35 protein-coding genes and 1 pseudogene are annotated in these 41,671 nt (G+C 72.7%); 19 read left to right on the top strand and 17 right to left on the bottom strand.

Features of this window, described 5'->3' with window-relative positions:
- Positions 1-249: adenosylhomocysteinase (locus ACFWYM_RS41965; RefSeq protein ID WP_384850066.1), on the top strand; the 249-nt coding region annotated here is incomplete at its 5' end.
- 20 nt (positions 250-269) lie between these two features.
- On the opposite strand, the gene ACFWYM_RS41970 is transcribed toward ACFWYM_RS41965, so the two are convergent.
- From ACFWYM_RS41970 to ACFWYM_RS42010, 9 genes are all read right to left on the bottom strand, one after another.
- Positions 270-1,802: an FAD-dependent oxidoreductase gene (locus ACFWYM_RS41970; RefSeq protein ID WP_384850069.1), complete on the bottom strand. Its 1,533-nt coding sequence runs from the start codon at positions 1,800-1,802 to the stop codon at positions 270-272.
- Positions 1,803-1,895: 93 nt separating this feature from the next.
- The gene (locus tag ACFWYM_RS41975) at positions 1,896-3,212 is read right to left on the bottom strand and encodes an MFS transporter (protein WP_384850072.1); all 1,317 of its coding nucleotides are present in this window, start codon (positions 3,210-3,212) and stop codon (positions 1,896-1,898) included.
- A complete protein-coding gene (locus tag ACFWYM_RS41980) occupies positions 3,205-4,389 on the bottom strand; it encodes an acetyl-CoA carboxylase biotin carboxylase subunit family protein (protein WP_384850075.1) in 1,185 nt (394 codons plus the stop codon). The genes ACFWYM_RS41975 and ACFWYM_RS41980 overlap by 8 nt, the downstream gene beginning before the upstream one ends.
- Entirely contained in the window at positions 4,386-5,609 is a 1,224-nt protein-coding gene (locus ACFWYM_RS41985) for a hypothetical protein (RefSeq protein ID WP_384850078.1), read from the bottom strand. Before ACFWYM_RS41985 ends, ACFWYM_RS41980 begins: the two co-directional genes overlap by 4 nt.
- Before the next feature lie 89 nt (positions 5,610-5,698).
- Complete coding sequence (locus ACFWYM_RS41990; protein WP_384850081.1) at positions 5,699-6,490, bottom strand: SDR family NAD(P)-dependent oxidoreductase; 792 nt, start codon at positions 6,488-6,490, stop codon at positions 5,699-5,701.
- Positions 6,491-6,542: 52 nt separating this feature from the next.
- A complete protein-coding gene (locus tag ACFWYM_RS41995; protein ID WP_384850084.1) occupies positions 6,543-7,535 on the bottom strand; it encodes an aldo/keto reductase in 993 nt (330 codons plus the stop codon).
- Complete coding sequence (locus ACFWYM_RS42000; protein ID WP_384850086.1) at positions 7,517-8,812, bottom strand: FAD-binding protein; 1,296 nt, start codon at positions 8,810-8,812, stop codon at positions 7,517-7,519. Before ACFWYM_RS42000 ends, ACFWYM_RS41995 begins: the two co-directional genes overlap by 19 nt.
- Positions 8,809-9,858, bottom strand: coding sequence for a polysaccharide deacetylase family protein (locus tag ACFWYM_RS42005; protein WP_384850089.1), 1,050 nt, complete (start codon positions 9,856-9,858; stop codon positions 8,809-8,811). The genes ACFWYM_RS42000 and ACFWYM_RS42005 overlap by 4 nt, the downstream gene beginning before the upstream one ends.
- Positions 9,859-9,869: 11 nt before the next feature.
- The gene (locus tag ACFWYM_RS42010; protein ID WP_384850092.1) at positions 9,870-10,679 is read right to left on the bottom strand and encodes a phytanoyl-CoA dioxygenase family protein; all 810 of its coding nucleotides are present in this window, start codon (positions 10,677-10,679) and stop codon (positions 9,870-9,872) included.
- A 443-nt stretch (positions 10,680-11,122) separates the two neighbouring features.
- Between ACFWYM_RS42010 and ACFWYM_RS42015 the strand changes: the two genes are divergently transcribed.
- The 4 genes from ACFWYM_RS42015 (at position 11,123) to ACFWYM_RS42030 (ending at position 15,368) form a co-directional block, all read left to right on the top strand.
- The gene (locus ACFWYM_RS42015; protein ID WP_384850164.1) at positions 11,123-11,929 is read left to right on the top strand and encodes a 2-amino-3,7-dideoxy-D-threo-hept-6-ulosonate synthase; all 807 of its coding nucleotides are present in this window, start codon (positions 11,123-11,125) and stop codon (positions 11,927-11,929) included.
- Positions 11,926-13,029: a 3-dehydroquinate synthase II family protein gene (locus ACFWYM_RS42020; RefSeq protein ID WP_384850095.1), complete on the top strand. Its 1,104-nt coding sequence runs from the start codon at positions 11,926-11,928 to the stop codon at positions 13,027-13,029. The genes ACFWYM_RS42015 and ACFWYM_RS42020 overlap by 4 nt, the downstream gene beginning before the upstream one ends.
- A 74-nt stretch (positions 13,030-13,103) precedes the next feature.
- A complete protein-coding gene (locus ACFWYM_RS42025; protein WP_384850098.1) occupies positions 13,104-14,495 on the top strand; it encodes a class I adenylate-forming enzyme family protein in 1,392 nt (463 codons plus the stop codon).
- Between the two features lie 3 nt (positions 14,496-14,498).
- Positions 14,499-15,368, top strand: a complete 870-nt coding sequence (locus tag ACFWYM_RS42030) for a bifunctional transcriptional activator/DNA repair enzyme AdaA (RefSeq protein ID WP_384850101.1) — start codon at positions 14,499-14,501, stop codon at positions 15,366-15,368.
- A gap of 17 nt (positions 15,369-15,385) precedes the next feature.
- Here ACFWYM_RS42030 and ACFWYM_RS42035 read toward each other — a convergent pair whose 3' ends face one another.
- From ACFWYM_RS42035 to ACFWYM_RS42045, 3 genes are read right to left on the bottom strand one after another with little or no spacing between them, the layout of a single operon-like run.
- The gene (locus ACFWYM_RS42035) at positions 15,386-16,669 is read right to left on the bottom strand and encodes an MFS transporter (RefSeq protein WP_384850104.1); all 1,284 of its coding nucleotides are present in this window, start codon (positions 16,667-16,669) and stop codon (positions 15,386-15,388) included.
- Positions 16,670-16,676: 7 nt separating this feature from the next.
- On the bottom strand, positions 16,677-18,266 hold the full coding sequence (locus tag ACFWYM_RS42040; RefSeq protein ID WP_384850107.1) for a 4-hydroxyphenylacetate 3-hydroxylase N-terminal domain-containing protein: 1,590 nt from the start codon (positions 18,264-18,266) through the stop codon (positions 16,677-16,679).
- Positions 18,267-18,297: 31 nt separating this feature from the next.
- Positions 18,298-18,861 (bottom strand): flavin reductase family protein, encoded by a 564-nt coding sequence (locus tag ACFWYM_RS42045; RefSeq protein ID WP_384850110.1) that lies wholly within the window; start codon positions 18,859-18,861, stop codon positions 18,298-18,300.
- Positions 18,862-19,124: 263 nt separating this feature from the next.
- On the opposite strand from ACFWYM_RS42045, the gene ACFWYM_RS42050 reads away from it, so the two are divergent.
- Positions 19,125-19,787 (top strand): class I SAM-dependent methyltransferase, encoded by a 663-nt coding sequence (locus ACFWYM_RS42050; RefSeq protein ID WP_384850113.1) that lies wholly within the window; start codon positions 19,125-19,127, stop codon positions 19,785-19,787.
- A gap of 73 nt (positions 19,788-19,860) precedes the next feature.
- Here the strand turns inward: ACFWYM_RS42050 and ACFWYM_RS42055 are convergent, their stop codons facing one another.
- Positions 19,861-21,552, bottom strand: coding sequence for an FAD-binding oxidoreductase (locus tag ACFWYM_RS42055; RefSeq protein WP_384850116.1), 1,692 nt, complete (start codon positions 21,550-21,552; stop codon positions 19,861-19,863).
- 378 nt (positions 21,553-21,930) lie between these two features.
- Here ACFWYM_RS42055 and ACFWYM_RS42060 point away from each other — a divergent pair, with 378 nt between their 5' ends.
- From ACFWYM_RS42060 to ACFWYM_RS42070, 3 genes and pseudogenes are all read left to right on the top strand, one after another.
- Positions 21,931-22,557 carry a cupin domain-containing protein gene (locus ACFWYM_RS42060; RefSeq protein WP_384850119.1) on the top strand — a complete coding sequence of 209 codons (627 nt, stop codon included), beginning with the start codon at positions 21,931-21,933 and terminating at the stop codon, positions 22,555-22,557.
- A 156-nt stretch (positions 22,558-22,713) separates the two neighbouring features.
- Positions 22,714-23,520 (top strand): SDR family NAD(P)-dependent oxidoreductase, encoded by an 807-nt coding sequence (locus ACFWYM_RS42065; protein ID WP_384850122.1) that lies wholly within the window; start codon positions 22,714-22,716, stop codon positions 23,518-23,520.
- 715 nt (positions 23,521-24,235) lie between these two features.
- Positions 24,236-25,399: pseudogene (locus ACFWYM_RS42070) on the top strand (MFS transporter); the annotation flags it as partial.
- A 176-nt stretch (positions 25,400-25,575) separates the two neighbouring features.
- Here the strand turns inward: ACFWYM_RS42070 and ACFWYM_RS42075 are convergent.
- The gene (locus ACFWYM_RS42075) at positions 25,576-26,451 is read right to left on the bottom strand and encodes a BTAD domain-containing putative transcriptional regulator (protein ID WP_384850125.1); all 876 of its coding nucleotides are present in this window, start codon (positions 26,449-26,451) and stop codon (positions 25,576-25,578) included.
- Positions 26,452-26,645: 194 nt separating this feature from the next.
- Entirely contained in the window at positions 26,646-28,304 is a 1,659-nt protein-coding gene (locus ACFWYM_RS42080) for an FAD-dependent monooxygenase (protein WP_384850128.1), read from the bottom strand.
- Between the two features lie 218 nt (positions 28,305-28,522).
- Here ACFWYM_RS42080 and ACFWYM_RS42085 point away from each other — a divergent pair, with 218 nt between their 5' ends.
- The 9 genes from ACFWYM_RS42085 (at position 28,523) to ACFWYM_RS42125 (ending at position 38,718) form a co-directional block, all read left to right on the top strand.
- A complete protein-coding gene (locus ACFWYM_RS42085) occupies positions 28,523-30,247 on the top strand; it encodes a class I adenylate-forming enzyme family protein (RefSeq protein ID WP_384850131.1) in 1,725 nt (574 codons plus the stop codon).
- Positions 30,248-30,250: 3 nt separating this feature from the next.
- Positions 30,251-31,264 carry a methyltransferase gene (locus ACFWYM_RS42090; RefSeq protein WP_384850133.1) on the top strand — a complete coding sequence of 338 codons (1,014 nt, stop codon included), beginning with the start codon at positions 30,251-30,253 and terminating at the stop codon, positions 31,262-31,264.
- 47 nt (positions 31,265-31,311) lie between these two features.
- Entirely contained in the window at positions 31,312-33,282 is a 1,971-nt protein-coding gene (locus tag ACFWYM_RS42095; protein WP_384850136.1) for an FAD/NAD(P)-binding protein, read from the top strand.
- Positions 33,279-34,685: a lyase family protein gene (locus ACFWYM_RS42100; RefSeq protein ID WP_384850139.1), complete on the top strand. Its 1,407-nt coding sequence runs from the start codon at positions 33,279-33,281 to the stop codon at positions 34,683-34,685. Before ACFWYM_RS42095 ends, ACFWYM_RS42100 begins: the two co-directional genes overlap by 4 nt.
- Before the next feature lie 342 nt (positions 34,686-35,027).
- The gene (locus ACFWYM_RS42105) at positions 35,028-35,798 is read left to right on the top strand and encodes a BTAD domain-containing putative transcriptional regulator (RefSeq protein WP_384850167.1); all 771 of its coding nucleotides are present in this window, start codon (positions 35,028-35,030) and stop codon (positions 35,796-35,798) included.
- A 115-nt stretch (positions 35,799-35,913) separates the two neighbouring features.
- On the top strand, positions 35,914-36,504 hold the full coding sequence (locus ACFWYM_RS42110) for an RNA polymerase sigma factor (protein WP_384850142.1): 591 nt from the start codon (positions 35,914-35,916) through the stop codon (positions 36,502-36,504).
- Positions 36,501-37,322, top strand: a complete 822-nt coding sequence (locus ACFWYM_RS42115; protein WP_384850145.1) for an MGMT family protein — start codon at positions 36,501-36,503, stop codon at positions 37,320-37,322. Before ACFWYM_RS42110 ends, ACFWYM_RS42115 begins: the two co-directional genes overlap by 4 nt.
- A gap of 26 nt (positions 37,323-37,348) precedes the next feature.
- The gene (locus tag ACFWYM_RS42120) at positions 37,349-37,891 is read left to right on the top strand and encodes a methylated-DNA--[protein]-cysteine S-methyltransferase (RefSeq protein ID WP_384850148.1); all 543 of its coding nucleotides are present in this window, start codon (positions 37,349-37,351) and stop codon (positions 37,889-37,891) included.
- A 26-nt stretch (positions 37,892-37,917) separates the two neighbouring features.
- The gene (locus ACFWYM_RS42125) at positions 37,918-38,718 is read left to right on the top strand and encodes a 2OG-Fe(II) oxygenase (RefSeq protein ID WP_384850151.1); all 801 of its coding nucleotides are present in this window, start codon (positions 37,918-37,920) and stop codon (positions 38,716-38,718) included.
- A gap of 21 nt (positions 38,719-38,739) precedes the next feature.
- Here ACFWYM_RS42125 and ACFWYM_RS42130 read toward each other — a convergent pair whose 3' ends face one another.
- Entirely contained in the window at positions 38,740-39,774 is a 1,035-nt protein-coding gene (locus tag ACFWYM_RS42130; RefSeq protein ID WP_384850154.1) for an NAD-dependent epimerase/dehydratase family protein, read from the bottom strand.
- Positions 39,771-40,730, bottom strand: a complete 960-nt coding sequence (locus ACFWYM_RS42135; protein ID WP_384850157.1) for a ScbA/BarX family gamma-butyrolactone biosynthesis protein — start codon at positions 40,728-40,730, stop codon at positions 39,771-39,773. The genes ACFWYM_RS42130 and ACFWYM_RS42135 overlap by 4 nt, the downstream gene beginning before the upstream one ends.
- 216 nt (positions 40,731-40,946) lie before the next feature.
- Here ACFWYM_RS42135 and ACFWYM_RS42140 point away from each other — a divergent pair, with 216 nt between their 5' ends.
- Entirely contained in the window at positions 40,947-41,624 is a 678-nt protein-coding gene (locus ACFWYM_RS42140; RefSeq protein WP_384850161.1) for a ScbR family autoregulator-binding transcription factor, read from the top strand.
- The last annotated feature ends 47 nt before the right edge of the window (positions 41,625-41,671 follow it).

The raw sequence follows: 41,671 nt of genomic DNA on the forward strand, positions 1-41,671 counted from the left end.
ACCGGCCACCCCTCGTTCGTGATGTCCAACTCGTTCGCGGACCAGACGCTGGCCCAGATCGAGCTGTTCACCAAGCAGTCCGCGTACCCGACGGGTGTGTATGTGCTGCCCAAGCACCTGGACGAGAAGGTGGCGCGGCTTCACCTGGACGCGCTGGGCGTCAAGCTCACCACGCTCCGTCCCGAGCAGGCCGCCTACATCGGCGTCGAGGTCGAGGGCCCGTACAAGCCCGACCACTACCGCTACTGACCGCCACTGAGCCGCGGACCTCAGGACACCTCGGCGGCGGGCGCCCCGAACCAGCGGGTCAGCGCCCGCCGCAGCGACTCGGTGTCGCCGTCCGTGCCCCGCGCCGACCAGGCGACATAGCCGTCGGGCCGGATCAGCAGGGCGTCGGCGCCCAGGCCCTGGTCCGCCGTGGCGGTGACGGCGTCGACCCGGTCCGCCCACGGCCGTACGACCTCGGCCAGGGCGGGGTTCTCGGCGAGCAGCAGCAGCAACGGGCGGGCGGAGTGCAGCAGTTCGGCGAGGCTGGTCGCCCCGGCGCCGGACTTGAGGGACAGGTCGGGGGCGAAGCGTCCGGCCAGGGCGCCGCTGACCGAGCCCAGGTCGTAGGCCACGTCCGTGCCGCTGATCATCCCGCTGAGCCTGGTGTTGACCTCGTCCATGCGCATGAGTTCGGCGAACAGGTCGCGCAGCGCGTCCATCCGGGGGCTGGGGTCCATCAACGCCACCTGGGCGCGTACGTTGTCGAGGACCGCCGCCGCCACCGGGTGCCGTTCGTCGTGGTAGGTGTCGAGGAGTTCCGGCGGGGCCCAGCCGCGCACCTCGGCGGCGAGCTTCCAGCCCAGGTTGACGGCGTCCTGGAGGCCGAGGTTGACGCCCTGGCCGCCCGCGGGGAAGTGCACGTGCGCCGCGTCGCCCGCGAGCAGCACCCGCCCCGAGCGGTACCGTTCGGCCTGCAGCGCGGCGTCGCTGAAGCGCGTCAGCCAGCTCGGCGACTCCATCGGGACGGGCCGCCCCGCGATGCGCTCGACCTCGGCACGGAACTCCTCCAGGCCGACCGGGGCCTGCCGGTCGGCGTGCGGGCCACGGAAGTCGTACGTGCAGACCCGGCTGTGGCCGAACGGGTTGAGCCACACCAGCGTCCAGCCGCGGGAGTTGCGCTGCCAGCCCTGCGGAGCGGTCCTCGGGTCGAGGAGGCGGACCTCGCCGATGAGGGCGCCGACACCGGCCGGTGTGCCCGTGAAGGGAATGCCGCTCAGCCGGCGCACCGCGCTGCGCGCTCCGTCGGCGCCGACCACCCAGCGGGCGGTCAGGGTGCGCGCATCGCCGTTGCCCGAGCGGACGGTGAGACGGACGTGGTCGGGCTCCTCGCCGAGGCCGACGACCTCGCTGTCGCGCCGCACGGTCGCGCCGAGCCGCTGGGCGTCGTCGCCGAAGACCTCCTGGGCCCACGCCTGCGGGCTGCCGATGATGACGGGCCCCTCGTCGACCACCGCGGCCAGGTCCAGGTCGAACATGCCCGCGAAGTGGAACGGCACGGGGCCGCCGACGGCCCGCGGCGCCGGGCGTCCGGGCTGCACGGCCTCGAGGAGACCGCGCCGGTTGAGGGTCTGGCCGCTGCGGGCGTGCAGGGTGCCGGCCTTGGACTCCCCGGTGGGTGCGGGGAGTTTCTCCAGGACGGTGGTGCGGATGCCGTGCAGGGCGAGTTCCCTGGCCAGCAGCATGCCGACCGGGCCGCCGCCGACCACGGCGACGTCGGTGTCCACAGGGGTGTCGGGCCTGGTGCCGTTGGCCATCGCGGTGCGCTCCCGGAGCTCGGAGTCGGGTACGGGTACGGGGGTGAATCACGCATGAAGGGGAACCCCGCGGCGCGGGATCGGGTTGCGGGCCTATGCCTTGGCCTCGCGGGGAGTGGCGGGCAGCCTGCCGAAGGCCAGGGCGAACAGGACCCAGCCGACGACGGAGGCGAGGGCGAAGAGGAGGATCGAGTTCCACAGGCCGAGCCGTTCGCCGAGCACTCCGCCGAGGAACGCGCCGACCGGGAAGGGCCCATAGGTGAGCATCCGGTACGCCGCGGTCGCCCGGCCCAGGACCGCGGACGGGATCACCGACTGCCGGAACGCGACGACATGGACGTTGTAGACGGTCAGGCCGAACCCGTACACCGCGAACGTCAGTGTCGCGAAGGCGAAGTTCCAGCCGGACCCCGGCCCCGTCGGCAGCAGCAGCGCGGGCGCGAGCGACGACGCGCTGGCGGCGACGACCAGGATCCTCGGGAATCCGAAGTACTGCCCGGCGCGCTGCGCGACCATCGCCCCGCCCAGCGAGGCGACGCTGCCGACGGCGAGGACGAAGCCGACGCCGCCCGCGTCCATCCGCAGCTCCTGCACGGCGTACACCAGGAACAGCGTCATGATCGCCTGCTCGCACATGTTGAACCAGCCCGCGCGGACGCACAGCATGCGCAGGATCCGGTGGCGCCACAGCAGTCCGAAGCTGGTGACGATGTCGCTCAGCCGCGGCCGGTCGGCCGTCGCCGGGTCGCGGGGCGGCTCCCGGTGCCGGATCAGGAACAGCGCCACGAACGCCCCCAGATAGGCCAGGACGTTGAGGAGGATCGCGCACCAGGCGCCGAGCGCCTTGATGAGCAGTCCGCCCGCTCCGGAGCCGCCGATCTGGGCCATGGAGTAGGAGCCCTGCAGTTTGCTGTTGGCGTCCACCAGGTGTCGCTGGGGCACCAGGGACGGGAGGTAGGTCAGATAGGCGACGTCGAAGACCGCGGTCCCGGCGCCGACGGTGAACGCGACCGCGCACAGGGCGGGCACGCTCAGCGCGTCCGTGAGGTACAGCACCGGCACCACGGCGAGCGCGGCGGCACGCAGCAGATTGGCGAGCAGCAGCACCAGCCTGCGGTCGATCAGGTCGATCACAAGCCCGGCGAAGGGGGTCACGCACAGCGCGGGCAGGGACTGCATCGCCGCGACGAGACCGACCTCCGAGGCGCTGGCCCCCAGTGCCCCCAACACCAGCATGGGCAGGGCCAGTTGGGTCACCTGAGCGCCGAGCGCGGCCACCGACTCCCCGGACCACAGCTTGAGGAAGTCGTGGTTGCGCCACAGGCCGCGCTCCGCGTTCCCGCTCGCGCGGGCGCCTTCGTCGTCCCGGGTCTCGGGGGCCGGGCCGGGGCGGATGGCGGGACTAGTCATCGCGGCGGTCCTCCGTCTCGTGGTCCAGGGCGGCGAGGGCCGCCATGACCTCGTCGCGGGTGCCGGCGACGATCGCGTGGCCGAGGCGGTCCTCCGGTCCGCGCGGCGTGCGGAAGACGGTGCCCTCGGCCGCGGAGTAGCGCAGCTCCCGCAGCGCGCCGAGCAGCGGCGGCCGGCTCGCGCTGTCCAGGGTCACCGGGTGCCGGAACGGGGTCTGTCCGTCGCCCACGAAGAAGCGGATGGCCGCGCACTCCGCGGCCGGTGTTCCCGGCCGGGTCCGCTCGCCCACGACCGCCGCGAGTTCCGCGGTGTTCAGGTTCCAGCCGGTGGCCAGCTCGACGAGGCGGGGGATCTGGCCCCCGGCCGGGCGTCCGGCGATCTCCATGAGGACCGGCCCGGTGTCGCTCATGCGGAACTCCGCGTGGCACACTCCCGCTTCCATGCCGAGCGCGTCGAGCGCGCCGACCGTGGCGGCCGAGAGCTGCTCGCGGTCCGCGTCCGTCACCGTCGCGGGCTGTACATGGCCGAGTTCGACACAGTACGGCGGCGTGGTGAGGTGCTTCTCGGTGACGGCGACGATCTGGGTGTCGCCCGGCGCCCAGGTCACCGCCTCGACGCTGAACTCCGGCCCGGCCACGTACCGGTCGACGGCCACGCGCCCGCTCGCCGACAGCGCGGCGGCGGCCCGGAAGGCGTCGGCGAGGCCGTCGGGGGCATCGACGACCTGGACGCCGCCGCTGCCGCCGTAGTCGGTGGGCTTGACCACGAGCGGGTAGTGGCCGTCGCCGAGCCGCTCACACTCCTCGACGGTGCGGGCGACGCCGAGCTGGGGCGTCGGCAGTCCCTCCTCCCGGAGCCTGCCGTGCATGACGCCCTTGTCGCGGAAGTGACCGGCGGGCATGCGCGGGGCGGGGACGCCGAGCTTGCGGGCGACCTCGCGGGCGATGTCGGTGGACAGCTCCTCCCAGCACAGGATGGCGTCCCACTCGAACCCCGCCGAGCTCGCCTCCTCGAGCATCGAGTCGACCGAGAACCGGTCGCCCGCGCGCCACCAGTCGCACAGGTTGACCGGGATGCGGTGCGGCAGGTCGATGACGCCGACGAAGTGGCCCGCGTCGCGCAGGGACTTGAGCCCGAACTCCTTGTGGTCGCCGAGGCCGGCGATCAGCACCTTCACAGCGACACCGCCGCTCCGCCGAAGGCACCGAAGCCCTGTTCCAGCTGCCGGTACGCGGACTCGGGCGAGCAGCGCAGCAGGCCCTCGGCATCGAGCTCCTTGACCCAGCGCCGGCCCGCGTCCAGGTCGTCGACCGTGGTGACCAGCTGCATGCGGTCGGTGTTGATGAAGCACCGGTTGGTGGGCCTGCGCGCGGTCACCTCGGTGACCTCGGCGCCCTCGGGGTGGGCGGGCACCTCGGTGCCGGGGATCTCGGTCGACGGGAGTTCGATCGTCACGGCCCGCGCCTCGACGCGGGGCAGCGGCTCGCCGAGCGCGGCCGCGGTGAACACGGCGTGCGGGTCGGTGCCGGTGCCGGTGCGCCCCATGTCGGAGAGGCCGCCGAGGCGCGGGTTGATCTCCAGGACGACGATGTCGTCGCCGGCCACGGCGAAGTCGATCTGCCACGGGCCGAACGGGGCGAAGTTGTCCTGGATGTCGGTGAGGAACGCGTCGAGCCGCGCGGCGGCCCGCTCGGGCAGCACGTACGGCGAGACCCGCGCCCGCAGCGACGGGTCGAGCCCCGCGTCGAGGGGCCCCATCGACACCACCGGCCAGCGCGTCGACGCACCGTCCGAGGTGATGAGTTCGACGCCGGTCTCGACGCCGCGCTTGAAGGTCTGCACGATCGCGGGGAAGGCGAGGCCCGCGGCGAGCACGGCGTCGAGCTCCTCCGGGGACTCCGCGTAGAACCGGCCGTCGCCCGCCTGCGCCTGGGCCTCCTTGATCACGAGCGGGAACTCCAGCTCACGGGCGGCGTCGGCGACCTCGGCGGCGTCCGCGCAGACCGCGCCCGCGGGGATGGGCCAGCCGCGCTCCGTACCGGTCTCGTGCAGCCGGACCTTGTCGCAGGCCACCTCGGCGAACTCCGCCGAGTGCGCGACGAACCGCCCGTCCCACCGGGCCGCGGCCCGCCCGTAGACGATGGGGAGCTGCTCCTGGCCGTGGGCGTACGGGTTGGCGATGGCGACGTCGGGCCGCTCGGCCTCCAGGACGCGCAGCACGTCGTCCGCACTCCAGCCGAGATCCAGCGACTTGACCTCGACGCCGTCGGCGTCGAACTCGGCGGCCGGGTCGAACTCGACGGCCGAGTAGACCACCACGCGGGTGTAGCCGCGGTCGCGCAGGACCGGCAGGAATCGGGCGATCTTGTACTCACCGAAGATCAGTGCTTTTTTCATGGTTGTCTCCATAGGTGTGTGCGGGATGCGTCGGGGGCCTCAGTCGGCCGGCGGCTGGTCCGCGACCGGGTGGGACGGCGCGGCAGGGCTCACCGGGAGGCGCGCTGGGCCTCGACGATCAGCGAGCCGGCGGCGTCCGGGGCGGAGTGGCGCTGTATCCAGGCCGCGGCGCTGGGGAACTGCACCGCGAGGGCGCACAGCGCCCGGAGCTTCAGCGGCGCGATGTTGACCTCGGCACGGTCGCGTTCGACGGCCTGGAGCACCGCCGTCGCCACCTGGTCCGGGGTCACGGTGCGGGCGCCGCGCGGCAGGGGCGCGCCGGTCCTGGCGAACATGCCCGCCCCGCCGACGAATCCCGGCTGGATCAGGGAGACCCCCACGCCCGCCCCGCGCAGATCGGCCCTGAGGCCGTGGGCGAAGCCGCGCAGGCCGAACTTCGAGGCGGTGTAGAGCGAGGACTGCGGGGTGGCGGCCTTGCCCGACATCGACCCGACGAACGCGAGGTGTCCGCGGCCCGCGCCGACCATCGCCGGGGCGAGCAGCCGGGCGAGCAGGGCCACCGAGTTCAGGTTCACCGTCAGGGCCCGGTCGATCTGCCCGGGTGTGTACTCGAGCAGGTCGCCGCTGGCGGGCAGCGCCGCGTTGGCCACCAGGATCGTGCTGCCGGCGCAGCGTTCGGCGAGGTCGGTGACGTCGGCCGGGTCGGCGAGGTCGGCGGGGACCCAGCGGGCACCGAGCCCGTCGGCGAGCTCGCGCAGCGCGTCGGCGTCGCGGCCGGTCACGATCAGGTCGGCGCCCGCGGCGGTCAGGCGCTCCGCGAGCACCCGGCCGATGCCGCCGGTGGCGCCGGTGAGGAGGACGGTCTCTCCCGCGATCTTCATCCTGCTGCTCCTGGAAGGGGAAGGTGTGGGGTGGTGGCCGTGATCCGGGGGATCACCAGCGGTGGTGCACCTGGGCCCGGATGCGGCGGTCGTACAGCTCGGCGAGCCGGTCGAGGGTGTCGGCGGGCAGCGGCGCCGTGCGGCCGGCCTCGGCGTTGGCCCGGCTCTGGGCCACGGAGGTGGCGCCGGGGATCACGGTGGTGACGCCGTCCTGCTGGGTGATCCAGCGCAGGGCGAGCTGCGCGGGGGTCAGACCGGCCGGGGCGAGGCCGGTGAACTCGGCGGCGGCGGCGAGGCCGGTCTCGTAGTCGACGCCGGAGAAGGTCTCGCCCACGTCGAACTGCTCGCCGTTCCGGTTGTAGTTGCGGTGGTCGTCCGCGGCGAAGACCGTGTCGCGCCGGAACTTCCCGGACAGCAGTCCGGAGGCCAGCGGGACCCGGGCGATGACGCCCACGCCCGCGGCGCGCGCGGCGGGCAGGACGCGCTCGAGGGGCTTGCGCCGGAAGACGTTGAGGATGATCTGTACGGAGGCGACGTTCGGCCGGGCGAGGGCGGCCATGGCCTGGGCGCAGGTCTCCACGCTGACGCCGTACGCCTCGATCCTGCCCTCGTCGACGAGGACGTCGAGTGCGTCGTAGACCGCGTCGGAGGTGAACACGGGGTCCGGCGGGGTGTGCAGCTGGACGAGGTCGAGGGTGTCGACGCCCAGGTTGGCCCGCGAACGGTCGGTCCAGGCGCGGAAGTTGTCGAGGGTGAAGGAGCTGAGTTCCTGCGGGCCGCGGCGCCCGAGCTTGGTGGCGACGGTGGGCCGCTCGCCCGGCGAGGTGCGGAAGTCCTTGAGGAAGTGGCCGATCAGCTGCTCGCTGCGGCCGTCGCCGTAGACGTCGGCGGTGTCGATGAAGTCCACCCCGGCGGCCACGGCCGCTTCGAGGATGGCGTGCACGTCGCGCACCGGCACGTGCTCCCAGCCGTCGCCGAACTGCCAGGTACCGAGGCCGACGACGGAGACCTTCCGCCCGGCCCTGCTCAGAAGTCGCTTTTCCATGGGGGCACCTCCCTGGTGCGCGGGGACTTGGACCCGGGGCTCTGCCGGTCCTGGCTCAACTCGTCGACGAGGGCGTTGCCGAACTTGCCGTCCGGGTCGCACTTGTCCCTCAGCTCCTGGAAGTCGGCGGCGCGGCGGTAGCGGGACCGGATCTCGGGCCCGGTCATCGCCGTGAGCTTCGCCCAGTGCGGCCGCGCCCCCAGCGGCGCCAGGACCTCCTCGACGGCCGCGATCACCGGCAGCACCCGGGGGACGTCCTTGATCCAGGTGAAGTGGAAGGCGGCCGAGTCCTGTTCGTACGCGGGGCTCAGCCACAGGTCGTCGCCGCGCACGGTGCGCACCTCGCCGACCTTCAGGACCGGTGCGAGGAGGGGGGCGAGCGCGCGCAGGCCGGTGAACGCGGCGGGGGCGGCGGCGCGCGGCAGGAAGTACTCGGACTGCAGCTCGTCGCCGACGCCCGGGACGGTGCCGGAACGGATGTGCGGCAGCCGCTCGTGCCACGGCCCGGGGCGACCCGACTGGTCGGTGCACGGCGCCGGGTCGGCTCCGGGCACCGGGTTCAGCGGGCCGTCGGCGGGGGTGCCGAGAGCCAGGTCTGCCGCGGGCCGGTCGGTGCGCCGCTTGAGCCACACGGCCGCGTCGCCGGCCCACGTGGTGAAGACGCTGACGCTGTAGGCGGCGCCGAACACGGCGTCGAACCGGCCTTGCACCTCGTCGAGCGGAACCCGCACCCGTACCGACTGGGCCACCTCGTACGACGGCTCGATGCTCAGGGTCACCCGGGTGACGACGCCCAGGGCGCCGAGGGCGACCACCGACCCGGCGAAGGTGTCGTGGTCGCTGTCGCGGCTCAGCTCGACCACATCGCCCTGGGGGCCGACCAGTTGGAGGCCGACCACGGCGGCCGCGAGGCTCTGCCGGGCGTCGCCGGAGCCGTGGGTGCCGGTGGCGCACGCCCCGGCGACCGTGATGTCGGGGAGCGACGCCAGGTTCGCCAGCGCGTGACCGGAGCGGTGCAGCGCGGCGGCCACGTCGCCGTACCGCATGCCCGCGGTGACCGTCGCGGTGGACGCGGCGGGGTCGATGTCGACGGCCGGGGGCAGCCGGTCGAGCTGCACGAACCCGCCCGTCGTCGCGAGGACGCCGGAGAAGGAGTGGCGGGTGCCGAGCGCACGGACCCGGGTGCTGCCCGCGACGATCCGGCGCAGCTCGTCGACGGAGTCGGGCCGCGCCACCCCGGCCGGCCCGAAGCTGATGTTTCCGGCCCAGTTGCTCATGCCGCACCCGCCGGGGCGGACAGGGCCCGGTCGACCAGGGTGTCGGCCCGGACGAAGGTGTAGCCGCGCTCGAGCAGGCCCTCGATGATCGGCGTGAGCGCCGCCACGGTGGGCGAGCGGTCGCCGCCGCCGTCGTGCAGCAGGATCACGGAGCCGGGCCGCACGTCGGCGAGCACGTCGCGGGCGATGGCGTCCGCCTGCCGCAGCGCCCAGTCGTCCGGCGCGACGTCCCACAGCACCGTGGTGGTTTCCAACTCCCGCAGCCAGTTGAGGACTTGGGGGGTGCGCGAGCCGTAGGGGGGCCGGAACAGGCGGGGCTCCGCGCCGCCGCTCGCCCCGGCGATCGCCTCGGCGGTGCGGCCGATCTGCTCGGCCAGCTGCGGCCGCGACAGCTCGGGCAGGAACGGGTGGGACCAGGTGTGGTTGCCGATGGCGTGGCCCTGCTCGCGCATCCGCACCAGGTCCTCGGCGAAGCCGCCGGCGTTGATGCCGACGCAGAAGAAGGTCGCCACGACGCCGTACCGCTCGAGGATGTCGAGGATCTGCCCGGTGTACGGGGGCAGCGGACCGTCGTCGAAGGTGAGGGCGACCTCGCGGCGGCCCCGGGGGCCGTGGCTGAACAGCCGCCCGGCCGCGGCGAGTGCACGGTCGGCGTCGGCCGAACTCGCTGTCTGGGCGGCCAGTTCGTCCTCGCGGCCGGTCTGGGTGCCCCGGTGGGCGGCCAGCGGCACCAGGCCGTCCACGGCGCGCAGGCCCGCGCGGGCCACGTCCTGTGCCGGGACCGAGCCGAACAGCGGCCGCCCCGGGAGCAGCCAGGGGTCGGCGCGGTGGACGCGCAGGCCGGCGGCCATGAGCCTGCCGTCGAGGGTGCCGTTGGTGGACTCCACGGCGACGGTGACCGGCTCTTCGAACCGGTGCAGCCGGGCGATCAGTTCGTCCGCGCGGGGCGCGGCGTAGTCGGCGGGCGGCAGAGCCTGCCGGCCGTCCGGGCCGACCACGGCGAGGCGGTATCCGCCCGCGTGCCAGGAGATTCCCGCGTACAGCATCTGCCGTCCTCCTACTCGGGCTTGGCGTAGTCGCTGAAGTGGCTCTCGGCGAACAGCTCGGGCCAGTGCGCTCCCCCGAGCCCGCGCTGCCGGCCGCGGCCGAGCATCTCCCGCCAGTACGGCTTGACCGGCGGCCAGAGCGTCCCGGCCTGGCAGTACGAGGCATCGACGAAGTAGCGCGGGCGGCCCGGGTATTCGGGCTTCGCCCGGCGGGTGTGGAAGAGGGCGGAGTGCAGCAGCACGGTCGAGCCGGGCGGCAGCTCCTCGATGAACACCTCGCCGGGCAGCACGTCGCAGCCCATGTGGGCGAGGTCGGACTTCTCGGCCACCTCGAGGTGCGAGGTGGGCAGCACGGCGAGGCCGGCCATGTCCGGGTCGATGCCGTCGAGGTAGTGCAGCGCGTGGACCATGGTGTGCGTCCGGTGCGACTGGACCCGCTGCTCGTAGTCGTGGTGCCAGGGCTTGCCGGGCAGGTCGGGCGCATGCCGGTCGCTGTGCATGTGGTGGTGCACGAAACGCGGTCCGAGCAGCTTGCCGAGGACGCGCAACAGCGGTTCGTGGGCGAGGAGTTCGCCGTGCGCGGGCAGGTCGAGTTCCATCAGCGTCGGGACCCCGTGGGTGTCGGGGTCGAGGACGGACGCGATGGTCTGGGCGCGCAGACCGCTGTCGACCCAGAGGTCCACCTCCGGTTTGACCCGGTCCACCAGGTCGTCGGGGAGGAACCCGGGCAGGACGAGATAACCGGATCGCTCGAACTGGGCTATCTGTTCGGCGTCCAGTTCGGACGGCCGCGGAGGAGCGTAAATCGTCTGCACAGACACGGTGAGGAGCTCCGTTCTTCATGGGTGCGGTATTCGGCCGGTAGCCGGTCGACCGATGAAAGGAGCGTGACATCGCTTTGCCAAATGAGTCAATGAGGATTGACAAGTCACCTTGCCTTCTCTTGCAGTTCGATGGCACCTCAACCCGCCCCGGGAGGGCCGAAACCTCCAGGTCAAGGCCCGCATCGGGCACCCGAAGAACACCAACCCCCCTGCTCAGCATGGCAATTTACTGCTACATCAGAGGATTGGTAAAACTTGGCAATTGACCTTGCCTTGTTCCGGCAGACCGATCTAGATTGACGTCACACCGCGAGGGCCGGACACCGCCTTGGCTCGATTCTTCAGTGGCCGCTGCCATGGTTCAGCCATGGGACGAGCCGCCACGACAGAGTCCCGTCCGATCTCTTTGACCACAACGAAGAGGTGTGTCCATGTCGAGCATGCCGCTCACCGGTAAATCGGTGCGCCTCGCGAGATTGTCCCGGCCGGGAGACGGCCGATTCCTGTTCGTTCCGCTCGACCACTCCGTCTCCGACGGCCCGGTCGCGAGTGCCGCCGGGTTCGCCGAACTCGTGACGGACATCGCGGCGGGAGGCGCCGACGCCATCGTCGTGCACAAGGGCAGGGCGCGCATGATCCCCCCGCAGTTGATGGCCAGCTGCTCCCTGGTGGTGCATCTGAGCGCCAGTACGGCGCACGCGCCCGACACCAATGCCAAGGTCCTCGTGGGCGACGTGGAGGAGGCGGTACGGCTCGGCGCCGACGCCGTCAGCGTGCACGTCAACATCGGCTCCGACACGGAGGCCGCCCAGCTCACCGACCTCGGCACGGTGGCCTCGGCCTGCGAGCGCTTCGGCATCCCGCTGATGGCCATGATCTACCCGCGCGGCCCGCGGGTGAGCGACCCCCAGGACCCGACGCTGCTCGCGCACGTCGCGAACATCGCGGCGGACCTCGGGGTCGACATCGTCAAGACCGTGCTCGCCAGCCCGCCCGAGCGGATGGCGGAGGTGGTGGCCGCGTCACCGTTGCCCATCGTCGTCGCCGGCGGCGGGAGCACGGACCAGTCCCTCTTCGAGTTCGCAGCCACGGCTCTCGAAGCCGGCTGCAGCGGACTCGCCGTCGGGCGGCGGGTGTTCACCAGCCCGTCCCCCGAGAAGGCGGTCCGCGAACTGACCTCACTGATTCACGACCAGAAGTTCCCCCCGGTGCCCACCCCGCGACCCGAAATGGCAGGTGCATTGTGAAGTTTGCCTGGATCGACCTCCGTACCGTGTCCGCCGAGCAGCGCGAGGCCGTCGTCGACGCCGCGATCCACGCGCGTGTCGACGCCATCGTCGACAGCGACCCGGAGCGCCTCGCGACCCTCCCGAACACGGTCAAGCGGGTCCTCGCTCCCGGCGCACCGGCCGAGGGCGCGGACGACCTGATCGTGCTGCGGGAGATAGCGGACCTCGACGGCCTCGGCGTCCTCGGCGCCCGGCACCGCGGCGGCGAGCAGGACACCGCGGCCCTGGTCAACGTCGTCGACGACCCGACCCTCAAGCTGGCCTGCGAGGCGGCCCGCGAACTGCCGTACACGGTGGTGCGGTTCAAGGACCCGACGAAGATCCCGCTGGAGATCGTGATCGCCGCCGCGGACAGCTCGCCCGGCCAGCTGATCTGTGAGGCCGCCGACATCGAAGAGGCGCAGATCATCATCGACGTGCTGGAGAAGGGCTCGGAGGGCGTGCTCATCGCGCCCAAGAACGCCAATGACGTCTTCGCCGTCGTCGAGATGCTGCGCACCAAGACCCCCGACCTGGACCTGACGAAGCTGACCGTCCAGTCCATCGAGCACCTCGGCCTCGGCGACCGGGTGTGCATCGACACCTGCACGCACTTCGAGAAGGACGAGGGCATGCTGGTGGGCTCGTACTCGCACGGCTTCGTGCTGTGCGTGAGCGAGACGCACCCGCTGCCCTACATGCCGACCCGGCCCTTCCGCATCAACGCCGGCGCCCTGCACTCGTACGTGCTCGGCGCGGACAACCGCACCAACTACCTGAGCGAGCTCAAGGCCGGCAGCTCGGTGCTCGCGGTCGGCGCCGATGGCCGCACCCGGCGCATCGTGGTCGGCCGGATCAAGCTGGAGTCGCGCCCGCTGCTCGGCATCAAGGCGGTCTCCGAGGAGGGCGTCGAGGTCAATCTGATCGTCCAGGACGACTGGCACGTCCGGGTCCTCGGCCCCGGCGCCGCCGTCCTGAACACGACCGAGCTGAAGAAGGGCGACCAGCTGCTCGGCTACGTCGCCACCGACAAGCGCCACGTGGGCTGGCCGGTGGGCGAGTTCTGCGTCGAGAAGTAGCGGGGCCGGGTGGCCGGGCCCCAGCGCGACGGGGCCCGGCCACCGGCGGCCGCAGTCGGGAAAGTCGGGGAAAGATGAGTGAACGGTCCTGGTGGGGCGCCGAGTTGCTCGCTCACGGCGGCCACGACGAGACATGGGCGAGCGGTCATGACGAGATCACCTTCGCCACCCTCCGCCGCCAGAGCGAGTGGCAGGCCAAGGTCCTGGACAGCCACGGCATCCGAGCGGGCGACACGGTCGCACTGCACGGCTCACCCAGCTTCACCCAGCTATGGGTGATCTTCGGGCTCTGGTCGCTGGGCGCGCAGGTGATCCTGCTCGACCCGCGCCTGGACACCCACGAACGTACGGCGCTCCTCGAGCGGGCCGCACCCGGCTTCCTGGTGTCCCTGGGGGGCACCGGCGAGGAGTGCGACGTCTTCGTGGACGAGTGCGAGGTACTGGTACAGCGACGGCGCGGCGGACGCCGCGCGCGGACCGGGCACTGCGTGGTGCAGTTCTCCTCGGGCACCACCGGCCGCCCCAAGGCGGTCGGCCGGTCCTCGGAGTCACTGCTCGCCGAACTCGACCGGCTGCGTGGCCTGGACGGCATGCCGCGGCCGGGCGAGCGGGTGGCCGTCCTTGAGCCGGTGTCCCACTCCTTCGGGCTGATCGGCGGGGTGCTGCACGCCCTGGACGCGGCGGCGACGCTGGTGTTCCCGAGGGCGCAGAGTCCCCGGGCGGTGGCCGAGGCCGCCGCGGGCTCCGACGTGGTGATCGGCAATCCCCGGCACTTCGACTGGCTCGCGACGGCGCGCCCCGCTCTCACCCTGGACCGGCTGCGGACCGCGGTGTCGGGCGGCGACTCGCTCTCCCCCACGACCGCCCGCACGTTCCAGGGCCGCTACGGGGTGGCGATCGGGCAGGCGTACGGCACCACGGAGACCGGCATTCTGGCGACCGACCTCACCGGCAGGTTCGGCACCCCCAGCGTGGGCGTGCCGGTGCCGGGGACGCGCACCCGGGTCGTCGGCGGCGTCCTGGAGGCGCACGTACCGCAGTCGCCCTACCTGTACGAGGACGAGCCGTGGTCCGGTGGCTGGATGGGCACCCGCGACCTGGCCTCGGTCGACCCGGCGACGGGTGCGCTGCGGCTGCACGGCCGGATGCCCGGTTCGGCGCGGCCGGCCACCGCCGACGCGTTCGTGGACCTCCTGGAAATCGAGACGGTGCTGCGGGCGCACCGGCACGTCACCGACGCGGTGGTGCTCGGGCTCGATCCGATCGAGGCGCATGTGGCCGGTCCGCTCGACCGCCTCGACCAGCGCGAACTGCGGTCCTGGTGCCGCCGTTTCCTCGGCGACGCGGGCTCACCGCACCGCTACCACCTGGTGCCCGAACTGCCGCGCACCGCCAGCGGGAAGACGGTGCGCGACCGCAGCCGGCTGCTCCTTCCGGTGGCCGGACCGATCAACGGGGAGTGCTGAACGGTGACTTCGACCGCGTACACCACCGACGCGGAGCGCTGGCTGGCGGTGCAGCGGCGCGACGGGCGGGCGGACGGGCAGTTCTGCTACGTGGTGCGCACCACCGGCGTCTACAGCAGACCGTCGTGCGCGGTGCGCCTGGCCCGGCGGGAGAACGTCACGTTCTTCCCGTCGTCGGCCCAGGCGCGGGCGGCGGGCTACCGGCCGTGCCAGCGCTGCCGCCCCGACGAACCGGACCGGGACGGCGACTTCGCCGCGGCGGTGGACCGGGCCTGTCTGCTGATGGACACCGCGGACGAGCCCCCGGGCCTGGACGAGCTGGCCCGCGCGGTGGGCTACAGCCCGTTCCACTTCCACCGGATGTTCAAGGCGTTCACGGGCGTCACCCCGCACGCCTATCTGACGGCGGGCCGCGCACGCCGGGTCCGCCGCGAACTGGCCACGGCGGGCCGGGTCTCGGACGCGATCTACAGCTCCGGCTTCAATTCCGACGGCCACTTCTACGCGGCGGCCCCCGAGATCCTCGGCATGACGCCCAGGGCGTTCCGGGACGGCGGCCGCGCCATGGTCATCAGCAGCGCGTCCGGTACGAGTTCCCTCGGTCCCGTCCTCGTCGCCGTCACCGGCAGGGGCGTGTGCGCGGTGCTGACCGGCGCCGCGCCCGCGGCCCTGCACCGGCGCCTGCGGGAGATGTTCCCGCACGCCGAACTGGCGCCCGCCGACGCCGCGTTCACCCGCCTCGTGCACGAGACGCTGCGCCGCGCCGAGCCGCCCGAGCTGGCCCGGACGCTGCCCGTGGAGGTCCGGACCGTGGCGCTCGGCGAGCGGGTCAGGCGGCTGCTGCGCGTCCAGGCACCGGCCGCAGCCGGCTGAACCGCCGAGGCCGGCGCTCACTCGGCGCGCGCGGCCGCCGCCTCGGCGGCGCGCGGCGCCGGTCCCGCCGCCGTACCGTCCGTATCGGCCACACCGGCCGCACCGGCCGCGCCGTCTTCGGCTCGCGCCTTGAGGAAGCGCGTGGCCCAGGTCGCGGGCAGCGCGAGGGCGCAGATCAGCAGGCCCACGAGGACGGCGTCCTCGGCCCCGCCGCGGGCCACGGCCGCCCCGCCGGCGAGCGCGCCGGCCGCGATGCCGCCGTTCACCGCCGACGCGGGCAGCGTCGCCGCGAGATCGCGCCCCGGCCCCGCCAGCTCGCTCACCCGGTACTGCAGGGACGGGACGAGGCCGAAGCCGACCAGGCCCCACACCGCGAGCGCCAGGGCGACGGGCAGGGGCGCCGTGCCCATCAGGTGGAGGGCGCCGATGGCCACGACCAGGATCACGTTCGCGCCGAGGAGGGTGGCCGTGGCGGCGCGGTCCGCGGCCCGGCCGCCGAGGAAGGTCCCGACCGCCGTGGCGATGCCGTACGCGAAGAGGAAGACGCTGATCGTCCCGCCGGAGATGCCGGTGACGTCCTCCAGGTACGGGGTGATGTAGGTGAACGCCGCGAACTGCCCGCCCAGGAGCAGGAATCCGACGCCGAGGACGGCGAGCACGCGCGGCGCGAAGGCGTACGCCGCCTGCGCACGCAGGCCGCCCGGCGCGCCGCCGTCGTCGACCGGGGGCACGAGGAACACCGTGGCGGCCAGGGCGAGCGCGCCGAGGACGAAGATCCCGGTGAACGCGGCCTGCCAGCCCAGGAACTGACCCGCGAGCGTGCCGAGCGGCACGCCCAGGGCGGTGGACACGGCGACACCGCCGAAGACCACCGCGATGGCCCGCCCCATCCGTTCGGCGGGCACGAGCCGGGTGGCGACCGTGAAGGCCACGCCCAGGAAGAGTCCCTGCAGGGCGCCGGTCACCGCGCGGGCGGCGAGGAGCACACCGAATCCGGGGGCCAGGGCGGCCAGGAGATTCCCGGCGACATAGCCCCCGAGCGACAGCCACAGGAGCGTGCGCCGGTCGCGGCGGATGGTGAGGGCGGTCAGGAGCGGGCCGCCGAAGCAGATGCCCAGGGCGTACGCGGTGACCAGGGTGCCCGCCGTGTCGACGGAGACGTCGAGGTCCCGGGCGATGACGTTGAGCAGGCCCACGACGACGAGTTCGGCGCTGCCCATGACGAAGGTGCCCAGGAAGAGCGCGGCGAGCGCCGGCCCCGTCCTGCGCGTGGCCGTCCCGCGCGTGGCCGTCTTGTGCATCTCCACCTCAGGCGCCGTTGAGGAAGTCGCCGGTGCCCTTGCGGAGCCGGGCGAAGGAGTCCAGGTCGGGGACGGTCCAGCCGTCGAGGTCGTACTCGTTCAGGCAGCGCTCGGCGAAGCCCGTGTACGAGGCGAGCTGGCCGGACTCCAGCTGTGTCATGAAGATGTCGGAGCGCACGGACTCGTGGTTGCCGGAGTAGTTGCGCTCGTACAGCTCGTGCCGGCCGCCGAACTCGGTGCCGACCGCGTCCCACAGGAGCTTCATCAGCTTGACCCGCTCGACGGAGTCATAGCCGTTGGAGCCGCGCACGTACTTGTCGAGATAGGGACGGACCTCGGGGTTCTTGAAGTCCTCGGCGCTGGAGTTGACGTAGATCAGACCACTGGCCACGTCCTGCTCGATGATCTCCTTGATGCGCGGATAGCCGATGGTCATGAACCAGCGGTACGCCATGCCGTAGTCGAGCCGCGGCAGCAGGGCGCCGTCCTTCCACTCCTCGGGGTTGCGGGCGGAGGCGTCGGTCAGGGCCCAGAACATGTTGCGCCAGGCGAGGACCTCGCCGACGCGGGACTGGATGCCGCGGAAGTCCTTGGTGCCGGTCATCTCGACGGCCTTGGCCAGCAGGCCGGCTATGAAGTCGATCTTCACGGCGAGCCGGATGCAGCCGTGGAAGGTCAGCCGGGGGATGAACCCGGACTTCGGGGCGAAGCCGTTGACCTGGTCCACGTCGCCGTACAGGAAGACGTTCTCCCACGGGATGAGGACCTTGTCGAGGACGAAGATGGTGTCGTTCTCGTCGAGGCGGGAGGAGAGCGGGTAGTCGAAGGGGCTGCCCATGACGGCGGCGGTGGCGGCGTAGGAGGGGCGGCAGATCAGCTTCAGGCCCGGCGCGCCCATGGGGATGGTGGCGACGAGCGCGAACTCCTTCTTCTTCAGCGGGAGTCCGTAGTGCGAGATGAAGTTGAAGTGGGTGATCGCCGAGCCGGTGGCGACGACCTTCGCGCCGCTGACGACGAGCCCGGCGTCGGTCTCCTTCTCGACGTGCACGAAGACGTCCTTGACCTCTTCGGCGGAGCGGTGCCGGTCGACGGGCGGATGGATGATCGCGTGGTTCCAGAAGAGCACCTTCTCCTGCGACTCCTTGTACCAGCGCCGCGCGTTGTCCTGGAAAGGCGCGTAGTAGTCGGAGTTGGCCCCCAGGGTGCCGAGGAACGCCGCCTTGTAGTCGGGGCTGCGGCCCATCCAGCCGTACGTGAGGCGGGCCCACTCGGCGATGGCGTCGCGGTCCTCGGCCATGTCCTGGACGCTGCGCGGCGTGCGGAAGAACTTGTGGGTGTAGCCGTCGCTGCCGGTGTCGGTGCGGGTGGTGAGCACGTCGCGGGTGGCGGGGTCGTGCAGGGCGTCGTAGAGCCGCGCGGTCATCCGGGCCGAGTTGGCGAAGGCCGGGTGCTCGGTGACCTTCTTGACGCGGTCGCCGTAGATGTAGATCTCCCGGTCGTCGTCGAGGCTCGCGAGGTACTCCTCGCCGGTCAGCGGACGGGTCTTGGGGGCGGCGGGAGCAGGAGCGGGGGCGGCGTCGGCGTTCTGAGGCGTCATGAGGAGGTCCTTGTCCGGTCAGTGGCCCGGGTCAGTGGCCCAGGGAGGAGAGAAGCGCCGTGGCACCGGGCGCCCAGGCGCCGTCCACGGGGCCGTCGAGAGATCCGGTCCACGCCGATTCGACGGGCGACCGGTCCAGGGCGCGGAAGGCACCCCGGTGGAAGACGAGCGGCTCGCGGTCAGCGGCGTCGAAGGCGCGCACCGCGCCGACGTACAGCACGTGGTCGCCGCCGTCGTAGGCCGCCCAGGGGGCGCAGTCGAGATAGGCGGCGGCGCCGGCCAGACGCGGGGTCCTGCCGTCCGGCTCCCAGCGCACGGGGGTGGCCGGGACGGCGGGCCGGCCGGCGAAGTGCAGGGCGAGGTCCTGCTGGCCCGCGGCGAGGATGTTGATGCCGAAGTCGGCGCCGTCGAGGGCCGCGCAGCTACGGCTGCGCCGGTCCAGGCTGACCATGACCAGCGGCGGTTCGAGGGAGACGGAGGTGAAGGAGCTGACCGTGGCGCCGTGCACGGTCTCGCCGGAACGCACGGTGACGACGGTGACGCCCGAGGCGAACCGGCCGAGGCAGTCTCTGAAACTACGTGCGGCTGTGCTCACGAAGTGCTCCCCTCGGGCCTTTTGGGGCTGCGAAAAGACAACTCTGCTACGGCATACGTGAATTCATACCCGGCCATTGTCGCAGGGCTCTCTGAAGGATCGAGCTAGACTTTTCGCAACCTTTCCCTGCCTCTATCGAACCGGTCAAGAACTCCTTGACTGCCTCTTTCACAATGGCTCTAATGACCAGAGTTTCAGCGCTGGTTCGGCCCTTGCCGGCCTGGCGCCCTTCGTATTCGAGTCTCCGATCCAAGGTGGCAAGGATGAGGATCCAGGTCGATGTCAACGAAGCCCTCCAGGACTATGTCGCGGAGGTCTCCCTGCGCGAGCACGACGTCCTGCGCGAACTGCGCGAGAAGACGGCGGAACTGCCGCTGCACCTGATGCAGATCTCCCCGGAGCAGGGCCAGTTCCTCAGCGTCCTGCTCAAGGCGCTCGGTGCCCGGCGCACCCTCGAGGTCGGGGTGTTCACCGGCTACAGCCTGCTGTCCACGGCCCTCGCGCTGCCCTCGGACGGCCAGGTGGTCGCCCTGGACATCGACGAGGACTGGGCGGCGATGGCCCTGGACCACTGCAAGCGGGCCGGGGTCGCCCACAAGGTCGACTTCCGGCTCGGGGACGCGCGTGCGTCGCTCACGGAGCTCCTCGCGGAGGAGGGTGCGGCCGGGTCGTTCGACTTCGTCTTCATCGACGCCGACAAGGAGAACTACGCCGCGTACTACGAGGCGGCCCTCGAACTGCTGCGCCCCGGCGGCCTGGTGGTCGTGGACAACGTGCTGTGGCACGGCGCGGTGATCGACGAGACGCACCAGGACTCCGAGACCACCGCGCTGCGCGCCTTCAACCGCAAGGTCCACCTGGACGAGCGGGTCGACCTCGCACTGATCCCGTTCGCCGACGGCCTGACCTTCGCCGTCAAGCGCTGAGCAGCTCGGCGCCGGCCGCCCCGGGGAGGCGTGGGGCGGCCGGCGGCGGCTCAGGAAGGCAGCCGGCGGCGGCTCAGGAGGGCAGCCGTACCGACTGCGCGTGCCGGAAGAAGTTCCTGGGGTCGTACTTCTTCTTGACCTGCTGGAGCTTCGCGTAGTTGCCGCGGTAGTAGAGGTCGTGCCACGGCGTCGAGGAGCTGTTGTACTTCGGGTCGCCCAGGTCGTTGTCGGGGTAGTTGACGTAGCAGCCGTCGGTGACGTCGTTGGCCACGGGGACACCGCCGGTGTCGGCGTACAGATCCTTGTAGAACTCGCGGTTCCAGGCGACGTATGCGTCGTCCTCGGCCGCGTCGTGCCACAGCGACATCCACATCATCTTGTAGAACGCCTCGCGGTGCGGATACGCCATGGCCCCGGGGGCGATGGTGTTGACCTTGCCGCCGTAGGAGCTCAGGGTCACGGAGGCGCCGGGCAGCGTCACGTCGTCACGGCTCAGGTGCTTGTAGAGCGTCGCGGCCTGCCGGTCCGGAAAGTTGGCCCGCATGTAGGAGGACTTGTACTCCTGGCGGTAGGTGGGGTCGGTGATGTTCAGGTTGGTCAGCGCCAGATAGCGGGTGGCGTCCAGCCAGGGCAGCTTGCGCGGCTCGGCGAACTCCGCCATGGGCCCGAACTCGGCCATCGACCGGGTCAGGGCACCCTGGGAGAGGCCCACGCCCTTGTTGATGGCCGCGAGATAGTCGTCCAGCATCTGGCGGGCGCCGGGGACGGTCGCGTCGACCTGGGTGACCAGGCCGATCTGCCCGGCGGACTTGTGCGTGAGACCGAGGAAGCTGGCGAGGGCGAGCTGCGGGGCGTCGGGGCCGCTGTGGGCGGTGAAGTAGGCGCCGTAGTTCTGCACCAGGGTCTTGAACCGCTCGGCCGTCATGCCCTCCCAGGGCCAGGACACGGCGCTGAGGTACACGTGGCTCGGCGGCTTGGGCAGCAGCGTCCTGGGGCTGGAGCCGGTGGCGCCGGGGCTGCGGAACCAGTAGCGCGTGACCACGCCGAAGTTGCCTCCGCCACCGCCCGCGTGCGCCCACCACAGGTCGCGCTCCGGGTCGTCCTTCTCCCGGGTGGCCCGCACGGTCCGGACCTTGCCGTCGGCGCCGACGACGACCACCTCGACCGCGTACAGATGGTCGATGACCAGGCCGAGCTGACGGCAGAGCATCCCCCAGCCGCCGCCGCTGACGTGGCCGCCGGCCGCGACGGAGTGGCAGATGCCGCCCGGTATGGTCACGCCCCACGCCTGGTAGAGCAGTTGGTACACGTCGAGCAGCTGGGCGCCGGTCTCCACGGCGACGGCGTTCAGCCCGGCGTCGAAGTAGACCTTGTTCAGCTGCGAGAGGTCGAGGACGACCTGCACGTCGGAGTTGAAGACCCAGTCCTCCAGGCAGTGGCCGCCGGAGCGGACCGTGAGCCGCTTCTTGCCGTCGACGGCCTTCTGCACGATGCCGGCGACCTGGCTGACCGAGTCCACGAGGTAGACGGCCTCGGGCTTGCCCACGTACCGCTGGTTCATGCCGTGCACCAGGTCGCTGTACTGGGCGTCGGTCGCGGAGACCGCCACGGGGCCGAAGCCCGCCGGGCCCGCGGCCGCCGCCTCGGGTCCCGCGAGCGCCCGGGTCCCGGCGGCGGACAGGGCCGCCGTGCCGCCGATGGCGGCGGCCGACGTGAACAGCCGCCTGCGGCCTATTCCATGCTTTCCGTGCTTGTTCTGCGCCATGCTCAATCCACCCGTTCCTGAACACTGAGCCGAAGGACTGGACGCCGAGTAGAACAGGGGCCGTGTCAGGTCCTGGAAAAGAGCAGGACAGCTGAGACTCAGCCACTGCGAAAGTTCTGTGTAATTTCGCGTCGACAGCGACAGAACTGATCATCGTCCGCCGGTGAGCGTACGGAAGCGATCCGGCTCAAACCTCCTGGTTCTTGCGGTCTTTCACCGGAATTCCTCCGTCCGAAAATCAGCCGCAAGATTGGGAGTGTGCGGCCGAAACTCTCCGCTCATCATCGAGGCGTCGGAACATTCGGAACATGCCGTACGGCACCTACGACACCTGCGACAACGACGACACCTACGACGACCCAGAGAGGGAGGCCGGCGATGACCGTCGAAGTGGGCGAGGTCTACGAGAATCCGCGCTGCGGCGAGCGGGTGGTGATCCGGACGCCGTCCTCGCACACGGGCGGCGCGCGCACCGTCATGGACGTCTACGCCAAGCCGGGCGGCGCCGTCTCCGGCGAGCATCTGCACCCCGTGAGCGAGGAACGGTTCACGCTCGTCAGGGGGAAGGTCGCCTTCCTGATAGGCGGGCGCCAGGTGATCCTCGACGAGCCCGGCCAGAGCGTGCTCATCCAGCCGGGCATCAAGCACCGGTGGTGGAACTGCAGCGGCGAGGAGTCCTTCCACATCTGCGAGGTCCGCAAGAACAGCGACCGTTTCGAGCAGCTGGTGCTGCGCCAGCTCTTCGGCCTGGCCCAGGACGGCAAGACGACGCCGGAGGGCATGCCGAAGCTGCTTCAACAGGCGGTGACCACGCTGGAGTTCGGCGACGTCGTCCGGTTCACCTCGCCGCCGTGGGCGCTGCAGCGGGCCCTGTTCACGGTGCTCGCCCCCCTCGCGCGGCTGCTCGGCCACCAGGGCTGCGACCCGGAGTACATGAACCGCAAGCCGTCCGAGATCGCCGAGCTCGAGACGCTGCCCGACGAAGTGGCCCGCTGGCACGTCTGAGCCGGGCCCGGGGCCCCGGGCCGCGCCGTCGAGTCCCCCGCCTGCCGGGCGGTGTGCAACACCTTCGGCGGTGGCGGTGTTCCACCCAGTGAGAGCGCACGCAACAGCGCTCCCCGCCCCCCGGTGGGCGGCTTCCTCCCACGGTGAAGGAACCTCATGGATCTGCAGCTTTCCGGCCGCGTCGCACTCGTCACGGGCGCTTCCAAGGGCATTGGGCTCGCCATCACCCGCACCCTGCTCGACGAGGGCGCCAAGGTCCTGGCCGTCTCCCGCAAGACCAGCCCCGACCTGGACAAGCTGGCCGGCCCCAACCTGGTCCACTTCTCCGCCGACTTCACGGACCAGGCGGCGCCCGAGGCCGCCGTGGCCCGCGCCGTCGAGGTGTTCGGCGGGCTCGACATCCTGGTGAACAACGCGGGCGGCCCGCCGCCCGGTGTCACGCTGCCGCGCGGCTCCTTCCTGCACGCCACCGACGAGGAGTGGCGCGCGATGTTCGAGTTCAACCTGTTCTCCGCGGTGCGCGCCATCCGCGCCGCCATCCCGCAGCTCCTGGAGCGCGGCGGCGGCTCGATCGTCAACATCTCCACGGCCAACGCCCGTCAGCCCTCGCCGATCAACGTGGACTACGGCGCGGCCAAGGCCGGTCTGAGCAACCTCACCAAGGTGCTCTCGGGCGAGTTCGCCCCGCAGGGCATCCGTGTGAACACCGTGTCCCCCGGTGTGGTGCGCACCCCGTGGTGGACCGAGGAGGGCGGCGTCGCCGACGCGATCGCCGCGCAGGCCGGCACCGACCGTGACAACGTCCTCGACTCCGTCGTCCCGGAGATGCTGAACCTGAGCACCGGCCGGTTCGTCGAGCCGCAGGAGGTCGCCGACGCGGTCGTGCTGCTCGCGTCGCCGCGCTCGGGCAGCACCACGGGCGCCGACTTCGTCGTGGACGGCGGGCTCCTGAAGGAGCTCTGAGCCGGCCCCGCCGCACGGAGCCCGGGTCCGTACCGCCGGTCCGGGCCCGGGTTCCGTGAGGCGCCTGCCGACGGCCGGTTCGCCGCACGGGTCCGGCCGTACCGGGTTCGCCCCGCGGGTCCCGCCTCACCGGGACCCGCGGACGAGACCGGCGGGACGGGGATCCCCGTAACCCCGTCCCCCGCGCGGGCCCTCCGGCGGGACACCCCGCCGCACCCCGCCGCGCGCGGGCACCGCACAGCACTCCCTTGCACAGCACTCCCCCGCACACGTCACCACCCCGCAACACCCCTCCCCCAGCGGGAGCCGCCTCCCCCGAGGCCCCCGCTCCCCGAGGCCCCCGCCCGCCGACATCCCCCCTCCCGGCGGGCGGGCCAATGAGCCCTGCGCTCGCTCTTCACGGTCCTGCCACGTCAAGGCCAGGACCCGGGCGTCGCTCCGCGCGACGCGGCGCCCCCTCCGCTCCGCTGACTGCCCCCAGCGGATCCAACGCCCCCTCTGCGTGGGGCCGTTGCCGCCCGGCATCCGTCGCCGTGCGCGCTGCATCTCACCTGCTCGCCGCTGGGCCGCGGCATGCCGTTGTGCGCGGCTCGAGCCGACTCACGGAGCCGTCATGGCCTTGACCACGCCTCTCGAACCGCTGCCCGGGGCCCACAGGGGCGCGCTGTCCACGGAGCGCACCCGCCCGCCGAGGCGGCTGCTGCTCCTGGTCGCCATGGCCCCCGCGCTCGCCAACGCCGACGCCGGCATCGTGTCCCTCGCGCTGCCCGAGATCCGCGGCGAGCTGTCCATGTCGCTCACCGGCGTGCACTGGGTGACCAACATCTACGTCCTGCTCGTCGGGGCCCTGCAGCTGCTCGGCGGGCGTCTCGCCGACCTCGCCGGGGCCCGCCGTCTCTTCCTGCGCTGTCTGGCCGCCTTCGCCCTCGCCTCGGCCGCGTGCGGGGCCGCGCCCACGGGTGAACTGCTCATCGCGGCACGGGCGGTGCAGGCGCTCGCGGCCGCCGTCCTGGTGCCCGCCGCCATGTCCCTGCTGCTCGCCGCGGCGCCCGACCGGGCCCAGCGCACCCGCGCCCTCGCCCTGTGGGCGGCCACGGGCGGGCTCGGTTCGGTGGCGGGCGTCCTGGTCGGCGGGCTCGTGGTCAGCGGATTCGACTGGCGCTGGGCGTTCTACCTCAACGTGCCGCTCGTGGCCGGGGCGCTGCTCGCGGCCCGCGGCACCGACCTGCCCGACCCCCGGCCGCTGCCCGGCACCCGCCTCGACCTGGCCGGGGCCGTCGCGCTCGCGGGAAGTCTGCTCGCGTTCGTGTACGCGCTGGTGCGTCTCTCCGAGCACGGCGGTGACCTCACCGTGCTGTACGCGCTCGGGGCCTGCGCCGTGCTCGGCGCGCTGTTCGTGCTGCGCCAACGGCACGGCCGCGACCCGCTGCTCCCGGCGGTGGTCATCGCCCAACGCCCCCTGATCACCGGCGCCGTGGGCATCCTCTCCGTCTCCGCCGCCACGGCGCCCGTGGTCTTCCTCGGCAGCGCCCACCTGCAGCAGGCGCACCACTACAGTCCGGCCCTCGCCGGGTGTGCGCTGCTCCCCATGGTCGGCGGGATCCTCCTGGTCGGCCGGGTCTGCAGCCGGGTGCTCGCCCGGCGCGGGCCCGGCCTGCCGTGCGCCGTCGGCAGCGCCCTGGTCGCCGCCGGACTGCTGCTGCTGTCCGGGCTCACCCCGGCCTCGCAGTACGTCACGGGCGTCCTGCCCGGCATCGCGCTGACCGGGGCCGGTCTGCCCCTCGTCTGGATGGCGTGCGAGGTGGTGGCGCTCACTCCGTTCACGGAGCGGCACGCGGGGCTCGCGGCGGGAGTGGTGCAGTCCGCCGGACAGCTGGGCGCCGCGCTCGGTCTGGCGCTCGCGGTCGCCGTGGTCAACTACCGGGCGCCGCAGGGGTCTTCGGCCGAGGGCCTGGGCGCGGCGTTCGCCGTGTCCGCGCTCCTGGTGGTGCCCGCCCTGATCGCGGCCCTGTCGGGCATGCGCGGCGGGGGCCGCGGACCGGGGCGGGCGCGGCGTCAGCCGCTGAGGGACACCGCCGTCGCGCCCGCCCGGGCCGCGGCCGCGCCGAACGGGGCGACGGCCAGGTCGAGGGAGAGCGACAGCGCGCCCCAGACACCCGAGGGCAGTTCAAGGCGGGGGTGAGCCGCCAGCATGTCGCCGTGCAGCTCGCCCAGGCGCGGCGACGGCTGCGCCCCGAGCTCGGCCCGCAGCGCGAGCCGCAGCCGGTGGTAGGCGTCGAGGGCGTCCGCCTGCCGTCCGCACCGGTACAGGGCGATCATCAGGTGGCTCGCGAGGTCCTCGTGCGTGGGGTGCTGATGGGTCAGGGCCCGCAGCTCGCCGAGGAGTTCGTGGTGGCGGCCGAGCTGGAGGTCCGTGTGGATGCGCCGGCTGACCGCGGCGAGCCGGTCGCGGTCGATGACCTCCATGGCGGCCTGCAGCAACGGCCCCGGCACGACGTCGACCAGGAGATCGCCGCGCCACATGTCCTCCGCCGCGCGCAACTGCTCTGCGCCGCGGTGGAGTTCACCGCGCGCCAGGATGTCGCGGGCCAGGGTCACCCGCCCCTCGTAGACGTCGAGGTCGAGGTCGCCCGGCTCCACCACGAGCTGGTAGCCCTGGTGCCGGGTGAGCAGCCGCCCGGCCCCCTCCACGCCGCGGGCACCGCACCCGGACAGGGTGCGCCGCAGCTGCATCACATAGGTGTGTACGGCGGCTATGGCGCTGGACGGCGGCGAGTACTCCCAGAGTTCCTCGACGAGTTGGGCCCGCGACACCGTGCGGTTGGCGTTGAGCAGGAGCAGCGCGAGCATCTGTCGCTGTTTCGGCGCGGTGGGCGCGCGGTCGACACCGGATGCGGTGGCGCTGAGCGGTCCGAGCACGCGGAATTCCATGTGGCCCCCATGTATTGGTCGCGTATTCCACACCGGGAGATCATCCCGATAGAATTCAGGACGGCACGCGGCAACCGTTTTCGGCGGCGGATTCGATTTCCGATTCGCGACCCTAGCAACGCACTTGCCGAGAACCGAGTGACAATTTCTTGCCCGGTGGGGCAAGTTGGCAAGTTATTGCCTCCTTGGCACGGTCAGTGCCCGGTGACGCGCTCCAGCAGTGCCCCCGGATCCGCGGGGACACGGTGACCTCGCCAGGCCACGTGCTGGTCGGGCCGGACGAGCACCAGGTCGCGCTCGTACAGCTCGCGTGCGGCCGGGTCGTCGAGCCGTACGACGTCCAGGGGGATGCCGCGCCGCCGGGCGGCGGCCATGAGGGGGGCGGCCGCGCCGTCGGCGGCGCCGAGTTCCAGGACGGTGAACCCCGTGCCGAGGCGGTCGAAGAGCGAGCTGAACGGACCGTGGAAGTCGTCCAGCCACAGGTGCGGTGCCCGGCCGCCGGGCACCGCGGACGGGGTGTAGGTGGTGAAGGCGTCGGCCGGCGGGGCGTCGGAACCGGCGTCGATCAGCGGGGAGCCGTCGTAGCGCGCCCCCAGCTGGACGCCGAGGGTGTCGAGGGTCAACTGCCCGTACTCGGCGAGCTGTCGGCCCGCCTTCTCGCGGGCGGCGGCGCCGTCGGCGGAGTCGTCCTCCAGGTGCGCGGGGCGCTCGATCTCGCCGAGGCCGATGCCCAGTTCGCGGGCGGCCGTGGTGTTGCGCAGCGCGATCGGCCGGCGCTCGCTCTCATAGCTGCCGAGCAGCCGTGGCCCGCCCCAGCCCTGCACCGCCGCCGCCAGTTTCCAGGCCAGGTTCGCGGCGTCGTCGACGCCGGTGTTCATGCCGAACCCGCCGTTGGGTGTGAACAGATGGGCCGCGTCCCCGGCGAGCAGCATGCGGGCCGAGCCGAACCGCTCGGCCACCAGGGCGGCGCCCGCGGTCCAGGGGCGGTGGCTGAGCACCTCCACCGGTACGTCGGCGCCGGTGGCACGCCGCACCAGGCGGGCGAGGTCGCCGGGCTCCGCGGTGTCCGGGTCGACGGAGCTGGTGAGGAGGAAGAACTCGTCGACGCCGTTCAGGGCGATCAGGTTGAGGGCGAGGTCGGCGTTGACGACCCAGTTGCTCCAGGCGGCGCGCTCCCGCAGGAAGCTGCCGTAGAGGCCGGGGACCCGCAGATGGGCGGCGGTCGAGCGGCGGCCGAGCACGTCCTGGTCGAGGCCGCCCTCACCGGCGTAGCGGATGCCGAGCGACCGGCGCACCAGGCTGCGGCCCCCGTCGCAGCCGACGGCGTACGGGGCGGTCCAGGTGCGCGCGCGGCCCTCGTTCTCCGCGGTGACGCCCACCCCGTCGGCGCCCTCCACGACCTCGGTGACCCGCCAGCCGTAGCGCAGGTCGATGCGCGGGCGGCTGCGGGCGTGCTCGAGCAGCAGCCGCTCCACGTACATCTGGTTGGCGCGGTGCATCGGTTCGGGCGTCTGGTCGGTGCACGGTGCCGAGGCGACCGCGCGGCGGCTCTCGCGGGCTCCGGGCCAGGGCAGCAGGGCGAGCGGGTGTCCGCTGTACCGGGTGGAGAACGAGATGCCGGCCGAGTGCTCCGGGGGCAGCCCGAGGCGGCGCACCTGCGCGGCGAGACCGAGCCTGCGGTAGTGCTCCATGGTGCGGGCGTTGTGGGTGCTGCCGCGCGGCTGACCGGGCACCGACGCCTCGGTGTTGAACACGGTGCTCGCCACTCCGTGCCGGTCAAGGAACAGCGCGAGCAGCAGTCCTACGGGTCCGCCGCCGACAACGGCGACCGGTGTGGTGGGCGAACTCTCCATCGCGACCGGGTCCTCTCGTACTCGAGCCTCCACGAGGAAATCCGCCAGATCGTCGCAATGCGCGCTGAAGGATGAAGCGAGACGTCCGCCCTCGCGGAGTGCGGGAAATGCCGGTGCGGGAAATGACGGTGCCTCTGGACCGCTCCTATATCGGCCGGTTGGACACTTCGGAATCGAACCGTTCAGGGCGTCATTCCGTCGGAGTGTGAGGTATTCGAATGTTCCTGCTCGGCACACACCGAACCGTCGCGCAACGTTTCCGTCTCTACGCCGACCGGAAGCTGGGCGCGGGCAACTTCTTCTGGCACGCCTGGCGGGTCGCCCGTGACCGGGACCGTCCCCTGCTCTTCCACCCGGACGTCAACGCGCCCGACTGGGCCCGGCAGGAGCTGACGGGCCTCTCCCTGGACGATCTGCGCGTCGCCGCGATCCGGTACGCCCACTGGTACCGCGCGCAGGGCGTGCGCCCGGGGACCCACGTCGGCCTGCACACCCGCGACGGCCTGCAGGGGCTGATCCACCACATCGCGATCACCGGCCTGGGCGCGGCGGCCGTGCACTGCAACCCCAAGATGGCGCCGAAGACCGCCGCCGAGTACTTCCTGCGCACCGAGACCACCGTCCTGGTGGGCGACGCCGACCTCCTCAAGGGCCTGGCCGACGCCTGGGCCGAGGACGCCGCGGGACGGGCCAGGCCGCGGGTCGAGGACATCGCGCGCCTGGAGCGGACGGCGCCCAGGCCGGCGGGCCGCCTGGAGAACTTCCCGCACCGCCACACCGACGACGACCTGATCATGATCTCGCACTCGTCGGGTACCACGGGGCGGCCCAAGGCGCCGGTGTTCCACCACGGTTCGTTCTTCGCCGGCAAGCGCGAGCGGCTGTGGACATTCCCCTCGCTGCGCACCGACCGGCTGCTGACCGCGCTGCCGCACAGCCACTCGGCGGGCATCAGCTATCTGAGCATCGCGATCCTGCTCGGCATCCCCACCCTGATCCTCGACGACGCCGACGGCGACCGCCTGGCCCAGGCGATCAACCGCTTCCGTCCCACGACCGTCCTCGGCTTCCCGCTCACCCTGGCGCAGATCCGCCCCGAGGACATCACGGCCGAGGGGGCGCGGAACATCCACACCTGGCACGGCATGGGTGACGCCTCGCACGAGCGGCACATCCGGCCGCTGATCGCGTTCGGCAGGCGCACCGAGGGCGGCCGCGAACTGCCCGGCTCCCGCTATCTGGACGGCCTCGGCTCGTCCGAGATGGGCATGGTGCTGTTCAAGCAGGCGTACACGCCGCAGTCCGCGCGCTACGCCCGGCACATCGGCACCCCCGCCAAGGTCGTCCGCAAGGCCGCCGTCCTGGACGTGCACGGACGTGAACTGCCCGACGGGCAGGCCGGGATGCTCGGTGTGAAGACCCCGAGCGTCACCGCCGGCTATCTGGACGACCCCACGCTGACCGAGGAGTCCACGGTCAACGGCTTCTTCCTCACCGGCGACATCATGCGCCGCGAGAACGGCACCGACTGGTTCCACCTGGACCGCACCCCCGATGTGATCCACACCGCCGAAGGGCCCGTCTACAGCCTGCCGTTGGAAGAGGTCGTCCTGATGACCACCCAGGCCCTGGACGCCGCGGTGGTGGCCGTCGGCGACCCGGAGGTGCCGGGCAAGTCCCAGCCGCTCGCGGTGGTCCTGTTCACGGACGGCTCCGAGCGCGACCCCGATGCCGAACTCGCCGCCTGCAACGCGGCGTTGGCCCGCCAGGGGCTGTCGCCGCTGCGCGGCCTGCTGCTCGCCACCGACCGGTCCGAGCTGCCCGTCGGCGTCACGGGCAAGGTGCTCAAGCGGGTGCTGCGCGAACGGCACCGCTCGGTGCTGCACGGCCCCGCCCAGGCACAGCTCGCCGTCACCGGGGCCACCGCCCCCTGGCAGGGCTGAGCCATGGCGACCGAACCGGCCGCGGCCGCCCGCCGCGTCATCGACATCATCACCGGCACCTGGCAGGCCCAGGCCCTCTACGCGGCGGTGGCCATCTCACTGCCCGACCACATCGCCGCGGGCCACACCGGGACCGCCGAACTCGCCGACCGCAGCGGCACCGACCGCGACGCGCTGACCCGGCTGCTGCGGCTGCTCACCGCGATGGGCGTGTGCACCGGCTCGGAGGAGGCCGGGTACGGGCTCACCGAGGTCGGTGAGCTGCTGCGCGGCGAGCACCCGCACGCGATGGGCGACATGGTGCGCCTGTACGGCGAGGAGTTCCACCGCGCCTGGGGCTCGGTGGCCGACGTGGTCCGCACCGGCGGTTCGGGCTTCGAGCACGCCCACGGCCGGTCCCTCCACGAGCATCTGCGCGATGTCCCCGGCGCGGGCGCCAAGTTCCAGCGGGCGATGAACGCGGGCAACGTGTTCTTTCCCGGTGTCCTCGACGCCTTCGACTTCGGCCGCTGCCGCCGCGTGGTGGATGTGGCCGGGGGCAGCGGCATGCTCCTGTCGGTCGTACTGCAGGCGCATCCTCAGCTGCACGGGACCCTCTTCGAGCGGCCGTTCATGGTGCCGGTGGCCCGCGAGTACCTGGACAAGACCGTCGGCGACGACGGCCGGTACGAGACCGTCGGGGGCGACCTCTTCGAGCGGGTGCCGCAGGGCGCCGACGCCTATCTGCTCTCGCGCGTCCTGCAGGACTGGGACGACGAGCGCTGTGTGCGGCTGCTCGCCAACATCCGTGCGGCGCTGCCCCCCGAGGGGCGGCTGCTGATCCTGGAGCGGGTCATCGACACCAGCGGCGCGACGATCCTGCCGCTGCTGTGGGATCTGCATCTGCTCATGGCGGCCGGCGGCCGGGAGCGCACGCTCGACGGCTATCGCTCGGTGCTCACCGCAGCCGGCCTGCGCCTGGAGTCCGTCCATTCCCTCGCCCTGGAGACGAGCCTGCTCATCGCCGCCCGGGCCTGAGCCCGAGAGCCGGCGCCCGTTCTCCCGACACCTCATGGAGTACGCATATGCCCAGCGGGGAGTTCACGGTCTGCATCGTCGGCGCAGGGCCGCGCGGACTGTCGGTTCTGGAGCGGATCTGCGCCAACGAGCGCAAGTCCGCCTCCCACGACGCGGTGACGGTGCATGTGGTGGAGCCGTACCGGCCGGGCTCCGGCCGGGTCTGGCGCACCGCGCAGTCCCGTCAGCTGCTGATGAACACCGTCGCCTCGCAGGTGACGGTCTACACCGACGACAGCGTCGACATGGACGGGCCGATCGAGCCCGGCCCGAGCCTGTGGGAGTGGGCCCGTTCCCTCACCCCGGCGCCGGGCCTCGGCGCGGACGTCCTCACCGAGGCCCGGCGCCTGGGTCCCGACGACTACCCGACCCGGGCGTTCTACGGGCGGTACCTGGAGGACGTGTTCGACCAGGTCCTGGCCGCCGCGCCGCCGCATGTGACGGTGCGGGTGCACCGGGCCCGCGCCGTCGCCCTCGACGAGGGCCCGTCCGGCCCCGGCCAGGTCCTGACCCTGTCCGACGGTGAGCGCCTCGACGGGCTCGACGCGGTGGTGCTCGCCCAGGGGCACGTGGCGGCGCAGCCGACGGAGCAGGAGCGGGCGACGGCCCGCGCGGCCCGCTCCCGGGGGCTGCTGCACCTGCTGCCCGCCAACCCGGCGGATCTGGACCTGTCCGGGGTGGGCCCCGGCGAGACGGTGCTCCTGCGCGGGCTCGGCCTGAACTTCTTCGACCACATGGCGCTGCTGACCACGGGCCGCGGCGGGGTCTTCCACCGGGACGGCGACCGGCTGCGCTACCGCCCTTCGGGCCGCGAGCCGCGCCTGTACGCCGGGTCGCGGCGGGGGATTCCGTACCACTCGCGCGGCGAGAACGAGAAGGGGCCGCACGGCCGGTACCTGCCCCGGCTGCTGACCGAGGAGTTCATCGCGGGCCTGCGGCAGCGGGCCGTGGACGGCGAACGCGTCTACTTCAGCACGGACTTGTGGCCGCTGGTCTCCCGCGAGGTCGAGGGCGTCTACTACGGCGCGCTGCTCACCGCGGGCGGCCGGGACGCGGAGCGCGCGGCGTTCACCGACCGCTACCTGGCCTGCCCCCCGGGGCCCGGACAGGACGCGCTCCTCGACGCGTACGGCATCGCGGCCGCGGACCGCTGGGACTGGGAGCGGCTCTCCCGGCCGTACGGCGAACGGGAGTTCACCGACCGCGACGCCTTCCGCGCCTGGCTGCTGCCGTATCTGGACCGGGATGTGCGCGAGGCCCGCGCGGGCAATGTCAGCGGTCCGCTGAAGGCCGCCCTCGACGTGCTGCGCGACCTGCGCAACGAGATCCGGCTCGCCGTCGACCACGGTGGCCTGGACGGGAATTCGCACCGGGACGAGCTGGAGGGCTGGTACACGCCGCTCAACGCGTTCCTGTCGATCGGCCCGCCCGTCTCCCGGATCGAGGAGATGAGCGCGCTGATCGAGGCCGGCGTCCTCGACCTCGTCGGCCCCGACCTGGAGGTGCGCGTGGACGACACGGCCGACACGGCCCCGGCGTTCGTGGCCCGCTCCCGCCAGGTCGGCGGGGCGCCGGTCCGGGCGTCGGTGCTGATCGAGGCGCGGCTCCCGGAGCCGGATCTGCGGCGCACGGCCGACCCGCTCCTCGCCCAGCTCCTCGCCGCGGGCCAGTGCCGCCCCTACCGCATATCCGGTGCCTGCGGCACGAGTTACGAGACCGGGGGCCTGGCCGTGACCGAGCGGCCGTTCCGGGTGGTCGACGCGGCGGACCGCCCGCACCCGCGGCGCTTCGCCTACGGCGTGCCCACGGAGAACGTGCACTGGGTGACCGCCGCCGGCATCCGGCCCGGCGTCAACTCGGTGACCCTGGGCGACTCCGACGCGATCGCCCGCGCCGCCCTGGCCCTCGCCCCGGCTTCCCCCACCCCAACACCCGGCCGCCTGCGCCCGGTCGGCGACCTGACGGAGGCACCCGCATGAGCTCCCCCTTCGACGGCGGCCCGGACACGGGACTGCTCTCGCCGGTACGGGCCGGCACACCCGTGGAGGAGGCGGTGTCCGACCGGGCCTGGCTGCAGGCCATGCTCGACGCCGAGGCGGCCCTCGCGCGGGCCCAGGCCGGGCTCGGCACGCTGCCGCCGCGGGCCGCCGCGGCGATCACCGGGGCGGCCCGCGCCGAGCGGCTCGACCTGCGGGCCCTCGCCGTCGCCGCGCGCGAGAGCGCCAACCCGGTGGTGGGTCTGGTCCGGGCCTTCACCGAGCTCGTCGCGCGCGACGATCCGGCCGCGGCGGAGTATGTGCACCGCGGCTCCACCAGCCAGGACGTCTTCGACACCGGCGCGATGCTGGTGTGCGCCCGCGCGCTGCGCATCATCCGCGGCGACCTGCGCCGCACCGCCGACGCCCTCGGCTCGCTCGCCGGGCGGCACCGGGACACCCTGATGGCCGGCCGGACCCTGACGCTGCACGCCGTACCCACCACCTTCGGCCTGAAGGCGGCCGGCTGGCGGGAGTTGGTGCTCGACGCCGCCGAGCGCATCGACCGGCTCGTCGAGGGCGGTCTGCCCGTGTCACTCGGCGGCGCCGCGGGGACGCTGGGCGGCTATCTCGAGTACGCGGCGCTCGACGGCGGCCAGGTGCCGGATCCCGGCGACTACCTGGACCGGCTGACGGCCGCGTACGCCCGCGAGACGGGGCTCGCGCCGGCCGTGCTGCCGTGGCACGCGCTGCGCACGCCGATGGCCGACCTCGCGGCGGCCCTCGCCTTCACCGCGGGCGCGCTCGGCAAGATCGCCGTCGATGTGCAGTCGCTCGGCCGCACCGAGGTCGGCGAGGTCGCCGAACCCACGGCGCCCGGCCGGGGCAGTTCGTCGGCGATGCCGCACAAGCGCAACCCGGTGCTCGCCACCCTGATCCGCGCCGCGGCCCTCCAACTTCCCGCTCTCTCCGGTGCGTTGACCCAGTGCCTGACGACCGAGGACGAGCGCTCGGGCGGGGTGTGGCACGCCGAGTGGCTGCTGCTGCGCGAGTGCCTGCGCCTGGCGGGCGGTGCCGCGCACACGGCGGTGGAGCTGGCCGAGGGCCTTGTCGTACGGCCGGACCGGATGGCCGCCAACATCGGCCCAGCCGGGGACGCGATGACCTCCGAGCGGGTCGCCGCCGTGCTCGCCCCGCGGATCGGCAAGGCGCACGCGAAGCACCTCGTCTCCGAGGCGACGGCGCGCGCGGCCCGAACAGGCAGGCCGCTCGCGGAGGTTCTGGGCGGCGTACCCGAAGTCGCCGAGCACCTCGACGCGGTGGCGCTGCGCGAGCTGCTCGACGTGGCCGCGTACACCGGCGCGGCCGGCCCGCTCGTCGACCGCTCCCTCGAGCGCCGGGGCTGACCGCACGGCCGTCCGGCCCGGAAAGTTGATGGCCGAACCAGCCGGACGGCCGAATTCCGCAGCGCCCGAGTTTCCCCACCTGCCGGGTGAACCCCCGTACGCTCTGCCGATTTCCGGGACGCCTCGAATTCACCAGCGAGGTATTTCGGAAATCAAAAAGGTCGGGCGGCCGGTAAATCACCGACAGGGGTTGAAGATTGACAGGACGCGCCCTTGTCAATAGCCTCGAATAGGCACTAAGGGCCTGTTCAGGGCGGTACCCTTCAACCCCAGACGCGTTTTTGCAACAAATCCGGCCGCAAGGCCGTACCCGGCAGAACTGCGAGGGACATTCCGGTGGACATGGGCGTGCTCGGCTCCCTGATGCTGGCAGAAGGCGGCGAGAATTTCATTCCCAGCGCACCGAAGCCGCGCCAGCTGCTCGGCTTTCTCATGCTCAACGCGAACCGCGTGGTCCGGGCCACCGACTGCATCACCGAGCTGTGGGGGACCCAGCCGCCCAAGAGCGCCATGTCCACGCTGCAGACCCATGTGCTGAACATCCGCCAGACGCTGCGCACCCCCCGGGTCGATCTCAGCGACACCCTGATCACCCGGAACCAGGGCTACCAACTCCAGGTGCGCGAGCAGGACTTCGACCGCTGCCGGTTCATGTGCCTGGCCAAGCGCGGCCGCGAGGCCGCCGCCGACGGCCGCACCGCGCTCGCCTCGCAGCTCTTCTCGGACGCGCTCGCCCTGTGGCGCGGCCCGGTCCTCGCCGATGTGCACACCGGGCCGATGAGCTCCCCGCACCTCGTGGAGCTGGAGGAGACCCGTAAGGGCGTGCTCGAGCAGCGCATCGAGGCCGACCTCGCGCTGGGCCGCCACCACGATCTGCTCGACGAGCTGAGCACCCTGGCCGCCCTGCATCCGACGCACGAGAACGTGCACGCCCAGCTGATGGTGGCCCTGTACCGCTGCGGTGAACCGGCCCGCGCGAGCGCCGTCTTCCAGCGCCTTCGCCGCACCCTCGGCGAGTCCCTCGGCATAGCGCCCGCCCCGCGCATGCAACGCCTCCACCAGGCGGTCCTCAGCGGCTCACCGCTGCTCGACGCGCCCGCCCTCCGCGCATGACCCGCCGCCACGGCGACGCCTCGGGGCGCCGCCCGGCCCCCTCACGTATCCCTGCCCCGCGTCCCCCGTGCGGGGCGGTGCAACCCTTCTCCCGGGGACGGTGTTTCTCTCAGTGATGGACGACAAGGCCGAGCAGCTGACCGAACTGCTGGCGACGGATCTCGACGCCGGCTTCACCGAGCTGGTCCGGATGCACGCCCGGGCGGTCCATGCGTTCCTGCTCCGGGTCTCCGGCTCCGCCGCGGAAGCCGACGACCTCGGGCAGGACACGTTTCTGCGCGCGTACACGGCACTGCAGGGGTACGCCCCCGAGCGGCGCCGCGAGTTACGGGCGCGGCCCTGGCTCATGGCCATCGCCGCGAACGTGTGGCGCAACCATGTGCGCACCTGCACCCGGCGCCCCGCCACCGCGGCGGTGGGAGTGGAGGACACCGTCGACGTCTGGCCCGACCACGGGCCGGGACCGGAGGAGAAGGCGACGACCGCCGACGACCGCCGACGCCTCGTCGCGGCCCTCTCCGAGCTGCCCGAGAAGCACCGGATACCGGTGGTGCTGCACCATGTGGTCGGCATGAGCTACGCGGAAGTGGCCGAGGTGCAAGGGTGTGCGGTGGGCACGGCCAAGGCGCAGGTGTCCCGAGGACTCGGCAACCTTCGCCGGCTGCTCACCCCCGAGATACCAGTACTACGGGAGGTGACAATGTGAACCGGAGGGACAAGGGCGCGGTGCCTTCACCGACGCGGGTGACGGGCGGCCTGCTGCCGGATCTCGTCCCGCCGCCGCCGCAGGACTTCGCGCTGCGCGTGCTGCAGCGCGTGGGGATCCCCCGCGAGCGGTACGACACATACGTCCGCCTCGACCTCCCCGCGGGCGGCCTGTTCGTGGCCGCGGATCCGCAGGCCGTGACCGGCGCCGCCCTGGACTCCGCGGGCCTGACGGCCACGGGATTCGAGGAGCTGCACCACGCGCGCACCGGCCGCTCGGCCATCCCGGCCGCCAAGCCGTTCCCCGGTCTGACCACCGCGGTGCGCACCGGCCGCTCGGCACGGCTGCCGGTCGACCTCTCGGCGCTCGGCGCGACGGACCGTGCCGTGCTCGAGGCCGTACGCACCGTTCCCACCGGGCAGTTGCGCCCGGTGAGCTGGATCGCGCGGGAAGCGGGGCTCACCGGCCCCGACGTGACGGCGGTGGTGGTCGGGGCGCTCGCCCGCAACCCGGTGATGGTCCTGGTCCCGTGCCACCGCGTGACATACGACGACGGCACGCCCTGCGACGCCGCCCACGTGCCGGACGCGGGTGCCGCGCTGCGTGCGGCGGAGGGCATCGACATGCGGCGGGTGGACGAACTCCGCGACCGCGGCGCGATGTTCCTCGCCAGCGACACCACCCATATCTACTGCCATCCGACGTGCTCCCACGCCCGCCGGATCACCCGGCCGCACCAGGTGCCGTTCCGCACGGCCCGGGACGCGCGCCGAGCGGGCTACCGCGCCTGCAAGAGCTGTCGGCCGGTCACCGCGTGAACGGGACGGCCGGGAAAGGGAGTTCGATGTCAGGCCAGAGCAGCCGGCCCGCGGCCACGGCGGCCGTCCTCGCCCATCCCTCGCCCGTCGGCGAGCTGGCCCTCGCGGCCACGGACGAGGCCCTCGTCCTGTGCTCCTTCGCCGGGGCCGAAGCCGCCGCGCGGCGCCTCGCCGGGGCCGGGCTGCGGCCGTCGGCCGCCGCTTCGGCCACGCCCGCACAGCGGCGGCTCCTCGACGAGGCCCGCGCCCAGCTGGACGGCTATCTGGGCGGCACCCGCCGGGAGTTCACCGTCCCCGTGGACCTGTGTCTGGCCACCCCGTTCAGCCGTGAGACGGTCGGATCCCTCACCTCCCTTGTCCCCTACGGACGGACGACGACGTACGGCGCGCTCGCCGCGGCTCTGGGCCGTCCGGGCGCCGCCCGCGCCGTGGGCACGGCCCTCGGTGCGAACCCGCTGTGTGTGGTCCTGCCCTGCCACCGGGTCGTCGGCGGCTCGGGCCGCGACACCGGGTACGCGGGCGGCCTGGAGGCCAAGCACGCCCTCCTCGCGCTCGAGTCCACCGCGTGAACCGCTCCTCGTGAAAGCAGCCTGACGTGACCCCGTACGACGAACCGACCCTGCCCGGACTCGGTGACCGCGGCGCCGCGCCACCACGCCACGGCCACCCCGAGGCGTCCGGCGGCCCGGCCCCGGTGGAGCTGCCCGCCCTCGACACGCTCGACTGGGCTGCCCTCGGCGCCGAGTTGGACGCCGAGGGCGTCGCGCTCACGCCGCCGCTGCTCACCGAGGAGCAGTGCGCCGAGGCGCGTGCCCTGTTCGACCGGCCGGAGCGGTTCCGCTCCACGGTGACCATGTCCGCGCACCGCTTCGGCGAGGGACGCTACCGCTACTTCGGCCACCCCCTGCCGCCCCTGGTGCGGACGCTGCGCGAGCGCTTCTACCCGCCGCTCGCCCGGATCGCCAACACCTGGGCCGACCGTCTCGGCGAGCCCCGGTTTCCGCTGGACCACGCCGAACTGCTCGCCGCCTGTGCCGCCGAGGGACAGCACCGCCCCACTCCCCTGCTGCTGCGCTACGAGCGGGGCGGCTACAACTGTCTGCACCAGGACGTGTACGGCACACTGACCTTCCCGCTCCAGCTGGCCGTGCTCCTGGACCGCCCCGAGGTGGACTTCACCGGCGGCGAGAGCGTCTTCGTCGAGCAGCGCCCGCGCGCCCAGTCCCGGCCGCTGGTGCGGCGCCCGGTGCAGGGCCAGGGCATGGTCTTCACGGTGCGCAACCGGCCGGTGCCGTCGGCGCGCGGCTTCAGCCGCGTCGCCCTGCGCCACGGCGTCAGCGCCGTGCACGAAGGGCGACGCCACGTCCTCGGAGTGATCTTCCACGACGCGCGGTGACGCCGCCGGCGAGCCGGCCGCTCAGCCGGCGACCGGCACGCGCAGCTCCCGCTCGTACCACCCGGCGCACTCGGCGAACCGCCCGATCGGGCCGGGCCCCGGCTCCAGGCGGGTCCGGTCCCAGATGCGGCTGCTGTCGTACCAGTGGTCCTGGGTGAGCAGCGCGTACTGGTGGTCGGAGAGTTCGGGCACGGACCGCGTGACGAGCTCCCGGTGGTCCTGGAGCGACAGCGCCCCCCGGGGCGGGGGCAGACCGAGCAGCCGCCCCAGGGCGAACACGAGGCTCCGCATGCATACGGGCCGGGGGTGCGCGGCGTGGTACACCTGACCGCCGCCGTCCTGGCCCGCGGCCTCGTCCCCGTCCCCGTCCCCGTCCTGCCCCTGGCGCACGAGCGCGCCCACGAGCCGGGCGAGATCGTCGACGGCGATCATCGAGCTGTGCGCGGGCCGCAGCGTCGGCCAGTCGGGCACCCGCCGCAGGAGCCGCGCCAGGGTGGGAACGACCCATCGGTCCCCCACCCCGCTGACCAGATGGGGCCGCAGGACGACCCCGCCCGCGTCGAGGACCGCGGCCTCCGCGGCGAGCCGCGAGGCGCTGGCCGCGGACTGCGGCCCGGGCGTCAACTCCCCTTCCGCCGCGCCGCGGTGGGGTCCGCTGCCGTAGACGGATGCGGTGCTGATGTACAGGACGCGCCGGACTCCGGCCCGGCGGGCCTCGTCGAGCAGGGCCAGGGTCCCGGTGTGGTTGACCGCGTCGCACCGGGCCGCGTCCCGGCCCACGTAACTGGCCGTGTGCACCAGCGTGGTGACTCCCGCGCACGCCCCGCGCAGCGAGGCCGGGTCGGTGAGGTCTGCGGTGGTGAACTCCACGCCGTCGGGGACCGCTGCGGCCGGGGGCCTGCGGGAGGCGAGGACCCGCAGCCGGGGGGCGGCGGACGCACGCGCGGAGCCGAGCAGTTCACGCACGATCGCGCTTCCGATGAATCCGGTGCCGCCCACGACGAGCACGGGGTCGACGGCGTCCCCCGGGCCGGTGGTGGTGCGCGCCGGGCTCAACACCCCGGTTCCTGGTGGATGGCCACCTTGCAGGAGCCGACGCGCTCCCCTGCCTGCCGGAATTCGACGCTGAGCTGCTGACGGCCCGTAGCGTCCTGCCGCGGAGCGGAACTCGTGACCAGGCAGGGGGAGTCGTGCTCGACGTACTGGTCGAACGAGGCGGCGCCGGCGAGCAGGAGCCCGTCGGGGCGGCCGAGTTCGGCGAGCGCGGCCTGCCGGGCCGCCTCCATGAGGACCATCCCGGGGACGTGGTCGACGGGGTGGTCGAACAGCACCGGATGGCTGGCGTCGGCCCGCAGAGTGCGCACGCCGACGGCCGGACCGTCTGCTAGGACGACATCCAACTCGGCCTCCCTACCTACAAGTTGAGGACGAACAGATGGAGGTACCACATGCGAGGGGCGGGCGCCGAGACGCCCGCCCCGCAGCCGCTCGTACACGCCGGGCGGGATGACCTGGGTGGAGAGATGGCCGCTGCCCACGCGGGCGCCGTCGCGGTGGGCGATCACGTCGACGGCGTACGACTTGACGACGCCCCGGCGGCGGACGACGTCGCGGAGCGTCACGTCGAGGGAGACATGGGCGGGCCGGGAGCCGATGCGCGCGCCGTCCTCGGTCATGTCGAACCACGTGCTGTCGGTGGCGAAGTGGCTGCCGAGCGGGACCCGCAGCGCTTCGTGCGCGAGGAAGAGCGCGACCTGGCGGATGGACTCGGCGAACAGCATCGGGTCGTGCCAACGCCCCGCCACGGAACCGTAGTAGCTGTGCCCGCGGGACCACTGGGCCCCGATCCGGTACGCGTCGTCGCCCGCGGTCCGGAAGCCGGTGAGCAGTACCTCGGACACGGCGGCCCGGTGTACGAGTGTGCGCGGAACGGTTTGCTCGAAGAGCTCCGCTTCATCCGGCATATGATGTTCGTTTGCCGGACGGTCGGCTTGGATCAGTGCACTCATCATGACCTCCCCCATACGCACTCTCCCTTGGAGAGGCGCGGCTTGAGCAGGACAAACGCCGGGCGCTCGGCCCGCGGGATCGTTGGTGCGACTTGCTCGTATAGTACCGGCCGACTGGTATTCGAAAGCAAGAGGGAGCACAATTGACCTGAGCGAGGTCGCGGTGATCGTCGGAGGGACGGAAGACCACCTTCTGCGCCGCGGCGGAGGGAGAGTCAAGTGAGTACACGCCGGGAACGAGCAGAGGTCACACGGCAGTCCATCCTCGACGGAGCGGCAACTGCCTTCGACGCGGCGGGATTCGGCAGTACGAGCCTCAGTGACATCGCCAAGCACTCCGGTGTGACCAAGGGCGCCATGTACTTCCACTTCCCGTCCAAGGAAGCCCTGGCCCACGAGCTGATGGCCGATCAGTTCAGCGTCCTCCCCCTGCTGCCGAACACCGAGCACCCCGGTGTGCAGAACGTCATCGACATCACCCACCTCGTGGCGCACGGCCTGCGCACCCGCGTGCGGGTGAGCGCGGGCATCCGCCTGGTGATCGAGTTCGGCTCCTTCACCGAGCCCAACCCGGGCATGTACGACACCTGGATCGAGACCATGCGTGACAGCCTGGCCCCGGCCCAGGGCCGCGGTGACGTGAAGGCCGACGTCAACGTCAACGACGCCTCGACCTACATCGTGGGCGCCTTCGCGGGCGTCCAGATCACCTCCCAGGTGCGCACCCGCCGGGCCGATCTGCACGAGCGCGTCACGGACATGTGGACCTGGCTGCTGCCCGGCCTCGTCCCCGTGCGCCGCATCCCGCGCTTCGACCCCAAGGGCTCGGCCGAGCTGTGGGAGCGGTTGGAGCAGGACATCGCGGAGTCGCAGAACCAGGCGGTCGCGGCCGACTGACGCCGCGGCAGCGGGACTCGGGCCGTCGACGGCGGTGCGGCCCGCGC

Source organism: Streptomyces sp. NPDC059009 (assembly GCF_042740175.1).
Lineage (GTDB): Bacteria > Actinomycetota > Actinomycetes > Streptomycetales > Streptomycetaceae > Streptomyces.

Excerpts from the sequence above, each read along its gene's own strand:
- ACFWYM_RS42110 (WP_384850142.1), top strand. The coding sequence starts at position 35,914 with ATGGACGACAAGGCCGAGCAGCTGACCGAACTGCTGGCGACGGATCTC.
- ACFWYM_RS41975 (WP_384850072.1), bottom strand. The coding sequence starts at position 3,212 with ATGACTAGTCCCGCCATCCGCCCCGGCCCGGCCCCCGAGACCCGGGAC.
- ACFWYM_RS42120 (WP_384850148.1), top strand. The coding sequence starts at position 37,349 with ATGTCAGGCCAGAGCAGCCGGCCCGCGGCCACGGCGGCCGTCCTCGCC.
- ACFWYM_RS42105 (WP_384850167.1), top strand. The coding sequence starts at position 35,028 with ATGGGCGTGCTCGGCTCCCTGATGCTGGCAGAAGGCGGCGAGAATTTC.
- ACFWYM_RS42100 (WP_384850139.1), top strand. The coding sequence starts at position 33,279 with ATGAGCTCCCCCTTCGACGGCGGCCCGGACACGGGACTGCTCTCGCCG.
- ACFWYM_RS41985 (WP_384850078.1), bottom strand. The coding sequence starts at position 5,609 with ATGAAAAAAGCACTGATCTTCGGTGAGTACAAGATCGCCCGATTCCTG.
- ACFWYM_RS42060 (WP_384850119.1), top strand. The coding sequence starts at position 21,931 with ATGACCGTCGAAGTGGGCGAGGTCTACGAGAATCCGCGCTGCGGCGAG.
- ACFWYM_RS42090 (WP_384850133.1), top strand. The coding sequence starts at position 30,251 with ATGGCGACCGAACCGGCCGCGGCCGCCCGCCGCGTCATCGACATCATC.
- ACFWYM_RS42135 (WP_384850157.1), bottom strand. The coding sequence starts at position 40,730 with ATGATGAGTGCACTGATCCAAGCCGACCGTCCGGCAAACGAACATCAT.
- ACFWYM_RS42065 (WP_384850122.1), top strand. The coding sequence starts at position 22,714 with ATGGATCTGCAGCTTTCCGGCCGCGTCGCACTCGTCACGGGCGCTTCC.
- ACFWYM_RS42055 (WP_384850116.1), bottom strand. The coding sequence starts at position 21,552 with ATGGCGCAGAACAAGCACGGAAAGCATGGAATAGGCCGCAGGCGGCTG.
- ACFWYM_RS42035 (WP_384850104.1), bottom strand. The coding sequence starts at position 16,669 with ATGCACAAGACGGCCACGCGCGGGACGGCCACGCGCAGGACGGGGCCG.
- ACFWYM_RS41970 (WP_384850069.1), bottom strand. The coding sequence starts at position 1,802 with ATGGCCAACGGCACCAGGCCCGACACCCCTGTGGACACCGACGTCGCC.
- ACFWYM_RS42015 (WP_384850164.1), top strand. The coding sequence starts at position 11,123 with ATGCCGCTCACCGGTAAATCGGTGCGCCTCGCGAGATTGTCCCGGCCG.
- ACFWYM_RS41990 (WP_384850081.1), bottom strand. The coding sequence starts at position 6,490 with ATGAAGATCGCGGGAGAGACCGTCCTCCTCACCGGCGCCACCGGCGGC.
- ACFWYM_RS42025 (WP_384850098.1), top strand. The coding sequence starts at position 13,104 with ATGAGTGAACGGTCCTGGTGGGGCGCCGAGTTGCTCGCTCACGGCGGC.
- ACFWYM_RS41995 (WP_384850084.1), bottom strand. The coding sequence starts at position 7,535 with ATGGAAAAGCGACTTCTGAGCAGGGCCGGGCGGAAGGTCTCCGTCGTC.
- ACFWYM_RS42085 (WP_384850131.1), top strand. The coding sequence starts at position 28,523 with ATGTTCCTGCTCGGCACACACCGAACCGTCGCGCAACGTTTCCGTCTC.
- ACFWYM_RS42050 (WP_384850113.1), top strand. The coding sequence starts at position 19,125 with ATGAGGATCCAGGTCGATGTCAACGAAGCCCTCCAGGACTATGTCGCG.
- ACFWYM_RS42000 (WP_384850086.1), bottom strand. The coding sequence starts at position 8,812 with ATGAGCAACTGGGCCGGAAACATCAGCTTCGGGCCGGCCGGGGTGGCG.
- ACFWYM_RS42040 (WP_384850107.1), bottom strand. The coding sequence starts at position 18,266 with ATGACGCCTCAGAACGCCGACGCCGCCCCCGCTCCTGCTCCCGCCGCC.
- ACFWYM_RS42095 (WP_384850136.1), top strand. The coding sequence starts at position 31,312 with ATGCCCAGCGGGGAGTTCACGGTCTGCATCGTCGGCGCAGGGCCGCGC.
- ACFWYM_RS42005 (WP_384850089.1), bottom strand. The coding sequence starts at position 9,858 with ATGCTGTACGCGGGAATCTCCTGGCACGCGGGCGGATACCGCCTCGCC.
- ACFWYM_RS42075 (WP_384850125.1), bottom strand. The coding sequence starts at position 26,451 with ATGGAATTCCGCGTGCTCGGACCGCTCAGCGCCACCGCATCCGGTGTC.
- ACFWYM_RS42080 (WP_384850128.1), bottom strand. The coding sequence starts at position 28,304 with ATGGAGAGTTCGCCCACCACACCGGTCGCCGTTGTCGGCGGCGGACCC.